Here is a 56,497-nt window from a genome sequence, read left to right as displayed (position 1 = left end):
ACGAGCCCGTGCTGCAAGTCAGCATCGACTGGGGCGGCGGGGATGCCGGCGAACGTGACCGCGGTCAGCATTCGCGCCGGGTCGCCGGGCAGTGGCACGGAGACCTGCATCCGCAGCTGGCCGTCCTGCCCAACCACAGGCGTGACTGACGCGTCGGTGGCGGCCGCGACGGCCTCGCCGCGGGTGACGATCGGCTTGCCGGTGGACCGTTCCGCCAGCGTCAGGCCGCGCCACTTCGGCTGGTTCTGGTTCACCGCGGCGAGCAGGTCCGCCGGCTGGCTCGCCGGATCCGAGACCGTGACCGCGGCGCGTAAGTCTGACGCGTTCTGTTCCGCCGTCGCGGCCAGGGATTTGGCCAAGCTCTCCACCAATGCCTGCTGGGACTCCACCACCGCCTGGGGTGCGGAAGCATCCGGTTCTCGCAGCTGTACTGCGCAGAAACCGGCAAGCAGGATCAGCAGGAGCACCAGGACGGTCGAAGGAACGCCGACGCCAGCGGGAAACCCGCCTTCCGCCAGCTGGCCCTCCAGATCCGTACGCCTGCGCCCTTTCCTCTTCAGCCTCAAGGCCACTCCGATACGTCGGCTGCGGTGGCACACCTCGCATACGGATTCATGCGCGCGATGGTTCATCCAGGCGGGAAATCACTGGCAGCCTCTACACTGCGCGGCGATGACCTTACGTGCGCGGCAGTGGATACCCGTCGTCACCGTCACCGTCGCACTCCTGGCAGGAGTGGCCGTGCTGGTGGGTATCAGTGGCGACGACCCGCCGCCTGCGGCCGCCGAGCGCCCGCCAAATCTCGACGATATGTTGACGGACTTCGCCGCCAGGTTACAGCCGAACGCGTCCTATCAACCGCCGACTGCGGACGAGCGCAAGGACGTGGTGGCCGCTCTGCGGCTTGTGCAGGGCCCCGATCGGGATCGCGCGGCTGATTCGTTGCGGTCTTTGGGCTTCACGATGACCGTGGACACCGATGCCGTGACAGGCAGGCAATACGCGCTGGTGGTCAGCCAACGGGCATGGGGCGCATACGTGGTCGATCTGTCCAAGCCGACGCGGGTGGCCGTTGAGGTGCCGCACCCGAACTCCGATCTCGGTACCGAACGGATCGGGCTGGCGATGTTCCGCGCCATGCCAGGGTCCACGCTCCTCGTCGCGGGCACCCACCGCCGGGTCGAACGTGGCGACGTCGCGCACCGCACCGACTCGGCGTTCCACGCCGTGGCCGCCGACCTGGCCGAACGGGACGTTCCCCAGGTCCAGGTGCACGGCTTCCACGACGACAGCCTGCCGGACACCGACGTGGTGATCTCGCCTGGTGCCGGCAAGCCCGGATCGGCGATCCGGCGGGTAGCGGACGCGATCGGTGATGCCGGCCTGGTGACCTGTCGTTCATGGGACCGTGACTGCGGCAAGCTGGAAGGCACCCGCAACGAGCAGGGCAAGGTTGCCGCCGAGCACGGCGCCGTCTTCGTCCACGTGGAGACCAGCCGCAGCGTCCGTGACGCTGAACAACAGTGGACGAAGCTCGTCCAGGCTATCGCCAGCGGATTGATCGACTAGGCGGCGTCCAGCCGGACGAAGGCAAGGTCCTTCAGGTCGGCCCGCAGTTCGTCCAGGTGCTCGTACACCGCGATCGCGCCATGGTCGACGAGCTCCGCACGGCACGTACCGCCGGTCAACGTGCCGACGGCCGGGAGTCCCAGCCGGGTTGCCGCGTCGCAGTCCCAGACCGAGTCCCCCACAACCGCCGCGCGGTCGGCCGAAACCTTGCCCAGCGCCACTTCGAGCAGCTCCGGCTCGGGCTTCGTGGTCGAGACGTCCTCCGAAGACGTCCACGCCGCGGCGATGTCCCGTGCGTCCAGCAGGTCGATGTAGTGCTCAACATGCTCCGGTGGACCGGAACTGGCCAGCACGACAACGATGTCCACGCTGGCGGCCTCGGACAACAGCCGGTGCGCGCCCTCGAAGGGGTGCACGAACTCGATCAGCGGCTCGTACTCCTCCGCCCACGCCTGCCTGACCTGGTCTCCGAGGTCGGCCTCCGCCTTCTCCCCCACCAGGTGCGGCACCAGCTGGTCGCCGCCCATGCCGATCGCCCGGTGGATCCGCCAGCTCGGCACCACCAGGTCAAACCGCAGGAATGCCCGATGCCAGGCCACGGTGTGCAGGTAATTGGTGTCGACCAGCGTCCCGTCCACATCGAACAACAAGCAGTCGGTCATGGCAGCAGAGTGCCCAACCGGCCAGCCTCACAACCATCGGCGCGGTAACCGTGTCACGACCGGCATCACCACGTACGTCATGGCCGGTTGAAGACGGCCGTCGCTGGACCGTCCTCAACGGACAGTCGACGGTTTCAACCCGGCGGCCGAGGGAAACCTTCCTCTGCGAGGACAACGGGTCCTCCCAGCGCTGGAAGGGGCGGGTCATGACTCGTCGCCAGTCCTCACGACCAAGACCCGCCGTAACACCGGCACCGGGCTTGCGGCTACGGCGGGAGGTCGATCAGGCACTGCTCGAACTGCGCACCGTCCGGCCGGACGACGACGAGGCCATTCGGCTGGTCAATGACGGTCTGCACGGCGCGCTGGCCTACACCGCCGCACTCGGCGAAACGTGCCAGGTCGCCGCCGCGGTCGACGCGGTGCGTGAAGCCGAGCGGCACCTCGACGGCCACGAACCCAGCGGCGCCTGTACCGCATTGGAAAAGGCGCAGGAGTTCTTGACCGGAAGGTCCACGCGGCGTTACTGGTCGTCCGGCACCGAGGCCTTGCGGACGAATTCGGCCGCGACCTGACGGAGTTTCGTGTTGGTGTCCTGCGAATAGGTGATCAGCCGCTGGATCGCGGCGTCGTCGCTGATCTTGTGGGTCGCCATCAGGATGCCTTTGGCCTGTTCGATCACCGCGCGTGACCGCATGGCCGTCTCGAGGTTCTCGGCCATCTCCCTGACCTGCTGGTACCGCCGCATCGTCCGAAGACCGAACGCCACCACGGTCACGTACAGGTCGAGCAGCTTGGAGTCCGTCTCGGCGAACCCGTGGTCACCGAACCCGAAGAGGTTGATCGCCCCGGCCAGGTGCTCGTCCACCCGAAGGGGCGCGGCCAGGTAGCTGCCGACGCCGACCTGCTTGGCGCTGGCCGCGAAGTCCGGCCACAGCTCGCTGACGTTGTCCAGCGACAACCGGACGATCTGACTTGTTGCCGCAGCACGCAGACAAGGCCCGTCACCCGCCGCGTACTGCGCTTGGTCGACGTCACGCGCCCGTTCGTCGGAGTACGCCGCCGTCCGGGGTTCGCCGTCGTCGATCGCGGTGATGCTGGCCATGTCGGCACCAGGCACGACACGCACCGCTTCGACGCACACCGCGTCGAGCACCTCTGCGCTGTCCGACGCGGTTTCCAAGGTTCTGGTCAGAGCGCCGAGCGCCGATCTGACCTCGTCCAACAACTCAGCCACGCGGGCATCACCCACCACTCAGCCAGCTCCATCTACTACAGCCACAAAGAGGCCACCAAGAAACAGGCCGCTGACTGTTCAACGAAGCCGACGTAACCTTACCGGTCGCGCACGACGAACGTCGGCAGCGCTCGGCTAGCGGTTTGAACCCGGCCGTGCGGGTAAACGACCATCCCGTCGGTGATCCACGGGATAATGTGCGGAGCAGTGCGCACGAGCTGGCCAGGTATTGTTGCTCAGCGTAACCAGAATGGCGTGGCTACGAAGGTGGACAGACCGTGACGGATGCGAGACCGGAGCTGGCGTGGGACGTCGACCACGACGGTCAGACGACAGTCGTGCACGTCACCGGCGAGATCGACATCAGTACACAAGAGTCTTTCGACGAGGCGGCCCGAGCCGGGCTGGACAGCACTTCGCCCTTGGTCATCCTCGATCTCGGCGACGTCACGTTCCTCGGCTCCATGGGCCTGCGCACGCTGATCCAAGCCCACAACGACGCCGAGGCGGCGGGCCGCGAGCTGCGAGTCGTGCAGGGGTCGACCGCGGTGCACCGGGTCATCAAGGTCACCGGGTTGACGCAGATCCTGGCGCTCTACCCGACCGTGGAAGAAGCACGTTCGCATAGCTCGTGATGCCCGTTCAGACGCAGTATCAGCGGGTATGTTCTCCTTCGTGGGATTCGACGCCGATTTCCGAAAGCGGGTGACGACGCGCTGATGCTCGACGACCACAGCTCGTTGCCCACGCCAGTCCGGCTGAGGGCATGGGCGGAGGCATTGCCCGCGTTCGCGGCCGAGATGGTCACCGACTCGGATCTCACCAAGCCGCACATCTACGCCGAACTTCCCGCCACGGCCGAACAGGCCGGCGTCGCTCGCACCCGGATCACCGACTGGGCCTCGCGCAGCGGCTTGTCGGGCCTGCTCGTGCAGGACATGGTGCTCGCCAGCGACGAGGCGATGAGCAACGCCATCGAACATGCCTACCCGGGGGTGTCCGGCACAGTCACCCTGTTCGCCGCGTGCTCCTCCGGCCACGACCAGGCCAAGATCATCGTGGCGGATCGCGGCGTGTGGCGGCCGCCCACCGCCGACCCGGGTTTTCGTGGGCGTGGCCTGGCGATGATGGAGAAGCTGGCGGCCGTGTTCTGGCTGAAGCACAGCGCGAACGGCACCACTGTGGTGCTCGGGTGGCCGCTGGCCGGCTGACATACCTGCCGGTTGCCGTGGGTATCACCGATGGTGTGGAAACACCTCGGACGGTTGTGGTCGGCCAGGTCGCTCGTGATCTCGTGCTGGTCGTCCCGCAGGTACCGGAAGCCGGGTCGTCGGCGCGCGTAGAACAGCGCCGGGAGATGCTCGGCGGCAAGGGCGCCAACATCGCCGTCGCGGCCGCCCAACTCGGTGCCACGGTGGCGGTGATCGGCGCGGTCGGCTCGGACGCCACCGCTGACTGGCTGATCGGACAAGCCGCCGCCAGTGGTGTCGACACCAGACACGTGAGCCGCCGGCCGGACACTTCGACGGCGTTGATCGTCGATGTGGTCACGCCGGACGCCCACTGGCGCTATCTCGAAGACATCCCGGACGCGACCCTGGTCACCGAGGCCGACATCACCGCAGCAAAGTCCACACTGGCCAGTGTCCGGTCGGTGATCATCCAGCTGCAGCAGCCCACCGAGACAACGCTGGCCGCTGCCAAGCACGCCAGCGCCGCACGGATCGTGCTGGACGGTCTGCCCACATCGGACAAGATGATCGCGGCCGCTGATGTGCTTCGCGCGGATCAGCACGAAGGTGAACAGCTGACCGGAACGACGTTGGACACTGTGGACAAGGCGGTGACCGCGGGCCGGGATCTGTTGCGGCGCGGGCCTTCTCTCGTCGCCTTGGCGACGTCCGACGCGAATGTCTTCGTGTGGGCGGACGGACAGGCGGTGTTCCCGCTGGGCGACACCACCGTCCGTGACACCACGGGCGGTGGGGACGCGCTGGTCGCCGCCCTCACCGTCGGCCTCGACCACGGGCTTCATCCGCACGACGCGGCGAAGATGGCGGTCACCGCCTCGGCACGGACAGTCGATCACGTCGGTGGCAGGCCCGACCTGGACCCGCGGGAGATCTGGCCGAGATGACCCAGCAGATCTCCTAACTGAGCTGGACGGCGACAATGCACGTGTCGTCGTCGGTGTCCGCATTGCTGTGCCGCACCAACAGGTCGAGGCGCTGCTCCAGCGGGCCCTCGGTGCTCTCCGCCAGCGCGCGCAACTCCTCGAGAGCCTCATCCACGTTGCGGTCGCGACGCTCGATCAACCCATCGGTGTAGAGCATGAGCATGTCGGCAGGCGCCAAGTCGAACTGAAGTTCCTCGTACTGCGCCTCAGCGACCACACCGAGCATGCTGCCACGCGCCAACGGAAGCAAGCTGGCTTCCCCGTCTCGCACAAGCAATGGCGGCAAATGCCCAGCACGCGCCCAGCGAAGGGTGCGGGTTTCCGGGTCGTACAACCCGCAGATCGCCGTGGCCATCACGCTGTCGGTCAGGTGGTGGGCGACAAGATTGAGCCACCCCAGGAGTTTCGCGGGCCCGGCACCGGTCGCCGCCAGGCCGCGCAAGGCGTTGCGCAGAACCACCATGCCCGTCGCGGCCTCGATGCCATGGCCGGCGATGTCCCCGACCGACAGCAGGATCTTCTTGGAGGGCAGGACAACCGCGTCGTACCAGTCGCCGCCGACCAGGGCACCGCTTTCCGCGGGCAGATATCGCACGGCGATGCTCAGGCCGAACGTGTCGATCGGATCCGGGCTCGACGGCATGATCGCGCGCTGCAGCTGCAACGCCAACCGGTCGCGTTCGGCGGCGTGCTGCTCGGTCTGCGCGAGCTGGTCACGAGTCACCGCCAGCGCGACCTCGGTCCAGTGCTGCGCCGAGATGTCCTGGTAAGCGCCACGCACATGCAACAGCTGGTGGTCGGCATCCAGCACAGGTTCGGCGATGACACGCACGTGCCTGGCGATCCCGTCCGGCCGTTGCAGCCGGAACGCCGTGGACGCGGACCGGCGGTGATGCAGCACCGCCCGCAGGAACCGGCTGATCGCCGGGCCGTCGTCCGGATGTGCTTGCGTACCAAGCTGATCCAATGGGACGGGCGGCGCGCCTGGCGGCAGTCCGTACAGTTCGAACAGCTGGCTGTTCCAGGTGACCTCGCCAGTGAGCACGTTCTCGTCGAACCCGCCGATCCGGCCGAGCCGTTGGGCGTGCTGCAGCAGGCTGGTCAACCGGGTCGTCTCGTCCTGCAGCCGCCAGATCAGCAGCACGGCGTCGCCGAACCGGTTGATGCTCACGTCCGCGGTGACGGTCACCGGGACATCGGCGACCAGCGTGGTGATCGGCATGTCCTCGGCCCGGAACGCCTCACCCGTGGCGTGCACGTGTTCGACCTTCTCAAACAAGCCACCCTGATCGGCTGCCATCGGATATGCCTCCAGCAGCAGCGTCCCGTCGACCTCGCCGCGAGGCCGTCCGGCTGGATCAACGAACCGCTCATTCACGTGGTGGATCCGGAAATCGGCGACCCTCCCATGGTCCAGCTGAGGAATGAGCACCAGCGCCGGGTCGAGAACGCCGTCGGCCAGGTCCGACAACCGGGCGGCATCCTCGTGCACCCTGCCGACAGATCCATCGTGCAAGGTGTGCGCGCACAGTTCGGCCAGTGCGTCGATCTGACGCCGGACCGCGACCGGTTGTGGCTCAAGAGGATGAGCCCAGCCGATCTCCAACACACCGGCGATCACGCCACCGATCACCGCGGGCGCGGCTACGCGACCACCAGCCACTGGCCCGATCGACGGCAGGCCGGCGCGGGACAGATCCTCCAGCCACACCGTGCGGCGTTCGGCCAGAGCTCGGCGGGCAGGCGTGGCCACAGCCGGTGGCACGTAACGCCAACGGCTGGCCTCCTGTGGCGAGAAGCCCGCGAATCCGGCCAGCGCCAACGATGTGTCGGAGTCGACCGCCCACACCGCGACCGACGCGGCACCCAGCGGAACGAGCGCCTGGTCCAAAAGCGACTGCGCGACGGCTTGCACGTCACTCGCCGCGAGCACGCCGCTTTCCGCCTTGCGCAGCCGCACACTGTCCTTTGTAGACGATGTAGTCTCGGCGAGCCGATCCCCGGCGACATCGTTGATGATGTCCGCGGCCAACTCGACCAGCGACAGTCCGGCTTGCTCGGCGAGCCCGTCGAGTTGCTGCGCCGCCTGCACAGGGGTGCAGCGCAACCGCTCGACAAGAATTCCCTTGGCAAGCTCGATCAACGCGCGGCCGTCGGCCGAGGCGTGTGCCTCCTGCACCTCGTCGCGCAGGCGCTCCACCGTCGCGGCGAGCCTGCGCACCTGCTCGGTCATGCCTCCAGCCAGCGCTGGATGCGGGCGATCAAGTGATCCGCGTCGACTGGTTTCGTGACGTAGTCGTTGGCACCGGCGGCCAGGGTCTTCTCCTGGTCACCCGGCATCGCCTTGGCGGTCACCGCTATGATCGGCAACTGGACATACTGCGGCATCCCCCGGATCGCCGAAGTGGCCGCGTACCCGTCCATCTCCGGCATCATCACGTCCATCAGGACGAGGTCGATCTCCGGGTGCGCGGTGAGCGTTTCGATGCCCTTACGGCCGTTCTCCGCGTGCAGCACCTGAATTCCGTGTAGTTCCAACATGCTCGTCAACGCGTAGACGTTTCGCGCGTCGTCGTCGACCACCAGCACGGTTCGTCCGGCGACTCGGTCGTCGTACGTCCGCGGGGCCGGTTTCGCAGCGCTTTCCGCGCGTACCAACGGAAGCTTCTCCGCGGTGAGGTGCAGCACGATCCGCTCGCGCAGTTCGTCAAGGCTGGCCAACGGTTCGACTCGAGCCTGCAGCGCGGCTTCCTGGTGTGCGTCCAGCCTGCGGCTGTTGTGCGCGAGAACCGGCACGTCCCGGAGTGCGGAGTCCCGTTCGAGCGCGTCGAGGAACGTCCACGCCACACCGCCCGGCATGTCCACTTCGAGCACGATGCAATGGCACGGGTTGACCGCGAGCGCCGCCGCTGCTTCCTCGGCCGTTGTCGCCGTGACGATCTCGACGTCGCCAAGGTCCGGCCCGACCGGCAGATCACTGACCGCGCTCGCGGCGACCAGCGACAACAACCCACGCGGATGCGCCTCGATCACCAGCAACCGACGTTGCCGGACCCCGGCCGCAGGTGGTTCCTCCACGGCCGCCGGCTGCTCAGCCGGTTGGGGACCTGCCGCCAGGTCCTCGAAGTCCGGCCTGGCCACCGGCAGGTAGAAGGTGAACGTGCTGCCCTGGCCGGGGGTGCTCTGCACGTCGATCGCGCCGCCGAGCAGGTACGCGATCTCACGGCTGATCGACAGGCCGAGGCCGGTGCCGCCGTACTTGCGGCTGGTCGTGCCGTCGGCCTGCTGGAACGCGCCGAAAATCGATTCCAGCTGCTGCTCGGGGATGCCGATGCCGGTGTCGATCACCCGCAGTGCGATCGCCGGGCCGTGCCTGCGCACCGACGCGGGCAGCTCGCTGGACAGCGCGGGCTCGATGCGCAGTTCGACCCCGCCGGACTCGGTGAACTTCACCGCGTTGGACAACAGGTTGCGCAGCACCTGGCGCAGCCGGGAGTCGTCGGTGAGCAGTTCGACCGGGACACCGGAAGCTGTGGTGATCCGGAAGTCCAGGCTCTTCTGCGTGGTCAACGGCCGGAACGTGGCTTCGACGTAGTCCAGCAACTGGCGCAGCGGCACGCGTTCCGGGCTGATGTCCATCTTGCCCGCCTCCACCTTGGACAGGTCGAGGATGTCGTTGATCAGCTGCAGCAGGTCCGACCCGGCCGAGTGGATGATGCTGGCGTACTCGACCTGCTTGGGAGTGAGGTTGCGGCTGGCGTTCTGGGTCAGCAGCTGCGCAAGGATCAGCAGGCTGTTGAGCGGGGTGCGCAGTTCGTGGCTCATGTTGGCCAGGAACTCCGACTTGTACTTCGAGGCGAGCGACAGCTGCTGCGCGCGGGTCTCCAGTTCCTGACGGGCCTGCTCGATCTCCAGGTTCTTGGTCTCGATGTCCCGGTTCTGGGTGGCCAGCAGCGCGGCCTTCTCCTCCAGTTCGGCGTTGGAGCGCTGCAGCTCCTCCTGGCGTACCTGGAGTTCCTCCGAGCGGGCCTGCAGTTCGGCGGTGAGCCGCTGTGATTCGCCGAGCAGCTCGTCGGTGCGGGAGTTGGCGATGATCGTGTTGACGTTGACGCCGACGGTCTCCATCAGCTGTTCGAGGAAGTCCCGGTGGATCTGGGTGAACCGGTGCACCGAGGCCAGTTCGATCACGCCGAGGATCTGCTCCTCGACCACGATCGGCAGCACGATCACGTTGGTCGGCCTGGTCTCGCCGAGTCCGGACGAGACGGTGATGTAGTCCGGCGGCATGTCGTCGACCTCGATCGTGCGCCGGACCCTGGCGGCCTGCCCGACCAGTCCTTGGCCGAGCCGGAACCGGTTGGCACGGGTGTCGTCGGGATGCCCGTACGAGCCGATCAGCCGCAGCTCGGCGTCATCGGCCAGGTAGAACGCGCCGAACTGGGCCGACACCAGCGGTGTGAGTTCGTCCATGATCAGCTCGGCGACGACGGCGAGGTCCCGGCGGCCCTGCATCAGGCTGGAGATCCTGGCCAGGTTGGACTTCAGCCAGTCCTGTTCCTGGTTGGCCCTGGTGGTCTCGCGCAGGGACTCCACCATCGAGTTGATGTTGTCCTTGAGCTCGGCGACCTCGCCGGACGCCTCGACCGTGATCGACCGGGTCAGGTCGCCCTCGGCGACCGCGCTCGTGACACCGGCGATGGCTCGCACCTGCCGGGTCAGGTTTCCGGCCAGCTCGTTGACGTTCTCGGTGAGCCGCTTCCACGTCCCGGACACGCCTTCGACCTCGGCCTGGCCGCCGAGCCTGCCCTCGCTGCCGACCTCACGGGCCACCCGCGTGACCTCGGCGGCGAACGCGGACAGCGTGTCGACCATCGTGTTGATCGTGGTCTTGAGCTCCAGGATCTCGCCGCGGGCGTCCACGTCGATCTTGCGGGTCAGATCGCCCAGCGCGACGGCCGTGGTGACCTGGGCGATGTTGCGGACCTGGTTGGTCAGGTTGTTCGCCATGAAGTTGACGTTGTCGGTGAGGTCCTTCCACGTGCCCGCCACGTTCGGCACGCGGGCCTGGCCACCGAGGATGCCCTCGGTTCCGACTTCACGGGCGACACGCGTGACCTCGTCGGCGAACGCCGAGAGCGTGTCCACCATCGTGTTGATCACGCCGGCGAGCGCGGCGACCTCGCCCTTGGCCTCGACGGTGATCTTCTGCGACAGGTCACCGCGCGCCACCGCCGTCGCGACCTGGGCGATCGACCGCACCTGACCGGTCAGGTTGGACGCCATCACGTTGACGTTGTCGGTCAGGTCCTTCCACGTGCCCTCGGCACCTCGGACACCTGCCTGGCCGCCCAGGTTTCCTTCCGTGCCAACCTCACGGGCCACGCGCGTGACCTCGTCGGCGAAGCCGGACAGCTGGTCGACCATCGTGTTGATGGTCTCTTTCAGCTCGAGGATCTCGCCGCGCGCATCGACCCGGATCTTCTGCGACAGGTCGCCTTTCGCGACGGCCGTGGTCACCTGCGCGATCGAACGCACCTGTGCGGTGAGGTTGTCCGCCATCACGTTCACGGACTCAGTCAGCGCTTTCCACGTGCCGGACACGCCCTTGACGTCGGCCTGACCACCCAGGCGGCCCTCGGTACCGACCTCGCGGGCGACCCTGGTGACCTCGTCGGCGAACGCCGAGAGCTGGTCGACCATCGTATTGATCGTGTTCTTCAGCTCGAGGATCTCGCCCCGCGCGGTGACCGTGATCTTCTGCGACAGGTCACCGCGCGCCACCGCCGTCGCGACCTGGGCGATCGACCGGACCTGCGCGGTGAGGTTGCCTGCCATGAAGTTCACCGAATCGGTGAGGTCACGCCAGGTCCCGGACACGCCCTTGACGTCGGCCTGGCCGCCGAGGATGCCCTCGGTGCCCACTTCGCGCGCCATGCGCGTGACCTCGTCAGCGAAGGACGAGAGCTGGTCGACCATGGTGTTGATGGTGTTCTTCAGTTCGAGGATCTCGCCGCGGGCGTCCACGTCGATCTTCTGCGACAGGTCGCCTCGGGCGACAGCCGTGGTGACCTGGGCGATGTTGCGGACCTGGTCGGTCAGGTTGCCCGCCATGAAGTTCACCGAATCGGTCAGTTCACGCCATACGCCGCCGACACCCGGCACCTGCGCCTGACCACCGAGACGGCCTTCGCTGCCGACCTCGCGCGCCACCCGCGTGACCTCGTCGGCGAACGAGGAAAGCTGGTCGACCATCGTGTTGACGGTCTCCTTGAGCTCGAGGATCTCGCCGCGGGCGTCCACGTCGATCTTCTGCGACAGGTCACCCTTGGCCACCGCGGTCGCGACCTGGGCGATGTCACGGACCTGTGTGGTCAGGTTGCCCGCCATCGCGTTCACCGAGTCGGTGAGGTCTTCCCACGTGCCTGAGACACCCGGTACCTGCGCCTGGCCGCCGAGCCTGCCCTCGCTGCCGACCTCGCGGGCGACCCTGGTGACCTCGGAGGTGAACAGCGACAGCTGGTCCACCATGCCGTTGAACACCGTGGCGATCTCGCCGAGCAGGCCGTTCTCCGCGTCGGGCAGGCGAATGCCGAAGTCGCCGTCGCGGACCGCGGTCAGGCCCGCGAGCAGTTGTCTGAGCTCTGGCTCACCGACTTCGCCGCCATTCGGGCGCGTCTTGTCCACAGAAATGCCACCCACGTCCAACCCCGCTGTCGATCAGCGGCCCTTGTCCGGCCGAGTTGTTTCTTCCCGCCTTTGGCTAGACGGGTGACACGGCCAAAACATTACATGCCATTACCTGGATTGCGTGGTGAGGCCCCGGACGAAGTAACGCTGCGCGAACAGGAACAACAGGATCATCGGCGCGGTCGCGATGGTGCTTGCGGCCAGCACGAGCTCCCACTGTGACTCGCCGCCCTCGCCGAACCGGTCGAGAATCACCTTCAGGCCGCGCGGCAGCGTGTAGAAATCGGCGTCCCGCAGGTAGATCAGCGGCTTGATCAGGTCCGTCCACGCCGCCTTGAGCTCGAACACGAACACCACGATCAACGCGGGCACGGTCAACGGCAGCGCGATCCGGACGAACGTGCGCAAGTGCCCGGCGCCGTCGACCTTCGCCGCGTCGAAGATCTCACCGGGCAGGCCGAGGAAGAACTGCCGCAGCAGGAAGATGTAGAACGCCGAGCCGAAGAGGTTCTGCGCCCACAACGGGATCTGCGTCGTCGCCAGCCCCACTGCGTGCCATTCGAGGTAGACGGGCACCATGGTGACCGCACTCGGCAGCATCATGGTCGCCAGCACCAAGCCGAACATCACGTTGCGGCCTCGGAAGCGGAACCGTGCGAAGCCGTACGCCACTACGGCACTGGACAACGTCGCCGCGGCAGCGGCGGCCAGACCGACGAGCACACTGTTGACGATCCACAGCAACAGCGGCGCCGCTTCCCAGACGTAGACGTAGTTGGCGAACGCCACCGGATCGGGGATCAGCGCGTTGTCGAAGACGTGTGCCCGGTCCTTCAAGGACGCGCTGACCAACCAGATCAGCGGATACGTGAACGCGGCCGCGGTGAGCACCAACCCCAGTACAGAAAGGACTCTCGCGCTCACGTTGACCCGCGGTTCGCGGACAACGACAGCCTTTTCCGCGACAGTCGCCGCGGCAGGCGCTTCCACCAGGCTCATCGCGGCTCGCTTTCGTAGTACACCAACCGTCTGCTGGCTCTCACCTGGACGATCGTGATCACGGCGATCACCACGAACAGTGCCCAGGCCAACGCCGAGGCGTAGCCCATCCGCAGCGAGCTGAACGCCTGCTGGAACAGGTAGATCACGTAGAACAGCGCGGCGTCGCCCTGGTTGTCGGCGACTTGGCTGTTGCCGAAGAACATCGCGTACGCCTCGGTGAAGGTCTGCAGCGATGCGATCGTGTTCACCACAACCGTGAAGTAGATGGTGCCGCTGATACCCGGCAGTGTGATGTGGCAGAACTGCCGCCACGGCGACGCGCCGTCGAGCCGGGCGGCTTCGTAGAGCTCACCCGGCACGCGGCTGAGCGCGGCGAGGTAGATGATCGCCGTGCTGCCCACCGTCCACAAGCTCATCAGCACCAGACCCGGTTTGATCCAGGCCGGGTCGGTTGTCCAATTCGGACCGGTGAACCCGAACCAGCCGAGCAGTTCGTTGATCGCGCCGGTCTGGCCGTTGAGCAGCAACAGGAACATCGCGGCGAGCGCCACCGGCGGCGTCATCACCGGCAGGTACAACACCGTCCGGAAGAACTCGCTCGCCCGTCCAGCGCGGCGCAGCAATGAGGCCAACGCCAACGCCAGCACGATCTGGAGCGGGACATGCAGGAACGTGAAGAACAACGTGTTGTACAGCGCCGTGCCGACCTTGGGATCGGTGAACAGTTCCGCGTAGTTGTCCATGCCCACGAACGAGGCGGGTTTGAGCATGTCGTAACGGGTCAGCGAGAGGTACAGGCTGATCACCATCGGGCCCGCGGTGAACAGTACGAACCCCGCCACCCATGGGGACAGGAACGCCCACGCCGCCCGGGTGTCCCCGCGTAGCTTCGCCATCGCCTACCGTCCGATCACTCTGCGCAGCGCGAGATCGGCTTCGCGCTGGGCGTCCGCGAGTGCCGCGTCGACCGTCTGCTCACCGGTGAGCACACGCACCGCGGCCGACCGCCACGCACGGACCAAGTCCGGGGCGGCCGGACTCGGTGCCAACGCGAAAGCCTTTTCCTGCAACGACAACACCACCGGCACGCCTTGTTCGATGATCCGGTTGCCTTCCGGGCGGTAGACCGTCGCGAAGATCTCCGCGTCGGCCTCCCGGTTCGCGGTGAAGGTGCCGCCGTACGGCCTGCCTTTGGCTGCCAGCCCCGCACGGCGTGCCTTGGCCGCGGTGACCCACGTGTCCTTGGCGGTCATCGTGACCAGGAAGTCGCACGCGTGCTCAGGATGCGCCGCGCCCTTCGGGATGGCCCATGCCTGACCGCCGAGTTCGGTGAAGGCGTTGCCCGCCCGGTCGGTGAACGGCTTGACGGTGACGTCGACGCCCGGCGAGTTCGTGGCCAACGTGTTGATGTAGAAGGACTCCATCGGCATCGCGGCCAACTGGTCCTTCGCGTACTGGTTGCCTGCCCCGAACTCGTCGAAGCTGTCTTTCAAGGCCTTGAACGTCGCCCACGGTGCCTGGGCTTTGACCAGATCGGTGGTGAACCGCAACGCCTCGGCGACCTTCGGGTCGTCCAGGTTGGCCCTGCGGCCGTCCGGTGAGATCAGCTCGATCCCGTTCGCCTTGGCCCACAAGGGAACGAAGTCAGGCAGCTTCGGGTCGAACCCGATCCGCCGCAACCGCCCGTCCGTCAGCGCGGTCAGCGAGCGGGCCTGCTCGGCCAGCAGTGGCCAGTCGGTCGCCGACATCCGGGCCGGGTCGATGCCTGCCGCGCGGACCGCCGGGTTGTTGATGATCAGCAGCTTGGCCGTGGCGAAATCGGGCAGGCCGTAGGTCTGGCCGTCCACCGTGACCTGCCGGAGCGCCGCTGGCCGGAAGACCGAGAGATCGACGTGGTGGCGCCGCAGGCAGTCGTCGATCGGCTGGACGGCGCCCCGCGCGGCGAACCCGCCGAGCTTGATCCGGTCGGCGTACACCAGATCCGGCGGCTCGCCGCTGGCCACGGCCGAGAGGAACTGCTGCTCGTCGAACGCGCCCTCGGTGATCCGCAAGTCGATGCCCGGGTACTGCCTGCGAAAAACCTCGACGCGTGCCGTCGCGTGTTCGTCGGGCAGCCCGAACCCCATGGTGGTCAACACGTTCGGCGCATCGTCGGACGACGCGCCCAGCCCAGCGCACCCGGCCGCGAGCACCGCCACCGCAGCCAGTATCCCCACCTTGCCCACCCGCACATCCCCTCCTTGAGATGTCGCCGAAGTACCCAAGGTGAAGACCAGTAAACCGCTACCTGTTGTCCGGTACCGACGCCTTGCGGACGAAGTCGGCCGCGATCTGCCGCAGCTTGGTGTTGGTGTCCTGCGAGTAGGCGATCAACCGCTCGATCGCCGCGTCGTCGCTGATCTTGAGTGTGGCCATCAGAATGCCCTTGGCCTGCTCGATCACCGCCCGCGAGCGCATGGCCGTCTCCAGGTGGTCGGCCATCTCCCTGACTTGCTGGTACCGGCGGACAGTGCGCAACCCGAACGTCACCACGACCACGTACAGGTCGAGCAGTTTGGAGTCCGCCTCGGCGAACCCGTGGTCACCGAACCCGAACAGGTTGATCGCCCCGGTCAGGTGGTCATCGATACGCAGTGGCGCGGCCAGATAACTGCTGACGCCGACCTGCTTGGCGCTGGCCGCGAACTCCGGCCACAGTTCACTGGCGTTGTCCAGCGACAACCGAACCGTCTCCGCTGTCGCCGCAGCACGCAAACTGGGTCCGTCACTTGCCGTGTACTGCGCCCGGTCGACTTCAAGCGCCCGCTCATCGGTGTACGCGGCCGTGCGCGGCCCTCTGCCGTCGATCGCGGTGATGCTCGCCATGTCGGCACCAGGCACCACACGAACTGCCTCAACGCACACCGCATGGAGTACTTCCGCGATGTCGGACGCGGTCTCCAGGGTCTTGGTCAGCGCTGCCATCGCCGATCGGACGTCATCGAGCAATTCAGCAACGCGGGCGTCACCCACCACTCAGCCAGCTCCATCTTCCCGCTTCCACGCCGCAAGCGGGAAAGCAGCCCACCAAAGGCCAACATCAACGCCGGCCGCTGACTGCTCAACGAAGCCGAAGTCACCTTACCCTGCATACGCGGGCAGCTGATCATCAGTCCGTCAGCGGGCGTGGGCGTGGAGGTGCTCAAGCGCGTCCCGCAGGACAGTGCGGTTGTGCCATTCGAGCCACGTGGCGACCTCGGTCGCGGCGTGATCGAGCCTCGCACACTGCAACTTGGTCGGCACCAGACCCGACTGGGCGTGATACGTGGTCACGACACCCATCAGCTGGTTCTCGTCTGTGCACAACGGCGTGCTCTGGACGGCCTGGATGCCCGCGTTGAGCAGCACGTCCCGGCAGGCAAGGTCCGTCTCGGCCGCCACATCCGCGATGACGGCCCGCGCCGTCACGCTCGAAGCCGGTTCCTCGGCGCCGACGAGATAATCGGTCAGCGCAGGTGACGTCTTCGATGACAGTTCCAGCCGCAGTACGCCCGCGGGCTCGTCTACCAGGTGGAGAGCGGCTGCCGTGCTTTGCATGTAGTACGAGGCGGCATCGACCAACGCCTTCAGCACGGCGCTGCGGTTGCGGATCTGATCGCGTCGCAGCTGGGCGAACGACAGCGATGGCGCCGGGCGCCGGGTCCGGCCGGGAAACCAGGTCGTCCCCTGTGGCGCTGGTGTGCCGAGCACTGCTTTCGCCAGCGTGTACAGGCCGAGATTGTGCCGCTGGGCGCTGCCGTTCAACACATCGAAGGCCGATTCGCCATCCGGCAGGTGGTAGCGCTCCTGGATGATTCCCACCGCGTGCGCCACCACTGGCCGGGTGCGCACCGCGGCGCGGAGCCCGGAAATCTCCTGCCGCAGTTCGGTCATTTCGCCCGCCGAGTTCTCCGGCGGCGATTCAACGTGGTGTTCCTCCACTTCACCCGGCCCCTTACACGCCGCCATCGCCAACGGCAGGCTGTCGTACCGGAAAGGCACATCCACAGCGCGCCGCACGTGGGCGTTCGACGCGACAACCAGCAACCGACGTCCGGCGCGGGACAATCGGGCAGCGTGCTCGATCAGCGTTCGGACCCCGGGGCCACCGATCGACCCGACCATGTCGAGGTCCGCCACGACATAGCGAGCGTCGACGGGTATCCGGGTGCGCAGGTGGTGGTCGACGGTACGACTGCCGTCCGCGTCGATGTCACCGCGGACATGCAGGACAACCGCCATCACATCGGACCGCCACTCGGTCGTGATCCGCGGATTTGACGTACTTGCGATGGATTGCCCTTGACCGGCCATTGCGGCTCCTCAGCGCACAACACCTGGAAAGAGCCGCTCTGTTGGACCCCGCGATAACGCCACCGTAATGGATTGAGTGCGCCGATGCAGATCGCGCCCGTTTTGCGGGTCGGACAGTGGATATGCCTTGATGTAGAGGGAGTTGCATGTCGGCGCGGGGCGGAGGTAACGGGGTGGTGGACGGTGGACGCCATCGGCGACTCTTGCGGCAGGTCACCGAGCGGGCCCAGCGCCGCGGTTTTCCTGGCTGGGCCGGTCTGGTGTGCGATGTCGCGGTCACCGAGCTGGCCGTCGACGCCGCGGCGATCACCCTGCGAACCTCGGCGCGGGCGCAAGAACTGGCCGCGGCCAGCGGCCAGTGTGCGCGGCGACTCGAGGAAATCCAGTACACCGTCGGGGTCGGCCCCGGCGTGGAGGCCTTCGACATGGGCAGCCCGGTACTGATGGCCGATCTGGCCGAAGCTCACCAGCGTTGGCCAGGTTTCGAGGACGCTGCCGTGGCCGACGGCGTGTCGGCGGTGTTCGCGTTCCCCCTCCTCGGCGGAGCCGTCCAGGTGGGGGTCCTTGACCTCTATCGACGCCGGCCGGGGGAATTGTCGGCCGATCAACTCGCCGACGCGGCCGTCCTCGCCGACCTCGCCACCACCGCCCTGCTGACCGACGCCGCACCGCACGCGACGGCCGGACGGACATGGGACGACCTTCCCGGCCACTACGACGACGTGAACGTGGCCACCGGGGTTCTGGCCGCTGAGCTCCAAATCAGCGTCGAGAACGCGTTCCTGCGGCTACGGGCGCACGCGTTCAGCACCGGCCAAGCAGTGCTGGACGTTGCCCACGCAGTGCTCAGCCACCAGTTCGACGTCGACGCCTTCCAGGATTGATCGCCAGGACTGATTGCTGTCGGTCCATGCCGGCTGAACCGGTTACCCGTGCCGGCGAGCGGCAACCGGTCATCCGGTACCCGGACTGACCCACCAGCTCATCAACGGTCCGATTTGGACATAACTCGCCAAACTCCTACGTGGAGTACCCGGTCCGTCCGGGTTCACACCAACGGTGGTGCGTGCACGGAGAGTAGTAGTACTGGTCGCGGGGTTTACCTACTACTTCTTCGGAAACTTCCGTCTGCGTGGGACTGGACATCAAAGCGGTCCTCTTCGACCGCGACGGCACGCTGATCAAAGACGTGCCCTACAACGGCGATCCCGAGCGGGTGGTGCCGGTTCCTACTGCTGCACACGCCCTGGAGATGTTGCGTACCAGGGGAATTCGGACCGGTGTGGTCACCAACCAGTCCGGTGTGGCACGCAAGCTCATCACACCGGAGCAGGTCAGCCGGGTGAACGCTCGAGTCGAGCAACTGCTTGGCACATTCGACACCTGGCAAGTTTGTCCACACGGTTCTGACGACGGGTGTCCGTGCCGGAAACCCGCACCAGGCATGGTTTTCGCCGCATGCGCCGCGCTCGGTCTCACGACGGACCAAGTGGTCGTGATCGGTGACATCGAGAGCGACATGGCAGCGGCGCGCACCGCGGGCGCGCGGGCGGTGCTCGTGCCCACCGAAGTCACACGCGTCGAGGAAATCGAGCGCGCCGAAGTCACCGCGTCCGATTTGCAGGCGGCAGTCGAGTGGGCATTGTGGAGCGGAAGCCGTCATGACTGAGCGAATCCTCGTGGTGCGATTGGACAGTGACGGAGACGTGCTCGCGAGTGGACCGGCGATCCGCGCGGCTGCGGCAGGACGGGACGGCGATCCCGCGGATGTTGTCCTCCTTTGTGGACCGTCAGGTCGACAGGCCGCTGAGCTGCTCCCCCATGTCCAACGAGTGATCGAGTGGTCATGCCCGTGGATCGTTGCTTCGCCGCCCGAGGTGTCGTCGGCCGACATCCAGGCGTTAGTGCACAGGCTCGCCGGTGAACGGTTCGACGTGGGACTCGTCCTGACATCCTTTCATCAGTCACCGTTGCCCACCGCGTTGCTGCTGCGGCTGGCCGGCGTACCGGAGATCGCGGCGATTTCCGCGGACTACCCGGGATCGCTGCTGGATCACCGGCTCCGGCCGGGCGAGGACATGGACGACGACCAGCCCGAGCCGCTCCGGGCGCTGCAGGTGGCGGCCAGGGCCGGGTTCGCCCTCCCACCCGGAGACGACGGCGCCCTACGCGTGACATCGCCACCGGATCCGGGCGACATAACGGGCGAAGAGCCCTATGTGGTCATGCATCCCGGTGCGTCGGTGCCAGCCAGGACGTGGTCTCCCCACCGTTGCGCCAGCGCGGTCACCGCTCTGCGGCAGGACGGGCATCGCGTTGTGGTGACCGGAAGCCCGAGTGAACGGGAGCTCACCTCGTACGTCGCGGGCGCCGACGGCGTTGATCTCGGTGGCCGGACGCCGTATCCGGTACTCGCCGGAGTCCTTGCCCACGCGGAGGCGGTCGTCGTCGGCAACACCGGACCGGCCCATCTGGCCGCGTCGGTCGGCACGCCAGTGGTGTCGCTGTTCGCCCCCGTGGTCCCTGCCCGCAGATGGGCGCCGTTCGGCGTCCCGGTCCGGCTGCTGGGCAACCAGGACGCGGCATGCGCGGGCAGCCGCGCCACACGATGTCCCATCGTCGGACATCCGTGCTTGAACTCCGTCACGGCACGCGACGTCGTCGCGGCTGTGAACAGCTTGGTACGGGAGCCTCGATGCTGAATGTGCTGGTCTGGCATGTGCATGGGGCGTGGACGACTTCGTTCGTCCACGGCCGGCACAGGTACTTGCTACCCATGGGTTGCTGGGGCGGTGGACGGATGGGCCGCGACTGGCCGCAGAACGCTGTCGAGATCCCGGCCGACCGCGTCCGCCAGGAGCCGGTTGACGTCGTCGTGCTCCAGCAACCGGATCAGATCGAGCTCGCCGACCGGCTGCTGGGCGGCCGACGGGTGCCGATGATCTATGTGGAGCACAACACGCCCAAGGGAAACGTGCCGTGCACCCGGCACCCGATCGCCGAGCGGGACGACATCCGGCTCGTGCACGTCACCCACTTCAACGACCTGATGTGGGACTCCGGCCGGGCACCGACCACGGTGATCGAGCACGGCATCGTGGATCCCGGGGAACGCTACACCGGTGAACTGGCACGGGCCGGTGTCGTGATCAACGAACCGGTCCGCCGGGGCCGGGTCACCGGTACCGATTTGCTGCCCGCGTTCGCCGCGACCGTGCCGTTGGACATCTTCGGGATGGGCCTTGACGGCCTGGACGACCGCGGCGGGCGAATTCAGCCGCACGGTGACCTGCCGACCCAGCGGCTGCACGACGAACTCGCCAAGCGGCGGGTGTACCTCCACACGATGCGATGGACTTCGCTCGGCCTCTCCCTGATCGAGGCCATGCACCTCGGCATGCCGATCGTCGCACTGGCGACGACGGAGGCTTTACGCGCCGTACCACCGGATGCCGGGCTCATTTCGACCGATGTGGACGAATTGACCGACGGGTTGGAATGGCTCGTACGCGAGCCGGAGTCGGCACGCCGGATCGGCAAACAAGCCCGGCAGTACGCGTTGGCGAACTACGGGCTGACCAAGTTCCTGCGCGACTGGGACGAGCTACTGTTGGAGGTGAGTTCATGAGGATCGCGATGGTCTCCGAACACGCGAGCCCGCTCGCGGCGCTGGGCGAAGTGGACGCCGGGGGGCAGAACCTGCACGTCGCCGAGCTTTCCGCGGCGCTGTGCCGAAACGGTCACGAGGTCACTGTCTTCACCCGCCGGGACGCGACGGACCTGCCTGCCGAGGTAGTCACCCCGCAGGGTTACCGCGTGGTGCACATCGACGCGGGACCTGCGCGCAGCGTGCCGAAGGACGATCTGCTGCCGCACATGGGAAAGTTCGCCACGAACCTGCGCGGGCACCTGCGCGCGTCGTCGACCGACGTCGTGCACGCACATTTCTGGATGTCGGGCCTGGCGTCATTGCTGGCCGCTCGCGACCTCGATCTCCCGGTGGTACAGACATTCCACGCGCTGGGCACGGTGAAGCGGCGTTACCAAGGCTCAGCGGACACCAGCCCGCCCGAACGGATCACCATCGAGCGGATGATCGGCCAACAGGCCGCCAAGGTCGTCGCGACGTGCACCGACGAGCGGTACGAGCTGATCAGGATGGGCGTACCGCGATCCCAGATCGCCGTCGTGCCATGCGGTGTCGACCTCGACCAGTTCACACCTACCGGGCGCAAAGCGAAGCGTCGTCACAAGCGGCGGATCGTGACTGTGGGCCGGTTGGTGCCCCGCAAGGGGTTCGAAACGGTGATCGCCGCACTGGCGCTGCTGCCGCAGACCGAGCTGGTGATCGCGGGCGGGCCCGAGAAGAACAAGCTTGCTGACTACCCGGAAGCACAAGCGCTGCAAGCGAAAGCCCAACAGCTGGGCGTGGGCGACCGGGTCCAGCTGGCCGGGCAGGTCGCTCGGCAGAAGATGCCCCAGCTGTTGCGATCGGCGGACGCGGTCGTCTGTGTGCCGTGGTACGAACCGTTCGGGATCGTTCCGCTGGAAGCCATGGCGTGCGGCGTCCCGGTGGTGGCCGCGGCCGTCGGCGGCCTGACTGACACCATTGTGGACGGTGTCACCGGGATACACGTTCCCGCGCGTAATCCGATCGCGTTGGCGAACGCGTTGATGCCGTTGCTCGAGGACAACGTGCTCAACGAGACCTTTGGCATGGCAGGCAGGGATCGCGTGGTCGCCCGCTACTCGTGGGACCGGATCGCGTGGGACACCGTGCGCGCCTACGAAAGCTCGGTCGGTCTGCCGCAGTCTGTCGACCTGGTGAAGGAGGGATCGTGAACCCGGTCCACAACCACGTCAACGCGTTGAGCGAGACACTGTCCGCGCTTCGCAGCCAGGCCAACACATTGCTGCGTTGGGGACGGGTGATGGCCGACCGGCTGCCCGGCGGGGCCCGGCTGCTCGCCGCGGGCAACGGCGGATCCGCCGCCGAGGCCCAGCACCTGACGGCCGAACTGGTCGGCCGCTACGACCTGGATCGTCGCCCGTTCTCTGCGATCGCCCTGTGCGCCGAGAGTTCCAGTGTCACGGCGATCAGCAACGACTACGGCTACGAAGAGGTTTTCGCCCGTCAGGTCGTCGCCCACGGTCAACCGCAGGACATCCTCGTGCTGTTGTCCACTTCGGGCAGGAGCGAGAACCTGTTGCGGGCAGCCAAGGCGGGCACGCGCCAGGGCATGACTGTCTGGGCGATGACCGGGGCACACGCCAACCCGTTGGCCGACCTCGCCGACGAGGCGCTTCTCTTGCCAGGACGTACATGCACCGTGCAGGAGGCCCAGTTGATCGCGGTGCACACGCTGTGTGAGGCGTTCGAGGCAGCCCTTCCCCAACCGTCCGGTGTGAACGTCGAGCGGAGGGCGTCATGAGCCTGGTCGTGGTCGGTGACACGTTGCTCGACATCGATCTGCTCGGTTCCGCCACACGGTTGTGCCCGGACGCGCCGGTTCCCGTGCTCGACTTGGAGAACGAGGTCGTCCGGCCTGGCGGCGCCGGACTGGCTGCCGCTTTGGCCGCGGCCGACGGGCTGGACGTCACGCTGGTCACCGCGATCGCCGACGACGCCGACGGTGACCGGCTGCGCAAAGTACTGGGTGACTTGCCGTTCGTGGCCGGGCCGAGCTGGGCGGCCACACCAGTCAAGACCAGGCTGCGGGCGGCGGGCCAGTCGCTGATGCGTGTTGATCGCGGCGGGCGCGGCGATCCTGTCGTCACCGACGAGATGCTGGACGCTGTCCGGACTGCCGACGCGATCCTCGTGTCCGACTACGGCAGAGGCCTCGCCCGCGACGAGCGGCTGCGTGCTCTGCTCGGCCGGATCGCCAGGCGGACACCGATCGTGTGGGACCCCCATCCCCGTGGGCCGGAACCGATCCTGGGCGCGCGAATGGTCACCCCGAACAGCGGGGAAGCGCGTGCGGCCAGCGGTTCGAACGACCCTACCGAGGCCGCCGAACTGCTGCGGGCTCGCTGGCAGGCCGAGGCCGTCGCAGTCACGATGGGTGCGCGTGGGGCGGTCCTGGCGTGCGGACGTGACCTGGTCACGGTTCCCACGCCACGAGTGCAGGTTGCTGATCCCTGTGGCGCCGGTGACTGCTTCGCCGCGACGGTCGCGGTGCGGCTGATGTCCGGTGCCAGCAGCGAAGTCGCCGTGTGGTCCGGTGTGGACGCGGCAAGCAGGTTCCTGGCCGCTGGTGGAGCGGCGGCGTTTGACAAGCACACGCTACGACAAGGAGAGCGTTCATGAGCACGGTCCTGATCACCGGTGGAGCGTCCGGTCTGGGAGCAGCCGTGGCCTCGGCCGTGATGGCCGACGGCGGCCAGGCCATCGTGCTGGACAAGGCGTCACCGTCGACTCACGTCACAGACTTCCTGCCAGTGGACCTCTCGGACAGCGCTGCCGCTGAAGCCGCCACTGTCGAAGCCGCGCAACGGCATGGCGGCTTGGACGCAGTCGTGACGGCTGCGGGCATCGACAGCTGCGGCACGTTGACCGATGTGACCACAGCAGACTGGGAACGGGTCGTCCAAGTCAACCTGCTCGGCACAGTGGCCGTGATCCGTGCCGCGCTGCCTTATCTGGAGCAGTCCGGTGGCCGGGTGGTGACTGTGGCGTCCACATTGGGCCTGCGGGCGTTGCCCGAAGCCACGGCGTACTGCGCGTCGAAGTTCGGCATTGTCGGCTTCACCCGCGCACTGGCCGCCGAGACCGCGGGGAAAGTCGGAGTAACGCTCCTGGTGCCCGGCGGGATGCAGACCAACTTCTTCGACGGCCGTGACGAGAAGTACAAGCCCGCGGACATGTCCCAGCTCAATCCGCCGGGGAACGTGGCGGCGACGGTCCTGTTCGCGCTGAAGCAGCCCGTCGGCTGCGAAATCCGGGAACTGGTCACCTGCGCCTCCGGCGAGCCGTCATGGCCGTGACGGCATCCCATTCCCAGCTTGCCCGCATCGTGGCCGCGCACCGGCGGGCAGGACGGCGGATCGTGTTCACCAACGGCTGTTTCGACGTCCTGCACCGCGGCCACGTCTCGTATCTCGAGCAGGCGAAACGGTTGGGTGACGTGTTGATCGTGGCGGTCAACGACGACCGGAGTGTCCGCCGCCTCAAAGGTCCCGATCGGCCGGTCAACACGGCCGACGACCGCGCGGCGGTGCTCGCGGCGCTGGAATGCGTGGACCACGTGACCCAGTTCAGCGAGGACACCCCGCTGGCGTTGATCTCGTTGCTGAGGCCGGATGTGTACGCCAAAGGCGGCGACTACACGCCGGAGACGCTGCCGGAGACGCCAGTCGTGCACTCGTTCGGCGGTGCGGTGCACGTCCTGGACTACGTCTCCGACCAGTCGACCTCCGCCGTGATCGACCGCATCCGCTCCGGCACTACCGCTTGAACACCGACCGGATCGCGTCCCTGGCGCGGTCCATGATCGCCAACGGCGGGCCCAGCAGGAGGTTCGCCGCGGGGCTCTCCACGCCGGGGTGCGGCCGGGTCGGTGCGATCATCTCTGCTGCCCGGACCGCACCGGCCATCGAACGCAGCCTGTCCTCGTCATGAGCCTTGCGCAGCAACGGGAATTCTTCTCGTTCCTCGTGTCCCGCATGCGCAAGGACGTCCGCTTTCAGCTCGGCGAAAAGGATGTCGAAGCCTTCCGCGTCCGGACCCATGTCGTACAACGTCGACAGCAACTGCTTCGCGCGGTGCTCCTCTCCGACGCGGGCGTCCACCACGACATCGCCGCCGGCGATGTTCCGGACCTCGGGGTGCACCACTTCCTCTTCGGCTGTTTCGTGCACCGCGAGCAGCCGGACGAGATCGTGGAAAGCGTCCTTGCGCTCCTGTCCCGTCGCGCCCTCGACGATCCCGAACAGTGTCCGGATTTCGACGTGCTGGCGCTCCAGCAACGCGATGACGTTCTCGTCTTGTCGCCTGTCAGTCATGGGCCTCCTTCAACTCGGTTCCCAGAGAGGGACTACCCACCCTGGGCCTGCTCTCACATCACCCGCGGCTCTGGCAGTCCGATGTGGACGACCTTGGTGGTGGTGAACTCGTCGAGCAGTTCCGGCCCGTACCCGAAGCCGGTCCCGCTGGCTCCCCTTGGCTGCGCCGCGCCGCCCGGCGCTCCGCCGAACACGGCGTTGATCTTCACCGTCCCGACGTGCAGCTCGCGCCAAGCCTGCTGCGCGTGCTGCATCGAACCGGTCAGCACGGTGGCCGCGAGCCCGTATTCGCCGCTCATGGCCAGTGACAGTCCCTCGTTGAAGTCACTCACCACGGTGACTGGCGCGACTGGTCCGAAGGTCTCCTCGGTCATCACACGCATGTCGGGCGTGCACCCGCTCAGCACGGTCGCCGGGTAGTACGCACCCGGGCCGTCGGGGATCGCTCCCCCGATCAGCAACTCGCCGCCACGGTCCACGGCGTCACGCACGTGGGCATGGACGTGCTCGCGCTGACGTCGGTCCACCAACGGCGCGATGTCGCATCGTTTCTTCGCCTCATCGACCAGAGCGCCAAGGAACGGAGTGGCAATGGCCTGATGAACGTAGATCCGTTCGACCGAAGTACAGATCTGGCCGCAGTTGGCGAAAGCGCCCAACGCGGCCTGTGCCGCGGCCCACTCCGGATCGACGTCCGCGTCGACCAGAAGTGGATCGTTGCCACCGTTTTCCAGCAGCACCTTGGCTCCTGGCCGGACCGACTGCGCGATCGAGCGGCCGGTCGCCGTTGATCCGACGTGTGCGACCACGTCGATGTGTTCGTCGCGCACCAGGGCGGCGCCGACCTCGCCGTCGCCCACCAGCGTGATCAGCACGTCCGGTGGCAGGTGCCGCTGCAGGATCTCGTCCAGCAGCAAGCCGGTCTGCGGCGCTCGTTCGCTCGGTTTGTGGATCACGACATTGCCCGTCACCAGGGCCGCGCCCAGCAGGCCGCACGACACTGCCACGGGGTCGTTCCACGGGGTCAGTGCGACCACGACGCCACGCGGCTCCGGCACCATCAGGTCAGTCGAAGACCACTCGCCCCGCAAGCTGCGGCCTCTGTGGACCGGCCCGAGTTCCGCGTACTGTGTCAGCGTTGCCGCACCGGCCAGCACACCTTCCTCTGCCTCGGCGCACACCCGGCCTGTCTCCGCTTCGTTCAGCACAGCCAATTCGCCCGCACGTTCCCGAAGCTCCGCCGCGGCCGCGTGCAGCCGCTCGGCCCGGGCCGCCGCTGGCGTTCTGGCCCATTCGCGCGCCACCCGGCGCGCCCGCAGCACGCTGCCGGTTGCTTCCTGCGACGTGGCGATCGGCAAGGTGCCGATGACGTCGCCGTGTATCGGGCTGACGATCTGCATCGATCGAGGTGACACGAGGACATCAGTCATAGCCGGTGGATACCCGCTCCAAGCCAGGTCACGCTGCGGTTAGTTCCCGCAGGGCGTGCCTGGCAGGCAGCACCATTCCCGCCAGGCCGAACGAGTACGTGTCCCGGAGGCGATCGCTGATGACGTCCAGTGCTTCGCGCGTCTCGGCGAGGACAGACTCGAACTCCGCCCGAGAGCCTTGCCCCTCTGCCCGCAGCCGCACCACGCTGGCCATCCGGTCCAGCAACGTGGCGAATGCTTCGCGGGACGGCCGGTCCGGGGCATCGAACGGATCTACCCGGCCAGTTGTGGTGCGCAGTGTCTGTGCGATTTCCGCGATGTGCGGCCAGGCGTCGCGCAACCCGCACAGGATCGCCCGGCGTTCGTCGTACGGAGTCCGGAAAACGAACACCGACTGACGCAGGTTCAGCCGCCGGCTTTCCCGATTCAGCTCGATCGAGTGCTCGGCCTGGCGAACCAGGACCAGCGCGCTACTGGCCCGGCTCGCCCAATTGTCCGCCTGGTCGGACGAGAGGTCGCCACGCAGCGCTTCGGCCATCTCCTCCAGCAGCTCGGCCATGTCCGACGCGAGCCGCCTGGTCGCCTGTTGCGCACGGGCGCCGTACACCGGCGGGAACACCAGTGCGTTCACCGCGAGGCCGATCGAGACACCGAGCACAGTCTCGATCAGACGGTCGACCAGAAGTGCGCTCTGCGTAACGGTTCCCCACGTGATGAGTAGCAGGGCGGTGATTCCGATCCACGGCCCGCTGTCACCGAACCAGCGCCCTTGGCCGATGAGCAGACCGGTGAGTACCGCTATCGCCATACCCAGCACCTGCCAGGGCACGACCGCATCGACCACTGCCGCGAGCGACACCGCGACACCCACCGCGGCGACCTGCTGGCCTGCGGAGCGCAACGAGCGATAGACCGTCGCTTCCACGATGAACACCGCCGCCCACGGCGCCAAAAACGGTTGTGGCAGTTCAAACAATTCCGCTGCGGCCAGCCAGGCCAACACGGCGGCCAACGCTGCCTTGACCGCTTGGGCGAGGGCGGCCCGCTCCGGCCCCGCGCCGCGTACGGCACGGTTGAACCACTTCAGCGGCGCGAGCGCGAACCGACTCCAGACATGATCAGTCATCCGGGTCCGAATACCCGTTTGATCACCGCCAAATCAGGGTCCTTCGGCTCGTTTGCCCGTATTCACCCAGGGTAGCCGGACGCTAAGGGGCACATCACCGAGGGAGACTGTCATGGCCCAGGTAGAGCACTCAGTACGGACGCCCATCCAGAAGGCCTCGCTGATTGTCGGCGTGGTGTTCCTGCTGGTCGGAATCGCAGGCTTCATCCCCGGCGTGACAACCAACTACGACTTGCTCGAGTTCGCAGGCCACCAGTCCGGCGCCATGCTGCTCGGCGTGTTCAACGTGTCGATCCTGCACAACCTCGTGCACCTGGCCTTCGGCATCGCCGGGGTGGCCATGGCACGGACAGCCGGCGGCGCCCGCGCGTTCCTGATCGGCGGCGGGGCCGTGTACCTCGTCCTGTGGATCTACGGCTTGCTGATCGACTCGACCAGTGACGCCAACTTCGTGCCGGTCAACGACGCGGACAACTGGCTGCACCTGGTGCTGGCGATCGGGATGATCGGGCTTGGGGTCGCGCTGGGCCGTGGCTTGGCCCGAACCCGCAGGCCGTAAGCCTCCGCCATACGTCGGCCCGGTGCCTCTGCTCTGGTGAGGCACCGGGCCGGCTTTCAGTTGCCGGTGTCGGGTTTTCCGGTGGCGATCAGCCGGAAGCCCGCCGCCTTGACCTTTTCGGCGGGCAGCAGATCGCGGCAGTCGACGACCACTGGATGCCGGACCTGCCCGGCCATCTGGGTCCAGTCCAAAGCCGCGAACTCAGGCCACTCAGTCAGCACCACGATCGCCGAGGCGTCCCGCGCGGCCCGCTGCGGCGTGTCCACCACCCGGACGGGGCCCGGCGACGCCCCTTCGGGTACACACGGGTCGTATCCGGTCAGCTCGGCGCCCTCGGCCGCCAGCAACTGCGCCACAGCCAAAGCCGGGGAGTCACGCAGGTCGTCGGTGCCCGCCTTGAAAGTGAGTCCCAGTACACCGATCCGCACACCGCTGAGTGAACCGCCGACCGCCTCACGGACTTTGCCCGCAACCCGGCGCACCTGGTGGGTGTTCGTGTCGATGGCGGCGCGCAGCAACGGAAAATCAACGTCCAGCTTGTCTGATGTGGACAACAAGGCCTTGGTGTCCTTCGGCAGGCACGATCCGCCCCAGCCCGGTCCCGGGTCGAGGAACGCGGCGCCGATCCGCTCGTCCAGCCGCATCCCCTCGGTGACGTCATCGATGTCCGCGCCCGCCTGTTCGCACAGCTCGGCCAGCGTGTTCACGTAGGAAAGTTTCATCGCCAGGAAACAGTTGCTGGCGTACTTCACCAGCTCCGCGCTGGCGCTGTCGGTGATCACAGCGGGCGCGTCGGTTCCGGCGTACAGCGCGAGGACCCGCAAGGCGGACGCCTCATCTTCCGAGCCGACGACAATGCGCTGTGGGTGCAGGAAGTCCTCCACCGCATGTCCTTCACGCAAGAACTCCGGATTGGCGACCACCGTCACATCCGGTCGCTCCAGCAACTTCGTCACGCGCATCGTCGTACCCACCGGGACAGTGGACTTGATCACCACGACGCAACCAGCCGGCAGGCGTTCCCGTGTTCGCGTGAGTACGTCCACCACGGCGCTCAGGTCGGCCGCGCCGCTTTCACCGGTCGGGGTGGGCACGGCAAGGAACAGGAAGTCCACATCGGACAAGTTCGCCGGGACGCCGACCACGAACCGCAGCCGTCCCTCGCGCAGGCCTTCTTCGACGAGCTCGGCCAGGCGCGGCTCATGCTGGTCCACTTCGGCCTTCGACAGGGCCGCCACCCGCTGCGGGTCGACGTCCGCGCAGGTCACCTGGTGCCCCAGGCGTGCGAAGCAGGCCGCAGTGGTCAATCCGACATAGCCCGCGCCCATGACTGCTATCCGACGTGCTGCCACGGTCCACCTCCTTGCGTTCGCAGCTCAGCCACGGCGGCGAGCACCTCAGCCACCGAGATCTCCATCAGCCCGGGATCGGGCTGGTCGGCGAATGTGTCGCCGTGTCGTCCGTGCCACAAGGCTTTGTGCGGTCCGGCGCGCGGTCCCCACCAAGCAGGTGGGACGGGGCCGAAGAGCACGACCGACGGGGTCCTGTACGCCGTCGCGACATGCGCCACGCCCGTGTCGCCGCAGATCACCATTCGCGCGTTGGCGACGAGGTCCAACAGGCCACTTAGGTCGCCGCCGATCCGCGTCGGCACGCCCTGCGCGACGGCCTCAACCCGTTCCGCCTCAGCCGCGCTGCCGGTCACCACCACGTCTGGGCCAAGCACCCGGACCAGTTGCGCGAAGCGTCGTGCTGGCCACAGCCGGGCGCCGTGGCTGGCACCGGGGTGTATCACGATCGGTCCGCTGTGGTCGGTCGCACCCAGTCGCAGGTCGTCTGGGTCCGCGGGGATGCCGTGGCGTTCCACCAACCGGCACCAGCGGTCCACCTCATGCTGGTCAACAACCCATGTGTCATGCGTGACAAGGCGTTTGGGCTGCAGAGCCCGCAACAACTCGGTGCTTTGCGGCCCGCGGCCGTGCAGGTTGACCGCGAGGTCCGGGGCAGGTCCTGGCCAGTTGATCGGCACCAGGCCCTCGGTCGGCAGCAGGCGGTCGACCGCTTCGATCCGATCCACCACATCGGACAGCCACGCAGGAGCCGCCAGTGTCAGGGTCGCAGAGGGGTAGGCCTGCCGCAGCGCGCGCAGCGCGGGAACGGCGGTGAGCAGATCGCCCATTCCCAGCGCTCGCAGCACCAAGATATTCATGCTCTGCGCACCCGCAGCTCGCCGCGCAGCCGATGGGCGCATGCCGCGGGTGGGATGGCCACACTGGTGATCACCATGCGCGCCACCTCGTCCAGCGTCGCGGGTCCGGGCGCGATCCGCTGATAGGCGAAGTGCGCGGTAAGCCCGGCCCACGCCGTGCCAGCCAGTAGTGCGGCCTTGCGCCACCCGATCAGTCCGAACAGGACAGAGGCGGCGGCGGCCGTGGTCGTGGCCGAGTGCCACCGCAAGCGGCCAGGGTGTCCGCCGATCTTGGCCCGCCAGCCGGGTCCCAGCAGTCTGCGCATCAGTGCGTCGTCGGCGTTTCCCCGTTGCGCCCGCACACTCGCGAAGAAGTCCGACTCGCGGACCGGGTGCAGGGTCTCCCGCGCACCGGTCACGATCTTGTACCCAGCCGCCTGCACACGCAGCGCCAACTCGGCGTCCTCGCGGTACGCGCGCGGGAATCGTTCGTCGAAGCCGCCGGTCTGCTCCAGCACGGTCCGCCGGTAGGCCATGTCCGCGGTGATCCACAAGCTGGTCATCAGACCGGCCGTGCCGCGCTCCCAGTCGGTTGGCTTGCGGTCGCCGGGCAGCGGCACCGTGATCCGCGCCTGGGTGCCGGCCACTTCCGCTGGCAGCTCACCCAGATCCTTGACCAGCCTGTCCTTCCAGTCGGACGGCGGTTCCACGTCGTCGTCCAGGAACGCAATCCATTCCGAACTCGCCGCCCGCCACCCGGCGTTGCGGGCCGCCGCAGGCCCTTTGCCGCCTGTCCGCACCACCCGCGCGGCGTCCGGTGTGGACAGCGGTGCCCCAGGATCGGGCCTGTCGTCCACGACGATGACCTCCCGTGGCGGCACGCCCTCACCTTCGGTGATGACGTTCAGCACGACATTCAGGCTTTTGCGGCCCGTCGTGGGGATTACGACGGTGTAGTCGGTGTAGTCGGCGTAGTCGGCACTCATGCCGCCAGCCCCGATCGGCGCACGACGTACGGGCCGATCGCCAGCAGGTCCACCGGCGCGGACCCGAAACACTCCAGCGCGTCCCGTGGATCGTCCACCATCGGCCTTCCGGCGGTGTTCAGGCTGGTGTTGACCACGACAGGCAAGCCGGTCAGCCGGTCGAACTCGGCCAGCACCCGAGCCACCAGCGGCTCACGTGCCGGGTCGACAGTCTGCACACGGGCCGTTCCGTCGACATGCACGACAGCTGGGATGCGGTCCTTCCATTCCGGACGGACATCGTGCACGAAAAGCATGTACGGGCTGGGTATCGGGCCGCGGTCGAACATCTCGGCGGCCCGGTCGGCCAGCACCATGGGCGCGATGGGCCGGAACTGCTCGCGGCCCTTGACCTCGTTGAGCCGCTGGAGGTTCTCCGCGAAGCCGGGATTGGCCAGCAGCGAACGCCGGCCAAGCGCGCGCGGCCCGTACTCGCTGCGGCCCTGGAACCACGCCACCACCTGATCATCGGCCAATGCCTTGGCGACCTCCACGGCCACGTCATCCGGTTCGCTGTAGCGGATCTTGGCCCGGTCCAGGTAGCCGCGGATCTCCTCGTCGGTCCACTCGCGGCCCAAGTCCGCGCCCGGCATCGCCACCGCGGGCTCATTGGCCTCCGCCACGACATGCAGCGCCGCGCCCAGCGCGGTCCCCGCGTCACCGGCGGCGGGCTGAACCCACACGTCCTCGAACGGGCCTTCGGCGAAGATCCGGGTATTCGCCACGCAGTTCAGCGCCACGCCACCGGCCATGGTCAGCCGCCGCTGGCCGGTCCGTTCGTGCAGCCAACGCACCAGGTCCAGCAAGACTTCCTCGACCCGGACCTGGACGCTCGCGGCCAGCTCGGCGTGTTCCTGGGTCATCTCACCGTCGGCCGAACGACGTTTGGCCAAAGTCGTCCAGTCGATCGGGTTCACCACGAAGCCGCCGTCCTCGGTGGCGTAGAACTGCTCGCGCATCAAGTCGAGGTGGACGGGCTTGGCATAGGAAGCCAACGCCATCACCTTGTACTCGTCGCTGGACCGCAGGAACCCCAGGTGTTCGGTCAGTTCCTCGTACATCAGGCCGATCGAGTGCGGCAGGCGTTGCGTGGCGAACGTCTCCAGCCGGTGACCGCGATAGCTCCCAGCGAGGTGCGACGCGCACTCGCCACGGCCGTCGGAGACCAGCACGGCGCAATCTCCGTCGAAGGGTGCGGCCAGGCCGGTGGATCCGGCGTGTGCGACGTGGTGCGGGACGAACCGGACGATGTCCGGATCCAGCCCAGGCAGGGCGTTCGCCAGGAAGTACGGCGCCCGCCTGGCGTACTGCGTGCGCAGGTCCTCCCACCGCTCATCGAGTCCTTGTTGCCCTGGCTCCACCAGGTTCGGGTCGTACGAGTAGGCGACCGCGTCCAGGTCGCCAGGTTCGAGACCGGCCCGTTTCAGGCACCAACGGGCCGCTTGTTCGGGCAGCTCCCACGCCGAGAACGGCACCGGCCGTTTGCCGTGCTTGCGCCGCGAGAACCGTTCTTCTTCGGCCGCCGCGACGATTTCGCCGTCCACCACGAGTGCTGCCGCAGGATCGTGGAAGATCGCGTTGATACCCAGAACGCGCACCGTTCGCCTCTTTCGTGTTCTCGTTCACTCCGCTAGCTGACGAGCAGCGGCGAACCCGCCATCGCCCGCAGGCCGTCGTGCAGGGAAATCTCCGGGTGCCAGCCCAGAAGGCGTTGTGCCAGCCCGATATCCGGGCAGCGTCGCTGTGGATCGTCCGTCATCGGCGCCACGTGACGGATGCGTGACCGGCTGCCGGTCACCTCGATCACCCTGGTCGCCACGTCCAGCACGGTGACCTCTTCGGGGTTGCCGAGGTTCACCGGACCGGTGTGCTCGGATTCGGCCATGGCCAGCAGGCCACGGACCAGGTCGTCCACATAGCACAGTGACCGGGTCTGGCTGCCGTCCCCGTGCACCGTCAAGTCCTCACCGGCCAGTGCCTGCCGGAAGAAGGTGGGGATCATCCGCCCGTCACCGGACCGCATCCGAGGTCCGTAGGTGTTGAAGATGCGGACAATCCCGGTGCGTGCCGCGTGTTCACGGTGAAAGGCCGCGGTCAACGCCTCACCGAACCGCTTGGCTTCGTCGTAGACACTGCGTGGCCCGATCGGATTGACGTTGCCCCAGTAGGATTCGGTCTGCGGATGCTCGAGCGGGTCGCCGTAGACCTCACTCGTCGAAGCCACCACAAACCTGGATTGCTTGCGCAGAGCCAGTTCCAGCGCATGCAGCGTGCCGAACCCACCGGAACGCATCGTCTGCACCGGTGCCCGCAGGTAGTCCGCAGGCGACGCCGGGCAGGCGAGGTGGAGTACCAGGCCGACATCACCTGGAACGTCGAAAGGCTCGCTGACGTCGTCCGGCCGCAGCTCGAACGCCGGGTCGTCGAGCAGTTCACGAAGGTTGTCCGGTGTGCTGGTGCGGAAGTCGTCGACACACACCACCCGGGTGCCGCGCCGGACCAGCTCGGCGCAGACATGCGAACCGAGGAACCCGGCACCACCAGTCACGACCGCACGATCGAAAGCCATGTCCTGGAGCTACCCGAGATTCGGGGGTGTATTCCGTCAGCCCGCGGTTGTGGTGATTTCCCGGGGAATGTAGGCCGCCAACCGCACGGCCAAGCCGTCGTCATCGTTACGGCCGCGCAGGACAGGCGGGACTGATCGCTGTTCACCGGGCGCACTGCGGGCAAACCGGGCCACAGCTCGTGGCGGCGGCAGAACGTCGTTGTCCAGGAAGGACAGAATGAGCAGATCGTCACCGGAGTCGATCTCGGCGGCAGTGGCCCACCCGTGCTCCTCGTGCCAGATCAGCGCGACATCACGGCCGGGGTACAACGGAAAGTGACCATCCAGCGCGATGTACGCGTTGACCGGCGGTTCCAGTTGGACGAACCAGCTGTCGCCGGTCAGTCCGAGCTCGTCAGCGACCGCCTTGATGTAGCCGTACAGACCGTATGCTGCTGGAGAATCGTATTCGAGATCCATTGCGTCACGCCGCCTTCGCCCCCGCGTGCCGCCACGCGGTGATTCGTGCGCCGCCTGCTTGACGCGGTGCAGGCGTACCCGCTCACAGCGAGGACAAACCCCTCGCGCATACCTCGCTGACCGGGGCCTCAGCGGCCGGAGATGGCACAACCTCGTCGGAGGCGCCCAGCACTGGGCGTGAAATGGGTAGACTACTCAGAGTGCGCACTGGGGATGTGGTTGACGGGCGGTACCAGCTCGAAGACGCCCGTGGCTCGGGGTCCGGGGGCGTGGTGTGGACCGCGTTCGACCGGAAGCTGAAACGGCTCGTCGCGCTCAAGCGGCCGCACGCCATCGCCAGCCAGGGCGACCGGCTGCGATTCCGGCGGGAAGCCGAGACGGCCGCGCAGGTGCACCACCCCAACGCGATCTCGATCTTCGACACCGTCGACGGCGACGAGTGCTGGCTCGTCATGGAGTACTCGCCGGCGCAGAGCCTGGACAAGGTGCTGGCGGCCGGTGGCCCGATGGCACCGGAACGGGTCGCGCGGATCGGTATGCAGGTCGCGGCCGCGTTGACCGCCGTGCACGCCCGAGGCATCGTGCACCGGGACGTCAAGCCGGGCAACATCCTCGTCGACGATGATGATTTCGCCAAGCTGACCGACTTCGGCATCTCCATCTGGCGTGCGGTGACGCAGACCGACATCGGGACGATCAGCGGCACCCCTGCCTATGCCGCGCCCGAAGTGGCCGAGGGGCGACCGGCGAGCGAGGCGTCCGACGTGTTCTCGCTCGGTGCCACGCTTTTCGCCGCTGTCGAGGGCAGTCCGCCCTTTGGCACCGGCGAGCCCGACGAGGTGCTGGAACGCGTGCGCCGGGGCGACATCCTCCCGGTGACCAAGGCAGGTCCGCTCGCGCCGCTGTTGTCGGAGATGCTCGCGCCACGTCCAGGACAGCGACCGACAGCCGATGAAGTGCGACTGCGGCTCAAGGAACTCGTCGGCGACTGGGAAGCGCCACTGCCCGCGGTCCATGCCGTCCCGGCCCGCACGCCGTTCTGGCGCCGTCCGCTCTACCTGGCCGCCGCGGCGACGGTGCTGGTCGGCGCCGCGGCCGTCTTCGCGCTGGTGGATTCGCAGCCCGAGCCGAACCGGGTCGCCGCGTCCAACCCCAGCCTCATCGGCGACGAACGAACGGCCAATCCCTGCGCGCTGTTGGACCGGAAGGAATTGGCCCAGTTCGGCCCTGCGGAGCTGCACACCGCGTACGGCAACTTCAACCGCTGTGACGTCCTTGTCAACGTCGGTGGCCGCGAAACCGTTGACGTCGAGGTACAACTGGTCACCCGCAAGTCGCATCCCGTGCGGGGCGAACCTTTCGAGATCGTCGAAGTACCTTCCGACAGCAGCGAATGCGACCGCACGATACCGGTGGACGACAAGTACAGCGTCCGGGTGACCGCGAAGGTCCCGGATCCCCCGACCAACCTGTGCGCCATCGCCGACGTCGCAGCGAAAACCGCGGAGAGCACCCTGCGCCAAGGCCCGCTCCCCCGGCGCGCCACGCCGTTCCCGGCCGAGTCGCTGGCCAATGTGGACGCTTGTCAGCTGCTGGACGACGCCGCGCTGGCCACGTTGCCAGGTATGGACCGCAGTTCCGCGGTGCCGGGGTTCGGCAGCTGGGCCTGCAAGTGGTACAGCCTGGTCAGCCGCACAGAGGTCAGCCTGCGCTACGACCAGCACGCCGCGCAGGAACCGATCAACGGCGAGCCGGCCCGCCTCGGCGACCACGACGCCTTCGTCAAGCTGGACACCGACTCCAGCACCAGCTGCACCATCAGCGTGCCGCACCAACCAGCGAACCGGCCCCAGCGGACCACGGTCGACGTGTTGGTCCTGACCGTGAAAGGCCCGCAAGCCGGCGCGGAGTACTGCGCCAGCGCCAAGACACTCACAACGTCGGCAGCCAGCAAACTGCCGCGCTGACCCGTCCTTGTCCTCAGTAGACGGCGTCAGGGCGTTGCTTCGTGGCCACGCAGGCCCGCTGAGCGGCGTCTGCGCTTGAGGTCTGCTTCGTGCACGTGCCGCTGTCCCCTCGTCAACTGACGCCCTTGGCGCTCAAAGTCGCGGAACGGCTCGTAGTAGGTCTCCTCGTAGTCCTCGATGACCTGAAAGGTCCACCGGCCAGGCAACACGTTGCGGCCAAGCAATTGCTGCGACAGTTGGTCGGCCAATGCCCGGTGACCCGCGTCCTCGAGCAACTCGATCGCCCGTTCCAGCTGGAAATCGGCGGAGCCGGTCAGTTGGTGGAACGCATAGAGGTGGCCTCTGGCGACCTCCACTGTCTCCAGCGCTTCCGTCAACGCACCGACCGCGCGCACAGTGCGATCGTCCAGCATCTCGCGCCATGCGCCGCCGTCAAGCCGTGGGTCCGATGTGTCGCTCATGACCGCGTGTACCCAAAAGCCGCCCATCACTACACTGCCGCGGATCACCTAGTTCTCGTCCGCCCACCGCATCACCATGACGCGCAACCAGGCGCTCAACGCCATGCAGGCGCCGCCGATCATGAGAATGGCCTCGGCGAGCAACACCCCGAGCAATACCGTGCACAGGCCCGCGATCGCTGTCACAGCAAAGACTTGATAGCGGCGGGTGTGCCGCGGTGCCTGCGCCGGATCGCCGCACAGCATCGCCGCGAACTCAGGGTCCTTCTCCGCGACGAACTGTTCGATCTCGCGCAACACTTGACGCTCATGCCTCGACAACATGGCGGCTCCGAACCGTCGGCGGGCGCCCGGTGTGCAGGCCCCACGCACATCATCGTCCTCGGCCGCCGCGAAGGAAATAGGTCCGTCGCAGTGAAGTCGAGCACGGCTCTGTCACGTCAAGGCGTTCACCACATAGGCGGCTGCCTCGGCAATGACGGCCTCGTCGTACTTAGCGTCCGCCGCGGACTTGCTCGACATGATCGCGATGACCAACGGCGGAGCGTCCGGAGGCCACACGACGCCGATGTCGTTGAGCGTGCCGTAGTCCCCGGTGCCGGTCTTGTCCGCCACGCGCCATCCCTGCGGCACACCGGCTCTCATCCGCTTGGCTCCGGTGACGCTGCGCTCAAGCAGGTCGCGGAGGAAGTCGCGTTTGTCGGCGGCCAGGGCGTCCCCGAGCACGATCCGCTGGTAATCCGTGCCGATCGCACGGGGTGTGGTCGTGTCGCGCGGGTCACCGGGCTTCGCCTCTGTGATGGTCGGTTCGATCCGGTCCATCCGCGTGACATCGTCGCCAAGACCACGCAGGTAAGCCGTCAGCTGAGCCGGGCCGCCGATGTCGCGAAGCAACAGGTTGCCCGCTGTGCCGTCGCTGAAGCGGACCGCGGCATCGCACAGATCGCGGATCTTCATTCCGGTGGCCACGTTTCGCTTGGTGATGGCCGAACTCTTCATCAGGTCGGCTTCGGTGTACGTGAGGACAGTGTCCAAGTGCGCCATGGGATTGCGGTGCAGGACGGCCGCCGCGGCGAGGCCTTTGAACGTCGAGCAGAACGCGAACCGCTCGTCCGACCGGTGGACGATGGTCGCTCCGGAGCCGGTCGCGATGGCGTAGACGCCCAGGCGCGCGTCGAACCTCCGCTCAAGGTCGAACAACTGGTCGTGTCGCTCAAGCGAAGGGGAAGGCGAAGTCGGTGGTGGTGGCGGACCTGGGGCGGCGGGCGGCGTGGTGGAGCACCCGGCCAGCGGCAGCAGCGCGAAGGCCTTGAGCAGGCTGCGGCGAGTGGTCATCGTCCCTCCCTTGATCGACTACGAACGGGACGACCCTGGCAGAGGGCGTCGGATGCCGTCCAAGACAGAACTCGCCGGATCGATGCCGATCTGGCATATAGGGTGATCACGTGGACCTCATCGCGGCCTGCAAGGCTTTCGTCGCCGTGAGCGGGCACGGCAGCTTCACGGTCGGCGCGGCGGCGGTGCGCATCCCGCAATCCGTAGCGAGCAGACGAATCGCGGCTCTTGAGGAGCACTTCGGGGCCCGGCTGCTCACCCGGTCCTCGCGAAACGTCACGTTGACCCCGTTCGGCCGGGAGATGCTGCCGTCGGCCCGGCGGCTGATCGAGCTGGCCGAGGCGATGGAACACGACGCCGAGCAGGCACGGCTGCGGCCGTTCCGGCTGGCCGTGCCGGAAATCTGCGGCACCCGCCCGCTGGCCCGGCTGGTCGCCGAGGCCTTGGCCCACGACCTGAACCTCGACCCGCGCCCGGCCGGGCCGGACCGGCGCGCCGAACTGGCCCGCACGCTGGAAGTACGCGCGGCTATCGTCGCCGTTCCGCCCGACGACAGCCCGTGGCGGGTTCCGTTGGACCTCGCCAGCCAGGCCGATCCCGGGGCCGTGCAGTCGATCTACGTCGAAACGCTGCGCGCGGGCCGTGCCGAGCGGGACGCCCGCCGGCGCCGAGTGCTGATCCAGGCCGAGGACGACGTCCCGCACGTGCGGGACCGGATCCGGCGGCTCGGGCACTCCGTGGGACTGCAGCCCGCCCAAGTCGTCGTGACGAGTTCGCTGGTCGCGGCCACGGCAGAGGTACTGGCCTCGTCCGACCTGCTGCTCAGCTCGCGCAGCCAGGCCGACGAGCTAGGTCTGCACTGGCGACCAATCGGCGAATTGGACGTGGCACGTGGTTACGACGTCACGGCTCGATCGCGGGACGACCGCAGGCGCGTCCGGTCGCTGCCGCCCGCACTCATCGGGCGTTGCCTGGGTGTGGAGCAGTGATGGGGACGACCAAGGTGCTGCGCGACGCCCGGCAGGCCCTCGACGACGCAGGCCTGCGTGGCTCGTTCCTCGTCCGCGACCTCGACACGGGCGACGAACTGGGCATCGACGACGACGCCGAGTACCCGGTCGCGTCACTGGTGAAGGTGCCACTCGCGGTCGCGACGCTGGAACGCGTCGCGCGCGGCGAACTCGACCCGGCGACTCCGATACCCGTACCACCTGGTCGCAGCACCATTCCCGGCCCGATCGGCCTGAGCAAGTTCCGCCATCCCGCCGTGATCGCGCTGGAGGACCTGCTCTACCTGAGCACATCGATGAGCGACAGTGTCGCGGCCGACACCCTGTTCGCACTCACGCCGCCCGCTACGGTCACTGCGGAGTTGCGACGCCTCGGCCACGACGGCATCGCCGTCCGGCACCTTATGGCGGACCTGGTCGATACACCGGCTGAACGGTTCCCCGCGCCGAGGCCCACCTCGCTCACTCCCTGGCTATCAATGCCGGGACGGCAGGCCACGGACACCCCGTGCCGCAACTCGACATCAGCCGCGCGAACGCTGGATCCGCCCGCGCGTTCACCGACCTGCTGCAGGGCTTGTGGCGGCCGACGAGCATCCAGCCGACGGTCGCCGCCCAAGTACGCGAGCTGATGGGCGACAACGTCGTACGGCACCGGCTTGCGCCGGACTTCATGTCCGACTCGTCGCGGTGGTCGTCCAAGACCGGCACGCTGCTGAACCTGCGACACGAGGTGGGCGTGGTGGAGCACGACGACGGGCAGACGTTCGCCGTCGCCGCACTCACCGAGTCCCGCGTGCCCGCCGCCGTGCAGCCCGGCGCCGAGGCACTGATGGCGCAAGTCGCCCGTCAGCTGCGGGACGCGCTGCGAATGTGGTGATCAGCCGTTGACGAAGGTGCGGCTGGTGGCGTCGTAACGGTCACCGGCGATCCGTTCGGGCGAGGCAACGACCTCGATAGCCGTGATGTCCTCTGTAGACAGTTCAACGGCGAGCGCGCCGAGGTTCTCCTCGAGGTACTTCTGCCGCCGAGTAGCCGGGATCGGTACCACGTTGTGCCCGGAGCCGTAGAAGTCGGCAGTGTCCAAAAAGGTCACCTCGAGGTCGGGCGCGCGCTGCAGCGTCGCGATCGACTGCGTGTCATCCGTGGCGCCGTAACCGTGGCTCATAAATGGCCGCTGCGGGAGCGACCATTCGATCGTCACACGATCGGCCGGTGCCCGTGAGGTAAAAACCAGGTATACGAAAGGTCATGCCGAGGATTTTCAGAGGCGCGTGCGCGCTGGCCGCGACTGCCGTCATCACGCTGACCACGTTCGCCGCTCCCGCACAGGCAGCGGAGCCGACCGCGCCGAAGGAGTTCGTCGCGCTTTCCGACGTCGCGCCGACGATCATCCAGGAAATGCGCTACCGAGGACGGCACAACTTCGTGGGCACCCGGATCGACGGGTACGTCCAGCCTATGTGCATCCTCACCCGCCCCGCGGCCGAGGCACTGCGTACGGCACAGCGACGGCTGCTGCGCAGCGGCTACACATTGAAGGTGTACGACTGCTACCGGCCGCAACGCGCCGTCGACCACTTCGTACGGTGGGCCAAGGATCTCGCCGACGAGAAGATGAAGGCGGAGTTCTACCCCAATGTGCCGAAGGACCGCCTGTTCGCTGACGGCTACATCGCCGAGAAGTCCGGCCACAGCCGTGGGAGCACTGTGGATCTGACAATCGTCAAGCTGCCCGCGCGTCCACAACGGCCGTACGTCCCGGGTGAGCCACTCGTTGCCTGCTTCGCGCCGAACCGCTTCCCGGACAACACCGTCGACATGGGCACCGGCTACGACTGCTTCGACACCCTTTCGCACACGGACAATCCGCTGATCACGGGCAAAGCGCGGGAGAACCGGCAATTGCTCAAGAACACGCTCGCCGCGGTGGGTTTCCGCAACCTCCCCGAGGAATGGTGGCACTACACGCTGAACGGCGAGCCCTTCCCGAGCACGTTCTTCGACTTCCCCGTGAGCCGTCGAGCCCTGTCGGGTTGCTGAGCGCCAAGACCGGCTCAAGCTTGACAGTGGATCACCCGTACGATCGGGCGCCGTGACAGCCGTCGTGACCAGGCCCGGCCGTGAGGTGGGCGAACGAGCAGAGGCCGCCACGTCCCCCGGGGTCGACCGCGAAACCGGCCTGCTCGGGCGGCCGATGCCGGTCGACCGGTTGCGCAGCTGGGTCGTCACCATCGTGCTCACGGTCATCGGCGGTGTCGTCCGGCTGCAGAACCTGGGCTTCCCCACTCACAACGGCACACCGGTCTTCGACGAGAAGTACTACGCCGCGCAGGCGTGGCAGATGCTGCGCAACGGCTGGTACGAGGACAACCCGGGTTACGAGTACACAGTCCACCCGCCGCTGGGCAAGCAGCTGATCGCGATCGGCGAGTGGATCTTCGGCTACAACGGCTGGGGCTGGCGCTTCGCCTCGGCCGTCCTGGGCACGCTGATGATCCTGATGATCATCCGGATCGCCCGTCGGCTGACGCGGTCCACTCTGCTCGGCGCGGTCGCGGGAATTCTGCTGATCTCCGAGGGCGTGCTGCATCTGATGAGCCGTACGGCGATGCTGGACATCTTCATCGCCTTCTTCGTGCTGGCCGCGTTCGGCTTCCTCCTGATGGACCGTGACCAAATGCGGGGTCGCCTGGCCGTGGCGGTGCGCGAGGGCTGGGTGAACGACTCGGACTACGGGCCGCGCCTGGGGTTCCGCTGGTACCGCCTGCTGTGCGGGGTGTCGCTCGGGCTGGCGTGCGCGTCGAAATGGGCCGGTTTGTACTGGATGGCCGCCTTCGGCGTGATGATGATCATCTGGGACGCGACCGCCCGCCGCGCCGCCGGGGTGAAGCACCCATGGGTGGGCACGCTCCGGCGCGACCTGCTGCCCGGCCTGTGGGCGTTGCTGGTCGTACCGGTCCTGGTGTACCTGGCCAGCTGGTGGGCCTGGTTCGCCAGCGAGACCGGCGTGGACCGGCACCTGATGGGCACGGCCCTGCACTCACTGTGGACCTACTCGGGCAACGTCCTGAACTTCCACGAAGAGCTCGTCACCAAACCGGGCCAGCAGCACCCGTGGGAGTCCAAACCGTGGACCTGGCCCATGGGCCTGCGCCCGATGCTCTACTACGTGGACAACACGACCACCGCCTGTGGTGAGTCGTCCTGCGTGAGCGCGACGATGCTGATCGGTACGCCGGCGATGTGGTGGCTGGCGCTGCCGATGCTGGCGTGGGGCCTGTGGCGGATTGTCGGCCGCCTGGACTGGCGCTACGCGGCCGTGATCGTGGCCTACCTGGCCGGTCTGCTGCCGTGGTTCTTGAACCTCGACCGGCAGATGTACTTCTTCTACATGACGCCGGTGTCGGCGTTCCTGGTCCTCGGCCTGGTGCTGGCGCTCGGCCAAATCCTCGGCAAAGCCCGGGCCGGCCTGGAAAGACGCGGCACAGGCCTGCTGCTCGTCTCGTTGTACGTGGGGCTGGTGGTCGCCAACTTCGTATGGCTGTGGCCGATCCTGAACGGCGACTCGATCACCAACGCCCGCTGGCAAGCAGAGCTGTGGTTGCCTTCCTGGCGGCAGTAGCGACTCCACCGATCGGTTGATTGCGGCTACCGGCTGGCTGGGCCGAGGTCCGGTCGGCTGGTGAATGGTGGCGCCGGGCCGGTGCCGGAAGAGTCTCTGGCATGTCACCAGTGATCGAGGTACGCAACCTCCACAAGCGATACGGCGAGAATGTCGCCGTCGACGACGTGTCGCTGACCGTGCGGGAAGGCGAGATCCTCGGGATCCTCGGCCCGAACGGCGCGGGCAAGACCACAACGGTCGAGTCGATCGCCGGGCTGCGCAGCCCTGACCGTGGCGAGATCAGCGTGCTCGGGTTCGACCCGTTGCGGGATCGCCAAGAGGTGACCCGCCGGGTTGGGATCCAGCTGCAAGACGGCCAGCTTCCCGCCCGGCTGGAGGTCGCCGAGGCTCTGCGGCTCTACAGCGCCTTCTACCCGCACCCGGCGGATTGGCGTGGCCTGATGGACAGCCTCGGGCTGACCAAGAAGGCGAAAACCAAGTACGGCAAGCTCTCCGGCGGCCAGAAACAGCGCCTGTCGATCGCGCTGGCCCTGATCGGCAACCCCCGGATCGCCATCCTTGACGAGCTGACCACCGGTCTGGACCCGCAAGCCCGCCGGGACACCTGGGCGTTGATCGAGGGTGTGCGCGCGAGAGGCGTCACGATCGTCCTGGTCACCCATTTCATGGAAGAAGCCGAGCGGCTGTGCGACCGGATCGCGTTGATCGACTCCGGCCGAGTGGTCACTGTGGACACTCCGGCCGGGTTGACCGAGCAGGCCAAGATCGAGCAGCGGATCCAGTTCCGGCCGTCGCGCCCGATCGATGACGTGGTGCTGACCAGCCTTCCCGAGGTGTCCAGCGTGACCCGGCGGGGTGACTTGGTGATCGTCAACGGCGACACCAACGTGCTCAACGCGGTCACCGCGCTGCTGGCACGCAACCAGATCGTGGCCGAACGCCTGCGCGTCGAGCAGGCCAGCCTTGAAGACGCCTACGTCCAGCTGACCGGCAACCGCCCCGACTAATCCAGGAGTCCCCGTGAACGCCACCAACGCGACCTGGAGCCTGATCAAGGTCGAGACCAAGTTGAGCCTGCGCGACAAGACCGGCCCCTTATGGGGCGTCGGCTTCCCCCTGATCGTGCTGATCATCCTGGGCAGCGTGCCCGTGTTGAACGAACCCCATGACGTCTACGGCGGCCGGACCGCCTTGGACCTGTACGTCCCAGTCTTCGCCCTGTTCAACCTCGCCATTCTCGCGCTGTCGGCGATGCCGACCATGCTTGCTGCCTACCGCGAGAACGGTGTGCTGCGGCGGATGCAGACCACCCCCATCAGCCCGGCACGCGTGCTTGGCGCACAAGTCGCCGCCAACTCCGCCACCGCGATCGTCGCGGTGGTGCTGTTCCTGGCAGTGGCGAATATCGCGTTCGGCGTCCGGCTGCCGGAGAACGTGGCCGGTTTTGTCGTGGGCTGGCTGCTCGCGGGTGCGGCGTTGATCTCGATCGGGATGCTCATCACCGCGTTGGCTCCCGGACGTGGTGTGGCGACGGCGATCGGCACGGTGTTGTTCTTCCCGATGATGTTCTTCGCCGGCCTCTGGATCCCGCTGCCGCAAATGCCTCCACTACTGCAGGACATCAGCGCGTACACACCGCTCGGCGCAGGCGCCACGGCCATGCAAGCCGCGTCCGGGGGCGACTTCCCAGACCTGCAACCGCTGCTTGTGCTTACCGGCTACACCGTCGTGTGCGCTGCTGCGGCCATCCGCTGGTTCCGTTGGCAATAGACTGCGGTGGACAGGGAGGGACCTTTGACCAGGGAGCCGGCGCTTGAACGGCCACCGCACTTGTTGGTGACCGTCGTCCCGTATTCGCTTTTGGCGTTCCTCACCGTCTTCACGGTGATCGCCGAGGAGCCGTCAGCCGGTTACTCCCTGCTCGTCGACCTTGCACTGTGCGGGCTGACCGCGGCGTGGATGTACTTCATGTTCACCCGGCGCCCCGACTGGTGGGACCGGCCGGTGATCATGGCCGTGTTCTTCGCCGGGCTCGTGGTGCTGACCGCGGTCCTGGTGGTGCGCCACCCCGCGTTCGGGTTCTTCACCCCGGCCCCGTACATCTACGCTTTCGCCATCCTGCCCTGGCCATGGCGGCTGCTGGCGGTGTCCGTCGTGGCGGTCGTGGCCGGGACCGCCCAAGCGTCCAGTGTGGACACGTCCACCACCTTCGGCGTGACGGTCCACGTGATCATCATCGTCGTCAACATCATCATCATGACCGGCATGGCCTGGTTGCTCCGGCTCGACGAGCAGGAGAAACACCAACTCGCCACGACGCTCGCCGAACTGGGCCGCACGAACAAGCTGTTGGAGACCACGCTCGCCGAGAACGCGGGACTGCACACCCAGCTGCTCGCCCAGGCCAGAGAAGCGGGAGTCCTCGACGAACGCCAGCGGATGGCCCGCGAAATCCACGACACACTGGCACAGGGACTCACCGGGATCATCACGCAACTGCAAGCCGCCGAACAGATCCACGAAGTCCCCGAGCCGTGGCACAAACCCTTCGAGGCCGTGAAGAAACTCGCCAAGGAAAGCCTCGTCGAGGCCCGGCGGTCGGTCGACGCACTGCGGCCCGCACCACTCGAAACCGGACGCCTGAGTGACGCCTTGGCCAATGTCACAGGCCAATGGTCGAAGTTGCACGGACCTGCCGTGCGATTCACGACAACCGGCACAGTACGGCCGACAGCACCGGAAGCGGAGTTCGTGCTGTTGCGCACAGCGCAGGAAGCGTTGGCGAACGTGGCAAAGCACGCGCACGCGACCAGAGTCGGTGTGACACTGTCCTATTTGGAGGAAGAAGTGGCGCTGGACGTCCGGGACGACGGCGACGGCTTCGATCCGTCCGGAAGCGACGCGCAGCCGACCGGCAGCTTCGGCCTGGCCATCATGCGCCAACGGGTGGAAAACCTGTCCGGGACACTGCAGATCGAGTCCGAACCCGGCTTCGGGACCGGGATATCCGCGCGCATCCCCACCCCGCCGACTGGAGCGACGAATGACTGACCGTCCTGTCCGGCTGCTGATCGCCGATGATCACCCTGTCGTGCGGGACGGGCTGAGCAGCATGTTCGCCTCCGCACCCGGATTCGAGGTGCTCGGCGAAGCCTCGGACGGGGCGGAAGCGGTGCGGCTGGCCGCGGAACTCCAGCCCGACGTGATCCTGATGGATCTGCGCATGCCCGGCATGGACGGACTGACGGCGATCACCGAACTCGCCCGGCAAGGCAGCACCGCCCGCGTGCTCGTGCTGACCACCTACGACACCGACAGCCACGTGCTACCGGCGATCGAAGCCGGCGCCACCGGCTACCTGCTCAAGGATTCGCCGCGGGAAGACCTGCTGCGCGGCGCCCGAGCCGCAGCCAGAGGCGAAACTGTCCTGTCCCCGTCGGTGGCAGCCTGGCTGATGAACCGCGTGCGGACACCGGCGCCGCAACTGCTCAGCCAACGGGAGCTGGAAGTCCTCACCCTCGTCGCAGCCGGGAACACCAACCGCGAGGCAGCGGCCCAGCTGTTCATCACCGAGGCCACCGTCAAAAGCCACCTGCTCAACATCTACGCCAAACTCGGCGTCAGCGATCGAGCCGCTGCCGTCGCCGAGGCGTACAACCAACGCCTGCTCACTCCCCCACCCGCATGACTACTCGGCAAGAGCGGCCCACCCAGCGAAACCGGTGGGCCGCACACCTTTCAGATCACCTTGGACTGTGGGCGCACACGTTCGAACCTGAGTGCGTGCAGCCGGCCGGGGATGTCGTCGACCATGTAGATCTCGCCCCTGCTGTCAACGCCGAACGCGGTGACATCGGTGGGGAATGTCCCGATCGTGGCGCTCGTGTGGGTTCCGTCGGGATTCGCCCGCACTGCGAACGCGGTGCCCGAGCAGTAGTCAGTGCCGACGTAGGTGCCGCCTGCGAGGTTGGCGAAGCGGCTGCCGCGGTACACATGACCGCCGATGACCGCGCAGCCTTCGATGCCGGACTGGTAGTGGAAGACCGGCGCGGTGTACTTCGCGGCCGCGTCGCACCGGGTCTGGTCGAACACGATCGGACCCTCCATACAGGACCAGCCGAAGTTCGCTCCGCCTTGCCTGGCACCGATGTGGTTGACCTCTTCGAACCGGCCCTGGCCGACATCGCCGACCCACAGTGAACCGTCGGCCCGGTCGAACGAGAACCGCCATGGGTTACGCAGTCCCCACGCCCAGATCTCCGCTCGCGCCCCGGCGACGCCGACGAACGGGTTGTCCCTCGGTACGCAGTACGCGAGCGGACCGCACGCCCGGCTCACGTCGAGCCGGAGAATCTTGCCCAGCAACGTGTTCCGGTTCTGCCCAGTCCCCAACGGGTCTCCGCCACCGCCGCCGTCACCGATACCGAAGTAAAGGAAGCCGTCCGAACCGAACGACAAGTGGCCGCCGTTGTGGTTGCCGAACTCGGCATGTTCCTGTGCCAGCAGCACCTCTTCCTTGCCGGTCGAAAGCCGGAACCGGGACAGGGTCACCGCTTCGTCCGAGGTCCGCGTGTAGGCCACGTAGATCGCGTTGCTGCGCGCGAAATCGGCCGGGATCGCGAGGCCTAGCAGGCCACGCTCGTTCTCCGTTTCGCTGACCCGGTCCTGGATGTCCAGTACCGGTTTCGCGGCGAGACCGGTCCGCGGATCGAAGGCTCGGATCGTGCCGCGCTTCTCGGTGATCAGCAGTCTGCCGTCCGGAAGTCCGGCGATGGCGGTCGGCCGGTCAAGCCCGGAGGCCACCTCGACGTTGCGGACCCGCAACTGCGAGAGCGGCGGCACGTGAACCGCGTTCACGGCAGGCACCACCGGCCAGAACGTCCCGATCGCGACAGCGGAAAGGACACAAGACAATGCGCGCCGCAGGGTAGGTCGCGACATGTCAGCTCCAATCATCGTTGAATGGTCTGGTCCAATTCAACCAGCAGCGTAGTGCGAAGCGGTACTCAGCGACAGCACAAGCTGGATCGGACCTCGGGTGACCACCCAACAGCGAGCCGATCGTTCTCAACGACAATCACCTGCGACCAGCGTCGACAGCACGCGACAGCTCGTCACACGCCGCCCACGAGAGTGCACAGCTCGTCGGTCACGTCGTCGAGCGAACCGGCACCGTCGACGACCAAGTCGGGGTGCTCCGGCGGCTCGTACGCCTGGCCCATGCCGGTCATGTTCGGCAGTGTGCCCGCCTTTGCCTTGGCGTACAGGCCTTTCGGGTCCCGGCTGGCGCACACGTCGGCGGGCGTGTTCACCCAGACCTCCGCGAAATCCCCCGGCTGGAACAGACCCTTGGCCACTGCCCGGTCGGTCCGGAACGGCGAGACCAGTGCGACGATCACGATCAGCCCGGCGTCCAGCAGGATGCGGCTCACCTCGGCGACCCGGCGCACGTTCTCCGCACGAGCCTCGGGGGTGAATCCGAGGTCCTTGTTCAGTCCACTTCGGACGTTGTCGCCGTCGAGAACGTAGGTGTGCAGGCCCATCGCGTGCAGTTTTCGTTCCAGCGCGTCGGCGATCGTCGACTTGCCCGCGCCCGGCAGGCCGGTCAGCCACAGCACCTTGGCTCGCTGCCCTTTCAGCTGTTGCCTGGTCTCGCGGTCGACGGTGTAGGCGTGCGGAACGATGTTGCGCCCCCGCCGCAGCGCGTACCGGACCATGCCTGCCGCCACGGTTTCCTTGGTGACCCGGTCGACGAGCAGGAAGCTGCCTGTGTCCCGGCACGCCTGATAGCTGTCCAGGCAGATCGGGGTGTCGGTGGTCAGCTCGACCGTGCCGATGTCGTTGAGGCCCAGGGTCCGTGCGGCGAGTTGCTTGCCAGATAATACTTCCAGCCGCCCGCGCACGCTCGTGACCACGGCGGGCACGGTCCGAGACCCGGCCAGCAGCAGGTAGGAGCGACCGTGTCGCAGTGGCTCCTCGGCGGTCCAGACCAGCGTGGCGGAGCACGCCGTCGCCGGGGCGAGTCCGTTGCCGAGGGTCTCCGGCGTCGTCAGCAGGTCCCCGCGCCGGACGTCCACGTCGTGGCTCAGCGTCAACGTCACCGGCGTGCCAGGGTCGGCCCGGTCGAGCTCAACGCCGCCTGGGCCGAGCACCCGGTCGATCTTCGACGTCACGCTGCTGCCGGCGACCGCGACGGCATCACCCGGCCGCACGGAACTGCCGACGACCGTGCCCGCGAAGCCACGGAAGTCATCCGCGCGGATCACGTACTGGACGGGCAACCGGTAGTCCTCTGCACGGTCGAGTTCGCCGGTCGGCTGCCAGTTCGCCAGCGCGTCGAGCAGCGTCGGCCCGTCGTACCAAGGCAGATTCGGCGACGGCTCGACGACGTTGTCCCCGCTCAGCGCACTGGCCGGTATCACGCTGGCCGCCACGTCGAGACCGCTCGCTGCCTCCTGCACCTCGTTCGCGAGCTTGTCGAACACCGCACGGTCGTAGCCCACGCCATCAAGCTTGTTGACCACCGCGATGACGGCCCGCACACCCATCAGTGCGCAGATCGCCAGGTGCCGATGGGTCTGCTCACGGACGCCCTTCGTGGCGTCGATGAGCAGCACGGCGAGGTCCGCGGTGGACGCCGCCACCGCCATGTTGCGGGTGTACTGCTCATGTCCCGGCGCGTCGGCGATGATCACCCGGCGCCCGGACGGCAGGTCAAGGAAGCGGTAGGCGACATCGATGGTGATGCCTTGCTCATGCTCCGCCTCCAGTCCGTCGGTCAGCAGCGAGTAGTCCACCTCTCCGGCCGGAATCGTGGAGCCGCCGCGCCTTGTCCGCGTCGCGTAGTCGAGTTCGTCGTCCGTGGCGCCGCCAGTCTTGGCGAGCAGCCGACCGATCAAAGTGGACTTGCCGTCGTCCACCGAGCCACACGCGATCACCCGAAGCACCGAAACCATCAGAAGTACCCCTCCGACTTCTTGCTCTCCATGGACGTGCCGCCCTCACCGTCGATGAGCCGGCCGGCGCGTTCGGACCTGCGGTCGAGCCGCATCTCGTCGATCACCTCGTCGACGTTGCGGGCCTGCGACTCCACACCGGCGGTCAGCGGGTAGCAGCCGAGCGTGCGGAACCGCACCTGACGCAACTGTGGCTGCTCGCCGGGCTTGAGCGGATACCGCTCGTCGTCTACCATGATCAACGAGCCGCTCCGCTCGACGACCGGGCGCGGTGCGGCGAAGTACAGCGGCACCACGGGAATGTCCTCCCGCTTGATGTAGCGCCAGACGTCCAGCTCGGTCCAGTTGGACAGCGGGAACACCCGCATCGTCTGGCCTTCGGACAGCTCGGTGTTCGCCGACCACCAGAACTCCGGACGCTGCGAGCGCGGCTCCCAGCGATGGCCGGGTTCCCGCAGCGAGAAGATTCGTTCCTTTGCCCGCGACCGCTCTTCGTCGCGTCGGGCACCGCCGATCGCCGCGTCGAACCCGCTCTCGTCGAGCGCCCTGCGCAGTGTCACGGTCTTCTTGATCCGCGTGTACTCGTGCGTGCCGTGTGTGAACGGCGTCGCCGGGTCCGGATTGGTGTGCACCCGCAGGTCCAGCCCCAGCCGCTTGGCCGTGTCATCGCGGAACGCGATCATCTCGCGAAATTTCCAGCCGGTGTCGACGTGCAGAACAGGAAACGGCATCCGGCCGGGCGCGAACGCCTTGATCGCCAGATGCAGCAGTACCGAGGAGTCCTTGCCGATCGAATACAGCATCACCGGACGGCGGAACGCCCCGGCGACCTCCCTCAGTACGTGGATCGCCTCAGCCTCGAGCGCATCGAGGACGCCTTCGTCGGCCGCGTGTCGGCCCTTCGTCGCTAACCCAGATATCCCCATATCAGGATAGTAACCCATAAAGTGCATGTTTACGGTTACTCAGAATGGGGTACGCCGACTGCGAAGCGGGTCATTACTTGCCAGACGACAGGGACGGTGCAGCGATGAGCAAAACAAAGCCCGGCTCGCTGACAGTCAAGGAACTGTCCACAAAGAACTGGGGCGACTTCGAGGCGGTCATGGGAAAGAACGGAGGTGCCAGTGGGTGCTGGTGCATGCACTGGCGGCTCTCCATAGGGGAATTCATGGAACAAAAGGGCGACGGCAACAAGAAGGCGATGAAACGTCTCGCCCAACGCAAACAGCCGCCCGGCGTCATCATCTACGAGGACGACGCCCCGGTCGCGTGGTGCTCGCTTGGGCCACGCGCCGAGTTCCCGAGGCTGCAGCGCTCACCGATCCTCAAGAACATCGATGACGAGCCGGTCTGCGCGATCGCGTGCATCTACGTCGAGAAAAAGCACCGCGGTTCCGGAATGCAGTCGGCCATTATCGATGCCGTCTGCGACTACGCGGCCTCTGCGGGCTATACGACCGCCGAGGGCTATCCGGTCGAACCTGCCGAAGGCAAACGCGCCGGCGCGGACAGCGCGATGACCGGCATGGCCAGCGCCTTCGTCAAAGCCGGCTTCGACGAGATCGCCCGCCCCCGTAAAGACCGACCCGTCATGCGGCGGAAACTCAAATAACGCGAGAAGCGCTTGGTCACCCCGCGGCGCGCTCCACCTGACGGTGGCGGCGCGCCTTCTCGCGGTTGCCGCACGTGCTCATGCTGCACCAGCGGCGACGTCCGCCCCGCGAGGAATCCTGGAACAACCAACCGCACCTGCCGCACGCCCTGACCCGCTCGGCCGGAAGAGCGAACACCGCGTGAACCGCCAGCAATGCCAAGAACGCCGGGATCACGCCGGGTGCGGTCCAGTCCGCGGTGACGCGGTCGAGGGTGGCGTCGATCTGCTGGACGTGCCCCGCACGCACGCCCGCCCCGGCCCGCTCCAGAAGCGCACCGAAGGACTCGGCTGGTACGGCCTCACCATGAGCGACCGCGTTGAAGACGGCCCACACATGTTCGCGCACAGCCTGAACGTCCGCCACGAGACCACTCGCCGCCGCCTCCGGCAACGACGGCACCTCATCCATAAGGCCTGCGGATACGCACCAGGTCAAGACGTCCGAGGGGGATTTGATCAACTCGCCGTCCTCGGCCGGGTTTATCCGGTCGAAGACGGTGTTGGTGAGGTCCAAGACCGGGTGGCCGCCGATGAAGTGGCCTTCCTGCCACGGCGACCGGGCCTCGGACGTAGTTAACGTAACCATTGAAACAATGATATACGGTTTCACGGCCGGAGCCAACAAGTGGCTCCGGCCGTGGTGTACCCGCTCTGCGACTACTTGATCTGTCCCTCGAACCGCTTGCGGAAGAGGGCAGTCGTGATGACTGCGACGACCGCGAACACGACCGTGCACCACAGCGCCCAGCGCCAGCCCTCGACGATGGCCGCTGGGTCCTGAACGCCGCCCGAGGCCGCGGTGAAGTAGGCCGCGACCGACGTCACGACACCCACACCCACGGCCAGCCCGAGCTGCTGCGAGGCGTTGATCAAGGCACCGGCCGTGGCACGCCGGTTCTCGTCAACGCCGTTCGTGCCCGCGATGCTCGTCGTGATCAGCGCCAGGATGTGGCCGAACGCGTTGATGGACGTACCGATCAGCACGAAGACGACGCCGTAGCTCGCCGGCAGGCCGACCATGACCAGAAGACCGACCGTCTCGATGACGATTCCGGCGAGGAGAACACGGTAGAGGCCGAAGCGCTCGATCAGCCTGTCCGCATAGATTCCGGTGACGATCGCGATCGCGCCGGACACGGCGAACGTCAAGCCGGTCACCAGCGCGCTCATCCCGAGATGCGCCTGCAGATAGAGGGTGAGGATGAACAACATCCCACCGTAGGAGCAAATCAGCAGGACGGTGACCAGGTTGGCCGGACCGATGGCGGCTGTGCGGAAGATCGAGATGGGCACAAGGGCGTTGTCCTTGCGGCGCTCCACCCAGACGAAAAGAGCGATGGCCGGTATCGCGATCACGACGGAGACAACGATCGGAATCGACAGCCAGCCGTACGCCTCCCCTTCGGTCAGGGCGAACACGAGGGCGACCATGCCGGCGGTCGCCAAAACCACGCCCGTGAGATCGAGATCGCGAGACGCCCGCGTATCCCGGCTCTCATCGAGGAACTTGTGCGCCAGCAGACAGGCGACGATGACAACTGGAACGTTGAGCAGGAAGACCGACCGCCAACCCACGAACTCGGTCAGCACACCACCGACGACCATGCCGGCGACGAACCCAGCCGACAGCGCTGAACCGTAGATGCCTAGCGCACGGTCACGTTGCGGTCCTTCCGGGATCGTCGCCTGGAGAAGCCCAAGGCCTGCCGGGGCGATGAACGCCGCGGCAACACCCTGCAAGGCACGGCCGGTGATGAGCACCTCCGGCGACCAGGCGATACCCGCGAGCAGCGAAGCGAGGAGGAAGCCGGCGAGACTCCAGATGAACACCCGCTTGCGCCCGTACAGATCGGCCACCCGTCCACCGAGCAGGAGGAAGCCGCAGAGAGCGAGTGGATACGCCGAAAGAACCCATGCGACTGCGGAGCCGAGTTCCATTCCGTCACGAATGCTCGGAGCCGCGACGTTGATGATCGAATAATCGAGAGCGAGCAGGAACTGGGTACCGCAGATGATGGCGAGCTGCCAGAACTGCCGGGGCTGGAATGTGCTCTCCCGCTCAGCCGCGTGCGGCGACGCTTTCGTCATGCCACGTTCCTTTCGCTCCTGTCGAGGATCGGTACGGAGATTTCAGGCAGATGACGAGGCAGGTTCTCCGGTAATTGGCCGCTCTCAAGCAGGTCGAGGCGGTCCCGGGACGCCTTGCACCCGGGTCGGCAAGTAACCGCTGAACAAATGCGTTTGGGTTACCCATACGTTCAGACCGCCAATCGCAGCCGGTGACCTGCTTGGGCGAGTCAGGCGAATCAGCTGAGCAGGACCGGCAACACGGTGTGCCCGTTGGACAGGAACGTGGGCGTCATTTTGAGCTCGGTCGCCGGGATCGCCAGCCGAAGGTTCGGGAACCGGTCGAACAACGCGGGCAACGCGATCTCCGCCTCCAACCGGGCCAGCGGCGCCCCGATGCAGTAATGGGCACCGTTCCCGAACGCCAGGTGCTGCTTGGACTCCCGCCCGATGTCGAACTCGTCCGCGCTGTCGCCGTAAACCTCCCGATCCCGGCCGGAGGCGCTGTACGCCGCCAGGATCGGCTCGCCCTGCCGGATCGTCACCCCGTCCACGTCGATGTCCTCGACCGCGTACCGCAACGGCAGGTACGGCACCGGTGCCTGCCACCGCAACGTCTCCTCGGTGACATCACTCCACGACCGTTCCCCCGACCGCACCTGCTCAAGCTGTTCCGGATGCGTGAGCATTGCCGCGATCGCGTGATCGAGCAGGTTCACCGTCGTCTCCTGCCCCGCGGACAGCATTCCGATCAGCGTGTCGATCAGCTCGGTCTCGTTCATCGCTCCCGGCTGGTCCTTCATCGCCTGGATCAGCGCACTGGTCAGGTCATCCCCCGGCGACTCCCGCTTCAACTTCACCAGGTTTCTGAACCACTCATGACTCGCGACGGTGTTCGCTTCCCTTGCCTCGGCGGTGATGGTGCTGTCGAACAGCGCGTCCACCTTCGAGCGCAGCTCTCCGCGCTGCTCCTCGGGCACTCCGAACAGGTGACAGATCACCTGGATCGGCACGGGAAACGCGTACCTTTCCCGTAGGTCCACCGACTCCCCCGCAGGCGTCTGCGCGATGTCGTCCAGCAACCGTCCCGTGATCGCCTCCACCACCGGCCGTAGTGCGGCCGTGCGCCGCGCGGTGAATGCCGACGCCAGCAACGACCTCAACCGTTTGTGGTCATCCCCATGGGCGGTGGACATGTTGCGTTCCGACACCCAGTTGCTCAACGACCAATCGTGTGTCACTTCCCCGGACTTCCAAGCGCCCCAATGCTTGTACGCGTCCTTCGACACTCGCGGGTCCGCCAGCACCCGCCGCAAGGTCTCATGCCGGCTCACTGCCCACGCGCGCACTCCCCCTGGCAACTCCACCGGTACGGCCGGCCCTCGCCGCCGCAGTTCCGCCCCTTCCCCGTCGATGTCCGTACCTTCGACATCCAGCCGGACAACCTCTGACATCTCCTCACCCCTTCATCCATTCGCCGCACTGGGCGTGTGCTGTGCTCGTTACGGGAGTCGCTGCATCACGCCAGAGCCTCCAGCAGACGTATGGAGGGAATGTCAACGAAGGGCTGCCAGTACTCGGCGCCGAACTTGTCGATGCCTTCCGGTGAAACCTGCCACTGGTGCCAGCGGACCTCGCGGAAACCGGCTGCACGCAGACTGTCCGCATAGGTTTCGGGCCGCCACAGGAAGAAATCGAGCGTGATCCGCTGGCCGCCCATCGTCGTCGCGACTTCCGCCCGCGTTCCTTCCTGGCGGTTGGCCGGCACGGTGCAGCTCACCCCGAAGGGCACGTAGTACTCGGGGTCATCGGGCATGTCCCAGTTCGCGCAGGTGGCGATGAAACGGCCGCCGGGCCGCAGCGCATCTCTGGCCGTGGAGCACATGCCGGCGAGTTCGGCGCGGGTGGAGCTGTAATGCAGGACGTTGATGCCGGTGACCACGTCGAAGGCGCCCTTCAGGTCGTCAGCGAGGCCCTTTGTGGCATCGGCGACGTGGTAGGTGACGCCGAGTGGTTCGTCGGTCTCCTTGGCACGGGCGGTGTCGACCATGGGGGGAGAGATTTCCAGGCCTACCACCCGGTTGGCGCCTGCCTGCTTGATCCGGCGAGTCCAGATACCGGTACCAGCACCGAGATCCAGAACGTCGAGTCCCCGCACGTCACCGATAACCGCCGTATAGGTCGGCTCTTCGACATGGGCGGCGTAGGTAAGAACGTTGAGGCTGTCGTCGTAGATCTCGGCGGTCTTGTCGTATTGCGTGCTTGACACGGGTCCTCCAATCCGCGCGTCCCCCCGTCAATGAGTAACTGCTAACTATAGTTTATTAGGTTACCCCGGGGTCCGCGCGACCGCCAACGCTGGAGGGTTCGCTACAGGGCGCCCTGCTGGCG

Annotated in this window: 57 protein-coding genes (2 of these 57 only partly in view); 26 read left to right on the top strand and 31 right to left on the bottom strand. The window is 67.1% G+C overall.

Translation table 11 applies throughout. The features are described 5' to 3' along the window. Positions 1-566, bottom strand: the start of a protein-coding gene (locus B9C43_RS06735; RefSeq protein WP_160096377.1) for a HAMP domain-containing protein. Its footprint begins 1,576 nt before the window's first position; the window shows 566 of its 2,142 coding nt (coding positions 1-566); it begins with the start codon at positions 564-566; the stop codon falls past the left edge of the window. Between the two features lie 106 nt (positions 567-672). On the opposite strand from B9C43_RS06735, the gene B9C43_RS06730 reads away from it, so the two are divergent. Beyond that, complete coding sequence (locus tag B9C43_RS06730) at positions 673-1,569, top strand: hypothetical protein (protein ID WP_084425111.1); 897 nt, start codon at positions 673-675, stop codon at positions 1,567-1,569. Here the strand turns inward: B9C43_RS06730 and B9C43_RS06725 are convergent. Further along, the gene (locus B9C43_RS06725) at positions 1,566-2,231 is read right to left on the bottom strand and encodes an HAD family hydrolase (protein ID WP_033393955.1); all 666 of its coding nucleotides are present in this window, start codon (positions 2,229-2,231) and stop codon (positions 1,566-1,568) included. The two genes, B9C43_RS06730 and B9C43_RS06725, sit on opposite strands and share 4 nt — an antisense overlap. 206 nt (positions 2,232-2,437) lie before the next feature. Here B9C43_RS06725 and B9C43_RS55445 point away from each other — a divergent pair, with 206 nt between their 5' ends. Continuing rightward, positions 2,438-2,806, top strand: coding sequence for a hypothetical protein (locus tag B9C43_RS55445; RefSeq protein ID WP_143446160.1), 369 nt, complete (start codon positions 2,438-2,440; stop codon positions 2,804-2,806). Here B9C43_RS55445 and B9C43_RS06715 read toward each other — a convergent pair. Next, entirely contained in the window at positions 2,755-3,468 is a 714-nt protein-coding gene (locus B9C43_RS06715) for a GAF and ANTAR domain-containing protein (protein ID WP_235038460.1), read from the bottom strand. The two genes, B9C43_RS55445 and B9C43_RS06715, sit on opposite strands and share 52 nt — an antisense overlap. Positions 3,469-3,746: 278 nt before the next feature. Between B9C43_RS06715 and B9C43_RS06710 the strand changes: the two genes are divergently transcribed. The 3 genes from B9C43_RS06710 (at position 3,747) to B9C43_RS06700 (ending at position 5,605) form a co-directional block, all read left to right on the top strand. Beyond that, complete coding sequence (locus B9C43_RS06710) at positions 3,747-4,103, top strand: STAS domain-containing protein (RefSeq protein ID WP_084425108.1); 357 nt, start codon at positions 3,747-3,749, stop codon at positions 4,101-4,103. A gap of 84 nt (positions 4,104-4,187) precedes the next feature. Continuing rightward, positions 4,188-4,679 (top strand): ATP-binding protein, encoded by a 492-nt coding sequence (locus B9C43_RS06705; protein WP_084425107.1) that lies wholly within the window; start codon positions 4,188-4,190, stop codon positions 4,677-4,679. Further along, positions 4,661-5,605: a PfkB family carbohydrate kinase gene (locus B9C43_RS06700; RefSeq protein ID WP_235038459.1), complete on the top strand. Its 945-nt coding sequence runs from the start codon at positions 4,661-4,663 to the stop codon at positions 5,603-5,605. The genes B9C43_RS06705 and B9C43_RS06700 overlap by 19 nt, the downstream gene beginning before the upstream one ends. Positions 5,606-5,618: 13 nt before the next feature. Here the strand turns inward: B9C43_RS06700 and B9C43_RS06695 are convergent, their stop codons facing one another. The 7 genes from B9C43_RS06695 to B9C43_RS06665 all read right to left on the bottom strand — a co-directional run bounded on the left by B9C43_RS06695 (position 5,619) and on the right by B9C43_RS06665 (position 17,665). Further along, positions 5,619-7,877 carry a SpoIIE family protein phosphatase gene (locus B9C43_RS06695; RefSeq protein ID WP_084425106.1) on the bottom strand — a complete coding sequence of 753 codons (2,259 nt, stop codon included), beginning with the start codon at positions 7,875-7,877 and terminating at the stop codon, positions 5,619-5,621. Then, positions 7,874-12,328 (bottom strand): HAMP domain-containing protein, encoded by a 4,455-nt coding sequence (locus tag B9C43_RS06690; protein ID WP_235038458.1) that lies wholly within the window; start codon positions 12,326-12,328, stop codon positions 7,874-7,876. Before B9C43_RS06690 ends, B9C43_RS06695 begins: the two co-directional genes overlap by 4 nt. 111 nt (positions 12,329-12,439) lie before the next feature. Continuing rightward, positions 12,440-13,330 (bottom strand): carbohydrate ABC transporter permease, encoded by an 891-nt coding sequence (locus B9C43_RS06685; protein ID WP_084425105.1) that lies wholly within the window; start codon positions 13,328-13,330, stop codon positions 12,440-12,442. Next, complete coding sequence (locus B9C43_RS06680; protein ID WP_084425104.1) at positions 13,327-14,229, bottom strand: carbohydrate ABC transporter permease; 903 nt, start codon at positions 14,227-14,229, stop codon at positions 13,327-13,329. Before B9C43_RS06680 ends, B9C43_RS06685 begins: the two co-directional genes overlap by 4 nt. Before the next feature lie 3 nt (positions 14,230-14,232). Next, the gene (locus B9C43_RS06675; protein ID WP_235038457.1) at positions 14,233-15,564 is read right to left on the bottom strand and encodes an extracellular solute-binding protein; all 1,332 of its coding nucleotides are present in this window, start codon (positions 15,562-15,564) and stop codon (positions 14,233-14,235) included. 52 nt (positions 15,565-15,616) lie between these two features. Next, complete coding sequence (locus tag B9C43_RS06670) at positions 15,617-16,345, bottom strand: GAF and ANTAR domain-containing protein (protein ID WP_327221810.1); 729 nt, start codon at positions 16,343-16,345, stop codon at positions 15,617-15,619. 144 nt (positions 16,346-16,489) lie between these two features. Next, complete coding sequence (locus tag B9C43_RS06665) at positions 16,490-17,665, bottom strand: ANTAR domain-containing protein (RefSeq protein WP_084425103.1); 1,176 nt, start codon at positions 17,663-17,665, stop codon at positions 16,490-16,492. Between the two features lie 146 nt (positions 17,666-17,811). Here B9C43_RS06665 and B9C43_RS06660 point away from each other — a divergent pair, with 146 nt between their 5' ends. The 9 genes from B9C43_RS06660 (at position 17,812) to rfaE2 (ending at position 25,122) form a co-directional block, all read left to right on the top strand. Next, positions 17,812-18,549: a GAF and ANTAR domain-containing protein gene (locus tag B9C43_RS06660; protein WP_084425102.1), complete on the top strand. Its 738-nt coding sequence runs from the start codon at positions 17,812-17,814 to the stop codon at positions 18,547-18,549. Positions 18,550-18,797: 248 nt separating this feature from the next. Then, entirely contained in the window at positions 18,798-19,334 is a 537-nt protein-coding gene (locus B9C43_RS06655) for a D-glycero-alpha-D-manno-heptose-1,7-bisphosphate 7-phosphatase (protein WP_084425101.1), read from the top strand. Beyond that, entirely contained in the window at positions 19,327-20,367 is a 1,041-nt protein-coding gene (locus tag B9C43_RS06650; RefSeq protein ID WP_084425100.1) for a glycosyltransferase family 9 protein, read from the top strand. Before B9C43_RS06655 ends, B9C43_RS06650 begins: the two co-directional genes overlap by 8 nt. Further along, on the top strand, positions 20,364-21,293 hold the full coding sequence (locus B9C43_RS06645; protein WP_084425623.1) for a glycosyltransferase: 930 nt from the start codon (positions 20,364-20,366) through the stop codon (positions 21,291-21,293). Before B9C43_RS06650 ends, B9C43_RS06645 begins: the two co-directional genes overlap by 4 nt. Beyond that, positions 21,290-22,507, top strand: coding sequence for a glycosyltransferase (locus B9C43_RS06640; RefSeq protein WP_084425099.1), 1,218 nt, complete (start codon positions 21,290-21,292; stop codon positions 22,505-22,507). Before B9C43_RS06645 ends, B9C43_RS06640 begins: the two co-directional genes overlap by 4 nt. Continuing rightward, entirely contained in the window at positions 22,504-23,097 is a 594-nt protein-coding gene (locus B9C43_RS06635; protein ID WP_084425098.1) for a D-sedoheptulose-7-phosphate isomerase, read from the top strand. Before B9C43_RS06640 ends, B9C43_RS06635 begins: the two co-directional genes overlap by 4 nt. Further along, positions 23,094-23,975, top strand: coding sequence for a bifunctional heptose 7-phosphate kinase/heptose 1-phosphate adenyltransferase (locus B9C43_RS06630; RefSeq protein ID WP_084425097.1), 882 nt, complete (start codon positions 23,094-23,096; stop codon positions 23,973-23,975). Before B9C43_RS06635 ends, B9C43_RS06630 begins: the two co-directional genes overlap by 4 nt. Then, complete coding sequence (locus B9C43_RS06625; protein ID WP_084425096.1) at positions 23,972-24,652, top strand: SDR family oxidoreductase; 681 nt, start codon at positions 23,972-23,974, stop codon at positions 24,650-24,652. The genes B9C43_RS06630 and B9C43_RS06625 overlap by 4 nt, the downstream gene beginning before the upstream one ends. Continuing rightward, the gene (gene rfaE2 / locus B9C43_RS06620) at positions 24,643-25,122 is read left to right on the top strand and encodes a D-glycero-beta-D-manno-heptose 1-phosphate adenylyltransferase (RefSeq protein WP_051896718.1); all 480 of its coding nucleotides are present in this window, start codon (positions 24,643-24,645) and stop codon (positions 25,120-25,122) included. The genes B9C43_RS06625 and rfaE2 overlap by 10 nt, the downstream gene beginning before the upstream one ends. Here rfaE2 and B9C43_RS06615 read toward each other — a convergent pair. From B9C43_RS06615 to B9C43_RS06605, 3 genes are read right to left on the bottom strand one after another with little or no spacing between them, the layout of a single operon-like run. Further along, positions 25,112-25,669 carry a hemerythrin domain-containing protein gene (locus tag B9C43_RS06615; RefSeq protein ID WP_084425095.1) on the bottom strand — a complete coding sequence of 186 codons (558 nt, stop codon included), beginning with the start codon at positions 25,667-25,669 and terminating at the stop codon, positions 25,112-25,114. The two genes, rfaE2 and B9C43_RS06615, sit on opposite strands and share 11 nt — an antisense overlap. 53 nt (positions 25,670-25,722) lie before the next feature. Beyond that, complete coding sequence (locus tag B9C43_RS06610; protein WP_084425094.1) at positions 25,723-27,099, bottom strand: aldehyde dehydrogenase family protein; 1,377 nt, start codon at positions 27,097-27,099, stop codon at positions 25,723-25,725. Positions 27,100-27,127: 28 nt separating this feature from the next. Continuing rightward, complete coding sequence (locus B9C43_RS06605) at positions 27,128-28,225, bottom strand: FUSC family protein (RefSeq protein WP_084425093.1); 1,098 nt, start codon at positions 28,223-28,225, stop codon at positions 27,128-27,130. A 112-nt stretch (positions 28,226-28,337) separates the two neighbouring features. On the opposite strand from B9C43_RS06605, the gene B9C43_RS06600 reads away from it, so the two are divergent. After that, complete coding sequence (locus B9C43_RS06600) at positions 28,338-28,784, top strand: DUF4383 domain-containing protein (RefSeq protein WP_084425092.1); 447 nt, start codon at positions 28,338-28,340, stop codon at positions 28,782-28,784. 56 nt (positions 28,785-28,840) lie between these two features. Here the strand turns inward: B9C43_RS06600 and B9C43_RS06595 are convergent, their stop codons facing one another. The 6 genes from B9C43_RS06595 to B9C43_RS06570 are packed head-to-tail and all read right to left on the bottom strand — an operon-like array spanning position 28,841 to position 35,025. Continuing rightward, entirely contained in the window at positions 28,841-30,136 is a 1,296-nt protein-coding gene (locus B9C43_RS06595; protein ID WP_143446158.1) for a UDP-glucose dehydrogenase family protein, read from the bottom strand. After that, complete coding sequence (locus tag B9C43_RS06590; protein WP_084425090.1) at positions 30,118-30,993, bottom strand: glycosyltransferase family 9 protein; 876 nt, start codon at positions 30,991-30,993, stop codon at positions 30,118-30,120. The genes B9C43_RS06595 and B9C43_RS06590 overlap by 19 nt, the downstream gene beginning before the upstream one ends. Further along, positions 30,990-31,958, bottom strand: coding sequence for a glycosyltransferase family 2 protein (locus tag B9C43_RS06585; protein ID WP_084425089.1), 969 nt, complete (start codon positions 31,956-31,958; stop codon positions 30,990-30,992). The genes B9C43_RS06590 and B9C43_RS06585 overlap by 4 nt, the downstream gene beginning before the upstream one ends. Further along, the gene (locus tag B9C43_RS06580; RefSeq protein ID WP_084425088.1) at positions 31,955-33,595 is read right to left on the bottom strand and encodes a carbamoyltransferase family protein; all 1,641 of its coding nucleotides are present in this window, start codon (positions 33,593-33,595) and stop codon (positions 31,955-31,957) included. Before B9C43_RS06580 ends, B9C43_RS06585 begins: the two co-directional genes overlap by 4 nt. 32 nt (positions 33,596-33,627) lie before the next feature. Then, the gene (locus B9C43_RS06575; RefSeq protein WP_084425087.1) at positions 33,628-34,566 is read right to left on the bottom strand and encodes an NAD-dependent epimerase/dehydratase family protein; all 939 of its coding nucleotides are present in this window, start codon (positions 34,564-34,566) and stop codon (positions 33,628-33,630) included. Positions 34,567-34,602: 36 nt separating this feature from the next. After that, complete coding sequence (locus B9C43_RS06570) at positions 34,603-35,025, bottom strand: DUF6292 family protein (RefSeq protein ID WP_084425086.1); 423 nt, start codon at positions 35,023-35,025, stop codon at positions 34,603-34,605. A gap of 200 nt (positions 35,026-35,225) precedes the next feature. On the opposite strand from B9C43_RS06570, the gene B9C43_RS06565 reads away from it, so the two are divergent. Then, entirely contained in the window at positions 35,226-36,992 is a 1,767-nt protein-coding gene (locus tag B9C43_RS06565) for a serine/threonine-protein kinase (RefSeq protein ID WP_143446157.1), read from the top strand. A gap of 26 nt (positions 36,993-37,018) precedes the next feature. On the opposite strand, the gene B9C43_RS06560 is transcribed toward B9C43_RS06565, so the two are convergent. The 3 genes from B9C43_RS06560 to bla all read right to left on the bottom strand — a co-directional run bounded on the left by B9C43_RS06560 (position 37,019) and on the right by bla (position 38,788). Continuing rightward, positions 37,019-37,453: a hypothetical protein gene (locus B9C43_RS06560; protein ID WP_380140588.1), complete on the bottom strand. Its 435-nt coding sequence runs from the start codon at positions 37,451-37,453 to the stop codon at positions 37,019-37,021. Between the two features lie 48 nt (positions 37,454-37,501). Further along, positions 37,502-37,777, bottom strand: a complete 276-nt coding sequence (locus tag B9C43_RS06555) for a DUF3040 domain-containing protein (RefSeq protein ID WP_143446156.1) — start codon at positions 37,775-37,777, stop codon at positions 37,502-37,504. 111 nt (positions 37,778-37,888) lie between these two features. Further along, positions 37,889-38,788 carry a class A beta-lactamase gene (gene bla, locus B9C43_RS06550; RefSeq protein ID WP_084425083.1) on the bottom strand — a complete coding sequence of 300 codons (900 nt, stop codon included), beginning with the start codon at positions 38,786-38,788 and terminating at the stop codon, positions 37,889-37,891. A 110-nt stretch (positions 38,789-38,898) separates the two neighbouring features. Between bla and B9C43_RS06545 the strand changes: the two genes are divergently transcribed. From B9C43_RS06545 to B9C43_RS58375, 3 genes are read left to right on the top strand one after another with little or no spacing between them, the layout of a single operon-like run. Continuing rightward, positions 38,899-39,777: a LysR family transcriptional regulator gene (locus tag B9C43_RS06545; protein WP_084425082.1), complete on the top strand. Its 879-nt coding sequence runs from the start codon at positions 38,899-38,901 to the stop codon at positions 39,775-39,777. Then, entirely contained in the window at positions 39,777-40,430 is a 654-nt protein-coding gene (locus B9C43_RS06540; protein WP_235038456.1) for a serine hydrolase, read from the top strand. Before B9C43_RS06545 ends, B9C43_RS06540 begins: the two co-directional genes overlap by 1 nt. Next, on the top strand, positions 40,376-40,678 hold the full coding sequence (locus tag B9C43_RS58375; RefSeq protein ID WP_327221801.1) for a serine hydrolase: 303 nt from the start codon (positions 40,376-40,378) through the stop codon (positions 40,676-40,678). Before B9C43_RS06540 ends, B9C43_RS58375 begins: the two co-directional genes overlap by 55 nt. Here B9C43_RS58375 and B9C43_RS57455 read toward each other — a convergent pair whose 3' ends face one another. Continuing rightward, positions 40,679-40,966, bottom strand: coding sequence for a hypothetical protein (locus B9C43_RS57455; protein WP_200825437.1), 288 nt, complete (start codon positions 40,964-40,966; stop codon positions 40,679-40,681). An 83-nt stretch (positions 40,967-41,049) separates the two neighbouring features. Here B9C43_RS57455 and B9C43_RS06530 point away from each other — a divergent pair, with 83 nt between their 5' ends. The 6 genes from B9C43_RS06530 to B9C43_RS06505 all read left to right on the top strand — a co-directional run bounded on the left by B9C43_RS06530 (position 41,050) and on the right by B9C43_RS06505 (position 47,114). Continuing rightward, positions 41,050-41,841 (top strand): M15 family metallopeptidase, encoded by a 792-nt coding sequence (locus B9C43_RS06530; protein WP_084425081.1) that lies wholly within the window; start codon positions 41,050-41,052, stop codon positions 41,839-41,841. 52 nt (positions 41,842-41,893) lie between these two features. Then, positions 41,894-43,423, top strand: coding sequence for a dolichyl-phosphate-mannose--protein mannosyltransferase (locus tag B9C43_RS06525; RefSeq protein WP_084425080.1), 1,530 nt, complete (start codon positions 41,894-41,896; stop codon positions 43,421-43,423). A 101-nt stretch (positions 43,424-43,524) separates the two neighbouring features. Next, positions 43,525-44,433, top strand: a complete 909-nt coding sequence (locus B9C43_RS06520; protein ID WP_084425079.1) for an ABC transporter ATP-binding protein — start codon at positions 43,525-43,527, stop codon at positions 44,431-44,433. 13 nt (positions 44,434-44,446) lie between these two features. Next, a complete protein-coding gene (locus tag B9C43_RS06515; RefSeq protein WP_084425078.1) occupies positions 44,447-45,196 on the top strand; it encodes an ABC transporter permease in 750 nt (249 codons plus the stop codon). Positions 45,197-45,220: 24 nt separating this feature from the next. Further along, a complete protein-coding gene (locus tag B9C43_RS06510; protein WP_084425077.1) occupies positions 45,221-46,477 on the top strand; it encodes a sensor histidine kinase in 1,257 nt (418 codons plus the stop codon). Next, positions 46,470-47,114 (top strand): response regulator, encoded by a 645-nt coding sequence (locus B9C43_RS06505; RefSeq protein ID WP_084425076.1) that lies wholly within the window; start codon positions 46,470-46,472, stop codon positions 47,112-47,114. The genes B9C43_RS06510 and B9C43_RS06505 overlap by 8 nt, the downstream gene beginning before the upstream one ends. A gap of 50 nt (positions 47,115-47,164) precedes the next feature. Here B9C43_RS06505 and B9C43_RS06500 read toward each other — a convergent pair whose 3' ends face one another. The 3 genes from B9C43_RS06500 to cysD all read right to left on the bottom strand — a co-directional run bounded on the left by B9C43_RS06500 (position 47,165) and on the right by cysD (position 51,308). Continuing rightward, on the bottom strand, positions 47,165-48,367 hold the full coding sequence (locus B9C43_RS06500) for a PQQ-dependent sugar dehydrogenase (RefSeq protein ID WP_084425075.1): 1,203 nt from the start codon (positions 48,365-48,367) through the stop codon (positions 47,165-47,167). Between the two features lie 173 nt (positions 48,368-48,540). Further along, on the bottom strand, positions 48,541-50,382 hold the full coding sequence (cysC, locus tag B9C43_RS06495) for an adenylyl-sulfate kinase (RefSeq protein WP_084425074.1): 1,842 nt from the start codon (positions 50,380-50,382) through the stop codon (positions 48,541-48,543). Further along, complete coding sequence (gene cysD, locus B9C43_RS06490; protein WP_084425073.1) at positions 50,382-51,308, bottom strand: sulfate adenylyltransferase subunit CysD; 927 nt, start codon at positions 51,306-51,308, stop codon at positions 50,382-50,384. Before cysD ends, cysC begins: the two co-directional genes overlap by 1 nt. 104 nt (positions 51,309-51,412) lie before the next feature. Here cysD and B9C43_RS06485 point away from each other — a divergent pair, with 104 nt between their 5' ends. After that, on the top strand, positions 51,413-51,997 hold the full coding sequence (locus B9C43_RS06485; RefSeq protein ID WP_051896710.1) for a GNAT family N-acetyltransferase: 585 nt from the start codon (positions 51,413-51,415) through the stop codon (positions 51,995-51,997). Positions 51,998-52,013: 16 nt separating this feature from the next. Here B9C43_RS06485 and B9C43_RS06480 read toward each other — a convergent pair whose 3' ends face one another. The 5 genes from B9C43_RS06480 to B9C43_RS06460 all read right to left on the bottom strand — a co-directional run. Beyond that, complete coding sequence (locus tag B9C43_RS06480) at positions 52,014-52,625, bottom strand: CGNR zinc finger domain-containing protein (protein ID WP_084425071.1); 612 nt, start codon at positions 52,623-52,625, stop codon at positions 52,014-52,016. Positions 52,626-52,696: 71 nt separating this feature from the next. Beyond that, entirely contained in the window at positions 52,697-54,127 is a 1,431-nt protein-coding gene (locus B9C43_RS06475) for an MFS transporter (protein WP_084425070.1), read from the bottom strand. A gap of 218 nt (positions 54,128-54,345) precedes the next feature. After that, on the bottom strand, positions 54,346-55,560 hold the full coding sequence (locus B9C43_RS06470) for a cytochrome P450 family protein (RefSeq protein WP_033388208.1): 1,215 nt from the start codon (positions 55,558-55,560) through the stop codon (positions 54,346-54,348). Positions 55,561-55,625: 65 nt separating this feature from the next. Then, positions 55,626-56,375 carry a class I SAM-dependent methyltransferase gene (locus B9C43_RS06465; protein WP_160096375.1) on the bottom strand — a complete coding sequence of 250 codons (750 nt, stop codon included), beginning with the start codon at positions 56,373-56,375 and terminating at the stop codon, positions 55,626-55,628. Between the two features lie 101 nt (positions 56,376-56,476). After that, on the bottom strand, positions 56,477-56,497 hold the end of the coding sequence (locus B9C43_RS06460; protein ID WP_084425068.1) for a CGNR zinc finger domain-containing protein. It continues 555 nt past the right edge of the window; 21 of the gene's 576 nt are visible here — the last part of the coding sequence; the start codon falls outside the window, past its right edge — the gene reads right to left on this strand; its stop codon occupies positions 56,477-56,479.

Origin of the sequence: Kibdelosporangium aridum (assembly GCF_900176515.1) — a bacterium.
Classification (GTDB): Bacteria; Actinomycetota; Actinomycetes; order Mycobacteriales; family Pseudonocardiaceae; genus Kibdelosporangium; species Kibdelosporangium aridum.
The sequence above is the reverse complement of the archived record's forward strand: the minus strand, read 5'-3'. Positions and strand labels throughout refer to the sequence as shown.

Excerpts from the sequence above, each read along its gene's own strand:
- B9C43_RS06665 (WP_084425103.1), bottom strand. The coding sequence starts at position 17,665 with ATGGCCGGTCAAGGGCAATCCATCGCAAGTACGTCAAATCCGCGGATC.
- B9C43_RS06575 (WP_084425087.1), bottom strand. The coding sequence starts at position 34,566 with ATGGCTTTCGATCGTGCGGTCGTGACTGGTGGTGCCGGGTTCCTCGGT.
- B9C43_RS06500 (WP_084425075.1), bottom strand. The coding sequence starts at position 48,367 with ATGTCGCGACCTACCCTGCGGCGCGCATTGTCTTGTGTCCTTTCCGCT.
- B9C43_RS06600 (WP_084425092.1), top strand. The coding sequence starts at position 28,338 with ATGGCCCAGGTAGAGCACTCAGTACGGACGCCCATCCAGAAGGCCTCG.
- B9C43_RS06705 (WP_084425107.1), top strand. The coding sequence starts at position 4,188 with ATGCTCGACGACCACAGCTCGTTGCCCACGCCAGTCCGGCTGAGGGCA.
- B9C43_RS06730 (WP_084425111.1), top strand. The coding sequence starts at position 673 with ATGACCTTACGTGCGCGGCAGTGGATACCCGTCGTCACCGTCACCGTC.
- B9C43_RS06640 (WP_084425099.1), top strand. The coding sequence starts at position 21,290 with ATGAGGATCGCGATGGTCTCCGAACACGCGAGCCCGCTCGCGGCGCTG.
- bla (WP_084425083.1), bottom strand. The coding sequence starts at position 38,788 with ATGACCACTCGCCGCAGCCTGCTCAAGGCCTTCGCGCTGCTGCCGCTG.
- B9C43_RS06555 (WP_143446156.1), bottom strand. The coding sequence starts at position 37,777 with ATGTTGTCGAGGCATGAGCGTCAAGTGTTGCGCGAGATCGAACAGTTC.
- B9C43_RS06570 (WP_084425086.1), bottom strand. The coding sequence starts at position 35,025 with ATGGATCTCGAATACGATTCTCCAGCAGCATACGGTCTGTACGGCTAC.
- B9C43_RS06475 (WP_084425070.1), bottom strand. The coding sequence starts at position 54,127 with ATGACGAAAGCGTCGCCGCACGCGGCTGAGCGGGAGAGCACATTCCAG.
- B9C43_RS06680 (WP_084425104.1), bottom strand. The coding sequence starts at position 14,229 with ATGGCGAAGCTACGCGGGGACACCCGGGCGGCGTGGGCGTTCCTGTCC.
- B9C43_RS06485 (WP_051896710.1), top strand. The coding sequence starts at position 51,413 with ATGAGCAAAACAAAGCCCGGCTCGCTGACAGTCAAGGAACTGTCCACA.
- B9C43_RS06470 (WP_033388208.1), bottom strand. The coding sequence starts at position 55,560 with ATGTCAGAGGTTGTCCGGCTGGATGTCGAAGGTACGGACATCGACGGG.
- cysC (WP_084425074.1), bottom strand. The coding sequence starts at position 50,382 with ATGGTTTCGGTGCTTCGGGTGATCGCGTGTGGCTCGGTGGACGACGGC.
- B9C43_RS06610 (WP_084425094.1), bottom strand. The coding sequence starts at position 27,099 with ATGACTGATGTCCTCGTGTCACCTCGATCGATGCAGATCGTCAGCCCG.
- B9C43_RS06540 (WP_235038456.1), top strand. The coding sequence starts at position 39,777 with ATGGGGACGACCAAGGTGCTGCGCGACGCCCGGCAGGCCCTCGACGAC.
- B9C43_RS06505 (WP_084425076.1), top strand. The coding sequence starts at position 46,470 with ATGACTGACCGTCCTGTCCGGCTGCTGATCGCCGATGATCACCCTGTC.
- B9C43_RS06605 (WP_084425093.1), bottom strand. The coding sequence starts at position 28,225 with ATGACTGATCATGTCTGGAGTCGGTTCGCGCTCGCGCCGCTGAAGTGG.
- rfaE2 (WP_051896718.1), top strand. The coding sequence starts at position 24,643 with ATGGCCGTGACGGCATCCCATTCCCAGCTTGCCCGCATCGTGGCCGCG.
- B9C43_RS06725 (WP_033393955.1), bottom strand. The coding sequence starts at position 2,231 with ATGACCGACTGCTTGTTGTTCGATGTGGACGGGACGCTGGTCGACACC.
- B9C43_RS06685 (WP_084425105.1), bottom strand. The coding sequence starts at position 13,330 with ATGAGCCTGGTGGAAGCGCCTGCCGCGGCGACTGTCGCGGAAAAGGCT.
- B9C43_RS06590 (WP_084425090.1), bottom strand. The coding sequence starts at position 30,993 with ATGAATATCTTGGTGCTGCGAGCGCTGGGAATGGGCGATCTGCTCACC.
- B9C43_RS06650 (WP_084425100.1), top strand. The coding sequence starts at position 19,327 with ATGACTGAGCGAATCCTCGTGGTGCGATTGGACAGTGACGGAGACGTG.
- B9C43_RS55445 (WP_143446160.1), top strand. The coding sequence starts at position 2,438 with ATGACTCGTCGCCAGTCCTCACGACCAAGACCCGCCGTAACACCGGCA.
- B9C43_RS06560 (WP_380140588.1), bottom strand. The coding sequence starts at position 37,453 with ATGAGCGACACATCGGACCCACGGCTTGACGGCGGCGCATGGCGCGAG.
- B9C43_RS06585 (WP_084425089.1), bottom strand. The coding sequence starts at position 31,958 with ATGAGTGCCGACTACGCCGACTACACCGACTACACCGTCGTAATCCCC.
- B9C43_RS06530 (WP_084425081.1), top strand. The coding sequence starts at position 41,050 with ATGCCGAGGATTTTCAGAGGCGCGTGCGCGCTGGCCGCGACTGCCGTC.
- B9C43_RS06660 (WP_084425102.1), top strand. The coding sequence starts at position 17,812 with ATGTCGGCGCGGGGCGGAGGTAACGGGGTGGTGGACGGTGGACGCCAT.
- B9C43_RS06625 (WP_084425096.1), top strand. The coding sequence starts at position 23,972 with ATGAGCACGGTCCTGATCACCGGTGGAGCGTCCGGTCTGGGAGCAGCC.
- B9C43_RS06520 (WP_084425079.1), top strand. The coding sequence starts at position 43,525 with ATGTCACCAGTGATCGAGGTACGCAACCTCCACAAGCGATACGGCGAG.
- B9C43_RS06695 (WP_084425106.1), bottom strand. The coding sequence starts at position 7,877 with ATGACCGAGCAGGTGCGCAGGCTCGCCGCGACGGTGGAGCGCCTGCGC.
- cysD (WP_084425073.1), bottom strand. The coding sequence starts at position 51,308 with ATGGGGATATCTGGGTTAGCGACGAAGGGCCGACACGCGGCCGACGAA.
- B9C43_RS06480 (WP_084425071.1), bottom strand. The coding sequence starts at position 52,625 with ATGGTTACGTTAACTACGTCCGAGGCCCGGTCGCCGTGGCAGGAAGGC.
- B9C43_RS57455 (WP_200825437.1), bottom strand. The coding sequence starts at position 40,966 with ATGAGCCACGGTTACGGCGCCACGGATGACACGCAGTCGATCGCGACG.
- B9C43_RS06615 (WP_084425095.1), bottom strand. The coding sequence starts at position 25,669 with ATGACTGACAGGCGACAAGACGAGAACGTCATCGCGTTGCTGGAGCGC.
- B9C43_RS06630 (WP_084425097.1), top strand. The coding sequence starts at position 23,094 with ATGAGCCTGGTCGTGGTCGGTGACACGTTGCTCGACATCGATCTGCTC.